Origin of the sequence: Amycolatopsis sp. H20-H5, from assembly GCF_035828755.1 — a bacterium.
In the GTDB taxonomy this organism is placed as follows: Bacteria; Actinomycetota; Actinomycetes; order Mycobacteriales; family Pseudonocardiaceae; genus Amycolatopsis.
The window spans coordinates 1-49,386 of record NZ_JAYMZS010000061.1; the positions used below are offsets into that span (position 1 = coordinate 1).

The 49,386-nt window shown below is 69.4% G+C and carries 44 protein-coding genes; 16 read left to right on the forward strand and 28 right to left on the reverse strand.

Features of this window, described 5'->3' with window-relative positions; all coding sequences use genetic code 11:
• Positions 1-43: 43 nt before the first annotated feature.
• Positions 44-904: an SGNH/GDSL hydrolase family protein gene (locus QMK34_RS28375; protein ID WP_326417553.1), complete on the reverse strand. Its 861-nt coding sequence runs from the start codon at positions 902-904 to the stop codon at positions 44-46.
• 104 nt (positions 905-1,008) lie between these two features.
• Here QMK34_RS28375 and QMK34_RS28380 point away from each other — a divergent pair, with 104 nt between their 5' ends.
• Entirely contained in the window at positions 1,009-2,271 is a 1,263-nt protein-coding gene (locus QMK34_RS28380; protein WP_326417554.1) for a PucR family transcriptional regulator, read from the forward strand.
• Here the strand turns inward: QMK34_RS28380 and QMK34_RS28385 are convergent.
• The 9 genes from QMK34_RS28385 to QMK34_RS28425 all read right to left on the reverse strand — a co-directional run bounded on the left by QMK34_RS28385 (position 2,166) and on the right by QMK34_RS28425 (position 11,803).
• A complete protein-coding gene (locus QMK34_RS28385; protein WP_326417555.1) occupies positions 2,166-2,627 on the reverse strand; it encodes a hypothetical protein in 462 nt (153 codons plus the stop codon). The two genes, QMK34_RS28380 and QMK34_RS28385, sit on opposite strands and share 106 nt — an antisense overlap.
• Before the next feature lie 93 nt (positions 2,628-2,720).
• Positions 2,721-3,590, reverse strand: coding sequence for an alpha/beta fold hydrolase (locus tag QMK34_RS28390; protein ID WP_326417556.1), 870 nt, complete (start codon positions 3,588-3,590; stop codon positions 2,721-2,723).
• Positions 3,591-3,748: 158 nt separating this feature from the next.
• Positions 3,749-4,369, reverse strand: coding sequence for a TetR/AcrR family transcriptional regulator (locus QMK34_RS28395; protein WP_326417557.1), 621 nt, complete (start codon positions 4,367-4,369; stop codon positions 3,749-3,751).
• 24 nt (positions 4,370-4,393) lie between these two features.
• Complete coding sequence (locus QMK34_RS28400) at positions 4,394-6,088, reverse strand: flavin monoamine oxidase family protein (RefSeq protein WP_326417558.1); 1,695 nt, start codon at positions 6,086-6,088, stop codon at positions 4,394-4,396.
• Positions 6,085-6,876, reverse strand: a complete 792-nt coding sequence (locus QMK34_RS28405) for a carbon-nitrogen hydrolase family protein (protein WP_326417559.1) — start codon at positions 6,874-6,876, stop codon at positions 6,085-6,087. The genes QMK34_RS28400 and QMK34_RS28405 overlap by 4 nt, the downstream gene beginning before the upstream one ends.
• Positions 6,873-8,267 (reverse strand): amino acid permease, encoded by a 1,395-nt coding sequence (locus tag QMK34_RS28410; RefSeq protein ID WP_326417602.1) that lies wholly within the window; start codon positions 8,265-8,267, stop codon positions 6,873-6,875. Before QMK34_RS28410 ends, QMK34_RS28405 begins: the two co-directional genes overlap by 4 nt.
• A gap of 316 nt (positions 8,268-8,583) precedes the next feature.
• Positions 8,584-9,894 carry a HAMP domain-containing sensor histidine kinase gene (locus tag QMK34_RS28415; RefSeq protein ID WP_326417560.1) on the reverse strand — a complete coding sequence of 437 codons (1,311 nt, stop codon included), beginning with the start codon at positions 9,892-9,894 and terminating at the stop codon, positions 8,584-8,586.
• Positions 9,895-9,896: 2 nt separating this feature from the next.
• Entirely contained in the window at positions 9,897-10,610 is a 714-nt protein-coding gene (locus tag QMK34_RS28420; protein ID WP_326417561.1) for a response regulator transcription factor, read from the reverse strand.
• A 155-nt stretch (positions 10,611-10,765) separates the two neighbouring features.
• On the reverse strand, positions 10,766-11,803 hold the full coding sequence (locus tag QMK34_RS28425; RefSeq protein WP_326417562.1) for a LacI family DNA-binding transcriptional regulator: 1,038 nt from the start codon (positions 11,801-11,803) through the stop codon (positions 10,766-10,768).
• Positions 11,804-11,885: 82 nt separating this feature from the next.
• Here QMK34_RS28425 and pip point away from each other — a divergent pair, with 82 nt between their 5' ends.
• Genes pip through lpdA form a run of 4 tightly spaced genes read left to right on the forward strand, consistent with a single transcriptional unit; the run spans position 11,886 to position 15,569 of the window.
• Positions 11,886-12,863 (forward strand): prolyl aminopeptidase, encoded by a 978-nt coding sequence (pip, locus tag QMK34_RS28430; RefSeq protein WP_326417564.1) that lies wholly within the window; start codon positions 11,886-11,888, stop codon positions 12,861-12,863.
• A 31-nt stretch (positions 12,864-12,894) separates the two neighbouring features.
• Positions 12,895-13,299 carry a nitroreductase family deazaflavin-dependent oxidoreductase gene (locus QMK34_RS28435; protein WP_326417565.1) on the forward strand — a complete coding sequence of 135 codons (405 nt, stop codon included), beginning with the start codon at positions 12,895-12,897 and terminating at the stop codon, positions 13,297-13,299.
• Positions 13,300-13,354: 55 nt separating this feature from the next.
• Positions 13,355-14,152, forward strand: coding sequence for a lysophospholipid acyltransferase family protein (locus QMK34_RS28440; protein ID WP_326417566.1), 798 nt, complete (start codon positions 13,355-13,357; stop codon positions 14,150-14,152).
• Between the two features lie 25 nt (positions 14,153-14,177).
• Positions 14,178-15,569 carry a dihydrolipoyl dehydrogenase gene (gene lpdA / locus QMK34_RS28445; protein WP_326417567.1) on the forward strand — a complete coding sequence of 464 codons (1,392 nt, stop codon included), beginning with the start codon at positions 14,178-14,180 and terminating at the stop codon, positions 15,567-15,569.
• Between the two features lie 79 nt (positions 15,570-15,648).
• Here lpdA and QMK34_RS28450 read toward each other — a convergent pair whose 3' ends face one another.
• From QMK34_RS28450 to QMK34_RS28465, 4 genes are all read right to left on the reverse strand, one after another.
• Positions 15,649-16,632, reverse strand: coding sequence for a DUF6454 family protein (locus QMK34_RS28450; RefSeq protein WP_326417568.1), 984 nt, complete (start codon positions 16,630-16,632; stop codon positions 15,649-15,651).
• Positions 16,633-16,775: 143 nt separating this feature from the next.
• On the reverse strand, positions 16,776-19,001 hold the full coding sequence (locus tag QMK34_RS28455) for a glycoside hydrolase family 3 N-terminal domain-containing protein (RefSeq protein ID WP_326417569.1): 2,226 nt from the start codon (positions 18,999-19,001) through the stop codon (positions 16,776-16,778).
• A gap of 77 nt (positions 19,002-19,078) precedes the next feature.
• Positions 19,079-20,128: a LacI family DNA-binding transcriptional regulator gene (locus QMK34_RS28460; protein ID WP_326417570.1), complete on the reverse strand. Its 1,050-nt coding sequence runs from the start codon at positions 20,126-20,128 to the stop codon at positions 19,079-19,081.
• Between the two features lie 52 nt (positions 20,129-20,180).
• Complete coding sequence (locus QMK34_RS28465) at positions 20,181-22,244, reverse strand: glycogen debranching N-terminal domain-containing protein (protein ID WP_326417571.1); 2,064 nt, start codon at positions 22,242-22,244, stop codon at positions 20,181-20,183.
• Between the two features lie 215 nt (positions 22,245-22,459).
• Between QMK34_RS28465 and QMK34_RS28470 the strand changes: the two genes are divergently transcribed.
• From QMK34_RS28470 to QMK34_RS28480, 3 genes are read left to right on the forward strand one after another with little or no spacing between them, the layout of a single operon-like run.
• Positions 22,460-23,701, forward strand: a complete 1,242-nt coding sequence (locus QMK34_RS28470) for an extracellular solute-binding protein (RefSeq protein WP_326417572.1) — start codon at positions 22,460-22,462, stop codon at positions 23,699-23,701.
• The gene (locus QMK34_RS28475) at positions 23,698-24,756 is read left to right on the forward strand and encodes a carbohydrate ABC transporter permease (RefSeq protein ID WP_326417573.1); all 1,059 of its coding nucleotides are present in this window, start codon (positions 23,698-23,700) and stop codon (positions 24,754-24,756) included. Before QMK34_RS28470 ends, QMK34_RS28475 begins: the two co-directional genes overlap by 4 nt.
• Positions 24,756-25,619: a carbohydrate ABC transporter permease gene (locus QMK34_RS28480; RefSeq protein WP_326417574.1), complete on the forward strand. Its 864-nt coding sequence runs from the start codon at positions 24,756-24,758 to the stop codon at positions 25,617-25,619. Before QMK34_RS28475 ends, QMK34_RS28480 begins: the two co-directional genes overlap by 1 nt.
• On the opposite strand, the gene QMK34_RS28485 is transcribed toward QMK34_RS28480, so the two are convergent.
• Positions 25,616-28,246, reverse strand: a complete 2,631-nt coding sequence (locus QMK34_RS28485; RefSeq protein WP_326417575.1) for a tetratricopeptide repeat protein — start codon at positions 28,244-28,246, stop codon at positions 25,616-25,618. The two genes, QMK34_RS28480 and QMK34_RS28485, sit on opposite strands and share 4 nt — an antisense overlap.
• 265 nt (positions 28,247-28,511) lie before the next feature.
• Here QMK34_RS28485 and QMK34_RS28490 point away from each other — a divergent pair, with 265 nt between their 5' ends.
• Positions 28,512-29,318, forward strand: coding sequence for an SAM-dependent methyltransferase (locus QMK34_RS28490; RefSeq protein ID WP_326417576.1), 807 nt, complete (start codon positions 28,512-28,514; stop codon positions 29,316-29,318).
• Here the strand turns inward: QMK34_RS28490 and QMK34_RS28495 are convergent, their stop codons facing one another.
• The 4 genes from QMK34_RS28495 to QMK34_RS28510 form a co-directional block, all read right to left on the reverse strand.
• A complete protein-coding gene (locus QMK34_RS28495; RefSeq protein WP_326417577.1) occupies positions 29,319-30,221 on the reverse strand; it encodes a UbiA prenyltransferase family protein in 903 nt (300 codons plus the stop codon).
• Entirely contained in the window at positions 30,209-31,435 is a 1,227-nt protein-coding gene (locus QMK34_RS28500) for a cytochrome P450 (RefSeq protein ID WP_326417578.1), read from the reverse strand. Before QMK34_RS28500 ends, QMK34_RS28495 begins: the two co-directional genes overlap by 13 nt.
• Positions 31,432-32,910: a prenyltransferase/squalene oxidase repeat-containing protein gene (locus QMK34_RS28505; protein WP_326417579.1), complete on the reverse strand. Its 1,479-nt coding sequence runs from the start codon at positions 32,908-32,910 to the stop codon at positions 31,432-31,434. The genes QMK34_RS28500 and QMK34_RS28505 overlap by 4 nt, the downstream gene beginning before the upstream one ends.
• A 143-nt stretch (positions 32,911-33,053) precedes the next feature.
• On the reverse strand, positions 33,054-33,503 hold the full coding sequence (locus QMK34_RS28510) for a GNAT family N-acetyltransferase (RefSeq protein ID WP_442785237.1): 450 nt from the start codon (positions 33,501-33,503) through the stop codon (positions 33,054-33,056).
• A 53-nt stretch (positions 33,504-33,556) separates the two neighbouring features.
• Between QMK34_RS28510 and QMK34_RS28515 the strand changes: the two genes are divergently transcribed.
• The gene (locus tag QMK34_RS28515; protein ID WP_326417580.1) at positions 33,557-33,832 is read left to right on the forward strand and encodes a CPCC family cysteine-rich protein; all 276 of its coding nucleotides are present in this window, start codon (positions 33,557-33,559) and stop codon (positions 33,830-33,832) included.
• Between the two features lie 204 nt (positions 33,833-34,036).
• Complete coding sequence (locus QMK34_RS28520) at positions 34,037-34,975, forward strand: NADP-dependent oxidoreductase (protein WP_326417582.1); 939 nt, start codon at positions 34,037-34,039, stop codon at positions 34,973-34,975.
• Here QMK34_RS28520 and QMK34_RS28525 read toward each other — a convergent pair.
• The 4 genes from QMK34_RS28525 to pstC form a co-directional block, all read right to left on the reverse strand.
• Positions 34,962-36,506, reverse strand: a complete 1,545-nt coding sequence (locus tag QMK34_RS28525; RefSeq protein ID WP_326417583.1) for a substrate-binding domain-containing protein — start codon at positions 36,504-36,506, stop codon at positions 34,962-34,964. The genes QMK34_RS28520 and QMK34_RS28525 overlap by 14 nt on opposite strands.
• Positions 36,503-37,294 (reverse strand): phosphate ABC transporter ATP-binding protein, encoded by a 792-nt coding sequence (locus QMK34_RS28530; protein WP_442785238.1) that lies wholly within the window; start codon positions 37,292-37,294, stop codon positions 36,503-36,505. Before QMK34_RS28530 ends, QMK34_RS28525 begins: the two co-directional genes overlap by 4 nt.
• A 113-nt stretch (positions 37,295-37,407) precedes the next feature.
• On the reverse strand, positions 37,408-38,559 hold the full coding sequence (gene pstA, locus QMK34_RS28535) for a phosphate ABC transporter permease PstA (protein WP_326417584.1): 1,152 nt from the start codon (positions 38,557-38,559) through the stop codon (positions 37,408-37,410).
• The gene (gene pstC, locus QMK34_RS28540) at positions 38,559-39,548 is read right to left on the reverse strand and encodes a phosphate ABC transporter permease subunit PstC (protein WP_326417585.1); all 990 of its coding nucleotides are present in this window, start codon (positions 39,546-39,548) and stop codon (positions 38,559-38,561) included. Before pstC ends, pstA begins: the two co-directional genes overlap by 1 nt.
• A 250-nt stretch (positions 39,549-39,798) precedes the next feature.
• Here pstC and QMK34_RS28545 point away from each other — a divergent pair, with 250 nt between their 5' ends.
• The 3 genes from QMK34_RS28545 to QMK34_RS28555 all read left to right on the forward strand — a co-directional run bounded on the left by QMK34_RS28545 (position 39,799) and on the right by QMK34_RS28555 (position 45,328).
• Positions 39,799-42,141, forward strand: a complete 2,343-nt coding sequence (locus QMK34_RS28545; protein WP_326417587.1) for a hypothetical protein — start codon at positions 39,799-39,801, stop codon at positions 42,139-42,141.
• Positions 42,138-43,076: a sortase gene (locus QMK34_RS28550; protein WP_326417588.1), complete on the forward strand. Its 939-nt coding sequence runs from the start codon at positions 42,138-42,140 to the stop codon at positions 43,074-43,076. The genes QMK34_RS28545 and QMK34_RS28550 overlap by 4 nt, the downstream gene beginning before the upstream one ends.
• A gap of 323 nt (positions 43,077-43,399) precedes the next feature.
• Positions 43,400-45,328: a S8 family peptidase gene (locus tag QMK34_RS28555; RefSeq protein WP_326417589.1), complete on the forward strand. Its 1,929-nt coding sequence runs from the start codon at positions 43,400-43,402 to the stop codon at positions 45,326-45,328.
• A gap of 101 nt (positions 45,329-45,429) precedes the next feature.
• Here the strand turns inward: QMK34_RS28555 and QMK34_RS28560 are convergent, their stop codons facing one another.
• Both QMK34_RS28560 and QMK34_RS28565 read right to left on the reverse strand, forming a co-directional pair.
• The gene (locus QMK34_RS28560) at positions 45,430-45,624 is read right to left on the reverse strand and encodes a hypothetical protein (protein WP_326417590.1); all 195 of its coding nucleotides are present in this window, start codon (positions 45,622-45,624) and stop codon (positions 45,430-45,432) included.
• Positions 45,615-45,860 (reverse strand): hypothetical protein, encoded by a 246-nt coding sequence (locus QMK34_RS28565; protein WP_326417591.1) that lies wholly within the window; start codon positions 45,858-45,860, stop codon positions 45,615-45,617. Before QMK34_RS28565 ends, QMK34_RS28560 begins: the two co-directional genes overlap by 10 nt.
• 122 nt (positions 45,861-45,982) lie before the next feature.
• On the opposite strand from QMK34_RS28565, the gene QMK34_RS28570 reads away from it, so the two are divergent.
• Positions 45,983-46,846, forward strand: a complete 864-nt coding sequence (locus tag QMK34_RS28570) for a helix-turn-helix domain-containing protein (RefSeq protein WP_326417592.1) — start codon at positions 45,983-45,985, stop codon at positions 46,844-46,846.
• Positions 46,843-47,022: a DUF397 domain-containing protein gene (locus QMK34_RS28575; RefSeq protein WP_326417593.1), complete on the forward strand. Its 180-nt coding sequence runs from the start codon at positions 46,843-46,845 to the stop codon at positions 47,020-47,022. The genes QMK34_RS28570 and QMK34_RS28575 overlap by 4 nt, the downstream gene beginning before the upstream one ends.
• Positions 47,023-47,125: 103 nt before the next feature.
• Here QMK34_RS28575 and QMK34_RS28580 read toward each other — a convergent pair whose 3' ends face one another.
• From QMK34_RS28580 to QMK34_RS28590, 3 genes are all read right to left on the reverse strand, one after another.
• Positions 47,126-48,235, reverse strand: coding sequence for a substrate-binding domain-containing protein (locus tag QMK34_RS28580; protein ID WP_326417594.1), 1,110 nt, complete (start codon positions 48,233-48,235; stop codon positions 47,126-47,128).
• A gap of 143 nt (positions 48,236-48,378) precedes the next feature.
• A complete protein-coding gene (locus QMK34_RS28585; protein ID WP_326417595.1) occupies positions 48,379-48,786 on the reverse strand; it encodes a DUF1508 domain-containing protein in 408 nt (135 codons plus the stop codon).
• Between the two features lie 153 nt (positions 48,787-48,939).
• The coding region (locus QMK34_RS28590) for a class I SAM-dependent methyltransferase (protein WP_326417596.1) at positions 48,940-49,386 on the reverse strand (447 nt) is incomplete at its 5' end.

Genomic DNA, 49,386 nt, shown 5'->3' on the forward strand with positions numbered 1-49,386 from the left:
AAGAGACCACGACTCGTCGACGAGTTGCGGGGGTGCGGGGGGGTCAGGTGGTGATGGTGGTGGCGAGGTAGGTGCCGATCCCGGCCATGCCCGCCTTGTTCGGGTGCAGGGGCGCCGCGATCGCGGTGGGGATCAGGCCTTCGAACCACTTGCTCGACGGCGGGCGGCACGCGTCGTGCCCGACGCTCACCGGCCGGATGTCGAGGAACTTCGCGCCGTGCGCCTGTGCCTGACCGGCGAGCGCCTCGTCGAGGTGACCGATCGTCCCCTGGACGTAGTTCGCGTCCTTCGCCGACAGCGGGACGATCGGCCAGCAGCCGTTGTGGGGCAGGTAGGTCCCGTAGCCGACCACGTAGACGTCCGCCTCGGGCGCGCGGGCGGCGATCTGGTCCAGCAGCTCGCCCCACTTCGGCGCGAAGGCGTCGATCTTCTCGGCCAGCTGGTCGTGCCCGCCCGCGGTGAACCGGTTCGCACACGACGGGATGACGCCGGGTAGTGGGTTCAAGCAGGTCAGTACGGCACTGACCAGGCCGACGTCGTTCGCCCCGATGGTCAGCGTGACCGTCTTCGCCCGCGTGTCCACCGCGTCGAGCTGCGGAGCCACCGGTCCGGTGAACGTCTGCTGCCGACCGGTGAAGTCGGCTGTCGTCGCACTCGAACAGGTGACGTCGGTCAGCGCGGCCCCGGTCTGCTTCGCCACCACGTGCGGGTAGTCGGCCAGCGAACGCAGGCAGCCCAGCGAAGACGTGTCGGCCGGGAGTATCAGCGGGCCCGCCGCCGCGGAGTCACCGAGAGCCACATAGCCGCCCGGGGACTCGGCAGCCGACGCCGTCACCGCCGAACCGGCCAGCATCGTCGAAACCGCCAGCGCGGTGAACCAGGTCCGCTTTGCACTGAGCTGCACGCCATCCTCCTTGATGGTCACCAAAATCTGGTGTTCGTGACATCATCAGTGGCGGGGGTCACGTCCGCCGCTGGGAATCCGAGCAGAAAAAGGGAGCGGAGTTTGTGACGCAGCACAACGAGCCCGACGTGCCCGTCGTGGGCGGCGTCCCCGTCCACACGCTGCTGGGCGGCTCGGTCCCCGAACTGCTGCCGCGCGTGCTCGAACGGATCAAGCGCGAGGTCCCCGACTACCGGCGGTTGCCCGCCGAGGAGCTGCGCGGGGACATCGCCGGAATCACCCGCGACGCGCTACGTGCCTTCGTGCGAAGCCTGCGTGAGCAGCGGCCGCTCGGCGAGAGCGAACTCCTGCAGGTGAGCGCTTCGGCGGCGCGGCGGGCGGAGGAGGGCTTCCCGCTGGAGGCCGTCCTCGCCGCGTACCACGTCGGTGTCAGGGAGATCTTCGCGTTCATCGCGGCGCAGGCGAGCGAAGGAGACCTGCCCGCGCTCGCCGCGACAGCGGATCAGGTGCTGCGTTTCCTCGGCGCCATCTCGGGCGCCGTCACCAGCGGGTACCTCGACGAGCTCCGCACCAAGTTGGGCCAGGAGCACGACTCCCGGCGTACCCTGCTCTCCGCCCTGCTCGCGGGTGAACCGGTCGAAGCGGTGGCCAGGGCGGAGCGGTATCTGGTGCTCACTGTCACGCTCGGCAGGCACGCGGACGAAGGAGCGCCGACCGTGGACACCGCGATCGCGGTCCGGCGCAAACTCCGGCGCTTCCTGGCCACCTTCGAGCAGGTGTGCGCGGCCCCGGTACTGGCCTCGATGGAGGGCGCCGGCGGGATCGTGCTGCTGCCGCTCACTTCCGGAGTGTCCGAAGTGGACTGGACGAACTGGCGTGCGGTGGTCGGCCGTGCCGCGCAGGCGGCGGGCGCCCCGGTGACCGCCGCGGGCGAGGACGCCGCGGCCCAGGACGTGCCCGGCGCCGCCGCACGGACCGGGGAGGTGCTCGACGTGCTGTCCTGGTTCGGGCGCGAACCCGGGCTCTACCGGATCGACGACGTCCTGGTCGAGTACCAGCTCACCCGGCCGGGCGCCGCCCGTGACCGGCTCGCCGCGCTGCTCGCGCCGCTGGAGCGCCATCCGGATCTCTTGACCACGCTGGAGTGCTACCTGGCCCAGCAGGTCAACCGCCGCCGGACGGCCGCGGCCCTGCACATTCATCCCAACACCGTCGACTACCGGCTGCGGCGCGTGCAGCAGCTCACCGGTGTCGATCCGGTTCAGCCCGCGGGCCTGCCGCGCATGCTGGCGGCCGTCGCGGCCCGCCGGGCCGGATCGGGAACCGGACGCCGCGGTGCCGGGATCTCGGGGATCTCGGTGACCTGACCGGCCGCACGCACGAACCGGAAGACGGCTCCGAGCGCGAGGCCGGTGAGTCCGCCCGCGGCGAGCACCAGTGCGGCGCGGGCGGACTCGGCGTCGAACACGAGCTGCCCGGCTCGCCCCACGAAGAAGCCGGACTGGACGGCCCAAGCGACCGCGGTCACCCCGAGTGCCGCAGCCGGGCCGGTGTACGCGGACAACGCCAGAACGACCAGGACCAGTGCGAACAGCGCGTACCCCGGCCGGGCCGCCGCACCGGAAAGACCCGCGGCCGTCGCGGCGGTCACCACCGCCACACAGCCGAGCGGGAAGGCGAAACCTCCGTCGAGCCTTCCGTCCGGAAGAGTCCTGGTCCTCATGCCTCCAGTGGAACCCGGCCGCTGTCACGCCTTCGGGTGCAGGACACTTTCCCTACGCGCGGACAGTCTTTTTTGACACCGTCTTGACACGGCTCAGGTGCGGGCCGTGGTCCTGACGATCGTCTCCACGATCTCCGGCCACAGCTCCTGCGGCAGGTCGTGCCCCATTCCGGGCAGCACCACCAGTTCGGCGCCGGAGATCGCCTCGGCGGTGGCCTTCGCGCCGCTGACGTCGATCAGCGGGTCGCCCGCGCCGTGGATGACCGAGACCGGCAGGTCCACCTTCCGCAGCCCCTCGGTGCGGTCGCCGGAGGCGGTCACCGCCGCGGCCTGCCGCAGTGCGCCCGCCGGGTGGTAGGCGCGGTCGTAGTTCGCCGTGATCTTCGCGCGCAGCTCGTCTTCCCGCGGCGGGTAGCCGGGCGCCGCCGTCACCTTCGAGGCTTTGACGCTCTCTTCGATGTTCTGCTCGCGGGTGGCGGCGGGTGGGCGCATCAGCGCGGCCATCGCCTCGGGCGTGGCCTGCCCGACCGAGCGGTCGCCGGTGGTGGACATGATCGAGGTGACGCTCAGCAGCCTGTCCGGGTGGTCGATCGCCAGCTGCTGCACGATCATCCCGCCCATCGAGGCGCCGGCCACGTGCGCCTTGGCGAACCCGAGCGCGTCGAACAGGCCCACGGTGTCGTCGCTCATGTCGGACAGCAGGTACGGCGCGGTACTGAGATCGCCGCCGATCAGCGCGGCGAGGTCGGGGGCGGGCAGGTCGTCGAAGTACGTCGACAGGCCGATGTCCCGGTTGTCGAAGCGGACCACGTGGAACCCCCGCGCGGCGAGCAGCTCGCAGAATCCCGTGTCCCACACGGTCAGCTGCGCGCCCAGTCCCATCACGAGCACCAACGGCGGGTCGGCCTGGTCGCCGAAGGTTTCGTATTCCAGCTCTAGGCCGTTCGAGTGTGCGCGGGGCATGTCCCAATACTGCCTGAAAGCCGCCGCACCGGCACGCTTCCCGGCGCGGGAGTTGACAGCGACGTGACAGCGGGCGGGCGTACTGTGCACCGATGCCGGGGGCTCGCTCCCGGTTGAGCCCCCGGCACCCACCTCCCCCTCGAGGTGCCGGGGGTTCTTTACGCGCCCTGAATCCGCGGGAACACTTCGCCGACCAGCGTCACCAGCGACCTGCTCAGCAGGATGTGCACCTGCTCGCGGTTGAGCGCGCCCCGCACCAGCCATTCGCGGCCCGCCGCCTTGACCATCCCGCCGAACGCCCTGACCAGCGCGTTGAGCTCCTGGCCGTGTTCACTCTCGCGGGAGAGCCCGACGGCTTCGAGCACCCTGTCGGCGGACTCGCGGTCCGCCTCCTCGAGGATGCGCTCCACCTCGAGGTCCCGTCCGATGCCCTCCGGGGCGATCGCGGCGAGCCACATTTTCTCCTGACTGGTGACCATGTCGAGGAACCAGTCGATGGCCACGTCGGCCCGTAGCTCCAGCGGACCCTCCGGAAGGATGTCCACGGCGAGGCGCGGCACGGTCAGCGCCCGCCGGATCACCACGAGGTACAGCTCGCGCTTGGTGCCGAAATAATGGTTGATCAAGCCCCTGGCCACTCCGGCCGCGGCCGCTATGTCCGAAGTGGACACCGCCGAGTATGGCCGTTCGCCGAAGAGCCGGGCGGCGCAGACGAAGATCTGTTCCTTCCGCTCGTCCGGCTCCAGTCGTCGCCATCTCGGCGCGGGCTCGGTGTTCATACAACATATATTCGCATGATCGGTTCAGTCGGGCAGGCTGATGGGGGCGATGTCGTCGAAAAGGTCGCCCGGTCCGGGATTCGCCGGATCGGTGGCGCCGCCGAAATGCCGGAGTACTCCCCACACCGCGTTCAGCGCCGTCTGCACGGCGCCTTCGGCCCAGCCCGCCGTCCAGGAAACGTCGTCACCCGCGAGGAACAGCCCACGATAACGCGGTTCCAGCCGGTCCTGCATGAAATGGGTGAAAAGCCGGTGCTGGTAGCGGTAGTGGCCGGGGAGATTGGCCTTGAACGCGCCCATGAAATGCGGCTCCGCCTCCCAGGACACGGTCACCGGATCGCCGATGATGTGCCGCCGGACGTCGACCGAGGGATAGATCTCGGCCAGTGACTGGAGCATTACCTCGACCCGTTCGGAAACCGACAACGGTAACCATTTCAGTGAATCGTCCGCCCAGGTGTAGGACAGGCAGATCACCGCGGGCGCGCCGGGATCGTCGCCGAGCAGGTAGGTGCCGCGCGGCATCCGGTCGGTCAGCGTCATGCTCATCGTGTCGCGCCCGGTCGCCGGGTCGGTGTCCAGCCAGAACGGCCGGTCCACCGGCACGAACACCTTCGAGGACTCCATGTAGTGCGTGCGCTCGATCGCCGTCCAGTGGTCGATCGGGAACAGCGCCTCGTCGCAGGCGATCTTGGACAGCAGCATCCAGCTCTGCGCGGTGAACACCGCCGCGCCGAAGGTCCGGATGTGGCCTTCGGTGTCGGTCACGGTGATGTTGCCCGGCGCCGTGCGATGCAGCCGTGCGACGCCCGGTTTGGGCAGGCCGCCCGCGTGCAGCGATTTCAGGCTGGTGCCCGCCGGCCAGTGCGCGAGCTCGCCTGGCGCGCGTTCCCACAGCCGCACCGGCAGCTGCTGGCTGCCGCCGACGATGCTGCGGTGCTCGTCGTCCGCGCCGGTGTACACCACGCGCAGGATCTCGAGGATCGAGTTCGGGAAGTCGGTGTCCCAGCCGCCGGTGCCGAAACCGACCTGGCCGAAGGTCTCGCGATCGCGGAACGAGGCGAACGCGGGAGAGTCGCAGAGGAAGCCGTAGAAGGTCTGGTCGTCGAGCTTTTCGACCAGCTCGTTCCAGATCCGCTTGATCGTCTTGGCGTCCCGGTCCCGGATCGCGGCCTGCATCTCGCCGAATTCGGCGTGCTCGTCCAGCGTGCGCTGCCAGGCGCGGGCGACGTCGCCGAACACCGCGGGCAGCTCCTCGGCCGTCGTCGCGTAGTGGCTCTGTCCCTTGAGGTCCACGACCGTGCTCGGGGTCTCTGGCGCCAGCGGGTTCGGGAACGGCTTCGTGGCCAGGCCGGTCTTGTCGATGTAGTGGAAGAGCGTGGTCGACGACGGCGGGAAGCGCATCGCGCCCATCTCCGCGATCACGTCGGGCGGGCAGCCGTCGAAGCCGACCGAGCGCAGGCGCCCGCCGAGCTCGGCGACCTCGTAGACCACCGGGCGCAGGCCGAGTTTCATCAGTTCGTACGCGGTGACGACGCCGGAGAGGCCGCCGCCGATCACCGCGACCTCGGTGCCGTGCGCCTCGGCGGGCACCGAGCCGAGCCCGGCCGGGTGCTTCAGGTAGTCGTCGTAGGCGAACGGGAAGTCGGGGCCGAACATCGTGATCGGCCGCCCGGCGGGTTCGTCGGTGTGGATCGCGGTGGGCACGGCGGAGGTCATGCGGAAGGTCCTTCAGCTGTCAAGGGCGCGATCAGGGTGCGGTAGAGCTCGGGGCGGCGATCCGCGAGGTGGGTGTTCTCGGCGCGGGACGCGAGCAGCTTTGAGCGGTCGGCCTCGGCGGTGATCAGCTCCACACCTGCGCCCGCCCGTGCCAGTACGGCACCCGTCGGAGCGACGACACAGCTGCGGCCGCAGTAGGTGAGCTCGCCTTCGGTGTCGCAGCGGTTGGCGTAGACGACGTAGAGCTGGCTCTCGTAGGCGCGCGCGGGCACCACGGTGTCCGCGACCAGTTCGTACGGGCTCATCAGCGCTGTCGGTACTAGCAGCAGCTCGGTCCCCGCCAGCGCGTGCGCGCGCACCAGCTCGGGGAACTCGACGTCGTAGCAGATCAGCAGGCCGACCGTGAGCCCGCCGAGTTCGGCCTGGACCACGGCGTCCGCGCCGGGGGTGAACCAGGTGCGGTCGAGCTCACCGAACAGGTGCGACTTGCGGTAGTTCGCCAGCCGCCCGCCGTTGGCGCCGACGAGCTGAACGCTGTTGTGCACCTGCTCGCCGTCCCGCTCTGGATAGCCGTAGGCGAGCGCGATGCCGGTCTCGCGGGCGAGCTCGGCCATGCTTGCCGCGCCCGGCCCGGTGGCGGGCTCGGCGAGTTCGTGCGCGGCCGCGCCGATGTTGTAGCCGGTGGTGATCATTTCGGCGGCCACCAGCAGGTCCGCGCCGCGGGCGGCCGCGTCGGCGGCGGCTTGGGGAAGTTCGGCGAACGGGCCCTGGTGGACGGCGACGATCACGACTTGCCCGCCAGCCGCGACCGGTGGACGCCGTAGCCGAAGTAGAGCGCCAGTCCCAGCAGCATCCAGCCGCCGAACACGATCCAGGTCGCGCCGTCGAGGCTGAGCATCATGTACGCGCAGCACGCCACCCCGATGATCGGCGTGACCGGCGAGAACGGCACCCGGAACGTCCGTGGCAGGTCCGGCTTGCGACGGCGTAGCAGCAGCACGGCCACGTTGACCAGGCCGAACGCGAACAGCGTGCCGATGCTGGTCGCGTCCGCGAGCTTGCCCAGCGGGATGAACGCCGCCAGCGCCGCCACGAACCCGGACACGATCATGGTGTTGACCTTCGGCGTGCCGGTTTTGGCATCCACTTTGGACAGTGCTTTCGGGACGAGCCCGTCGCGCGACATGGCGAACAGGATCCGGGTCTGCCCGTAGAGCACGGTGAGCACCACGCTGGAGATCGCCACGATCGCGCCGATGGCCAGCAGGATGGACCAGATCTTGTTGTCCACCACGGAACTGAGCACGTGCGAGAGCGCGGCCTGCTGATCGCCGAACTGCTGCCACGGCAGCGCCCCGACGGCCGCGAAGGCCACCAGGCAGTACAGCACGGTGACGATGGCCAGTGAGAGCAGGATCGCGCGCGGCAGGTCGCGCTGCGGGTCGCGGGCCTCCTCCCCGGCGGTGGACGCGGCGTCGAACCCGATGTAGGAGAAGAACAGCTTCGCCCCGCCCGCGCTCATCCCGGCCAGGCCCAGCGGCAGGAACGGGCTGAAGTTCTTCGCCTGCACGGCGGTGAACGCGATGGCGCAGAACAGCACCAGCGTCGCGATCTTGACCACGACCATGATCGTGTTGGCCCGCGCGCTCTCCTTGGCGCCGGAGATCAGTAGCAGCATCGCCAGCAGCACCACCACGATGGCCGGGACGTTCACCACCCCGCCGTCGACCCCGGGCGGCTGGCTCAGCGCGTCCGGGATGGCGAAGCCGAACACCAGCCGCAGCAGTTCGTTGAGGTACTGCCCCCAGCCGACCGCGACCGAGGCGACCGAGACCCCGTACTCCAGCACCAGGCACCAGCCGCAGACCCACGCCACCAGCTCGCCGAGCGTCGCGTAGGCGTAGGAGTAGGACGAACCCGAGAGCGGGATCATCCCGGCGAGCTCGGCGTAGGACAGCGCGGAGAACAGGGCCGTGATCCCGGCCAGCACGAACGACAGCACCACGGCGGGCCCGGCCACCGGCACGGCCTCCCCGAGCACCACGAAGATCCCGCTGCCCAGCGTCGCGCCGATGCTCAGCGTCGTCAGCTGGGTCAGCCCGAGCGAGCGCCGGAGGTTCCCGCCCTCGCCGTGGCCGCCCTCGGCGACCAGGTCGGCGACGGGTTTGCGGCGCAGCATCGCGGTGCGGAGCCGCCCGTCGCTCGGCGGCGCCGAACTGCTGGGGTCGTTCACGTGGGGTTCCTCCTCGCTGAGGCATGACGCGTGACGGCGCCGCTGTTCCGGATCACGATATCGTTCGAATTCCGGTCCAGAAAACACCGATACGTTGTGCAAGACGACTAATTTTCAGTGATCTAGTGTGCTATGCGAGGAATCCTCGACGATTCGTTTCGCAGCGTCCCGGCAGGCAAATTCGGGTTCACCCCGAGGGAACCGGCCGCTGGCCTGCGAGGCTTTACGGTCTGGTGGCCCGGCCGACCTTGGGTGACCCCCCCTAACCCACATCGGCCGGGCCCTTTACTTCCGCCGCGGCCCGCCCGGCGGGCAGCAGCAGCGTGAACGTCGGGGGCTCGGGCCTGCTGAGCCGCAGCCGCCCGCCCTCGGCCTCCGCGAGGCTGCGAGCCAGCCGCAGCCCGATGCCGTGGCCGGCCGGAGCGCTCCTGGCGGCGCTGAACGGATCGAAGTCACTGTCGAGCCCCGGTCCCTCGTCGACGACGTCGATGGCGAGCACCTCACCGGCGTCCCTGGCCGTCACGGTCACCGCGCCCTGGCCGTGGGTCACCGCGTTGTCCACCAGCACCCCGAGGATCTGCCGGACCGCCGCGGCCGCCGCCCGCGCGGGCGGCGCCTGCCCGAAGTCGATGTGCAGGGGCCTGCCCCGCCCGTCCATGAGCCCGCGCCAGGCCTGGTCGACCTCGGTCAGCAGGGCGTCGAGGTCGAGCAGCGCCCGCGCCGCGCCGGGTTGCCTGGCCAGTGCCAGCAGGTCGTCGATGGTGCGCTCCAGCCGATCGGCCGCGGCGATGCCGGAGTGGATCGCGAGGTAGGGGTCGCGGCCCGGCTCGAGCCCGGCTTCCAGCTGCAGGCGGAGGCCGGTCAGCGGGGTCCGCAGCTGGTGCGAGGCGTCGGCGGAGAACGTCCGCTCACGCTCGAGCGTCTCGCCGACCCGCTGGGCCGTGGTGTTGAGGGCGTCGGCGACCTGGTCGATCTCGGGCACCCCGCTGGGCGCGGCGCGAACGGTGAAGTCCCCGTCGCCGAACCGCTCGGCCGCCGACGAGAGCTCCTCCAGCGGCTTGACCAGCCGGGCGGTGATGCGGCGGGCGAGCATCCAGCTGGTGGCGACCGCGACCACCGCGCAGCCCAGCATGGCCAGCCAGGTCGCCGCGGTGCGCCAGACCAGCTCCGAGTGTGGCACCGCGGCGCGGACGAACCCGGCCAGCTCGGCGCCGTTCACGACGGGGATGGCGAGCACCAGCTCGTCACCGGCCTCACCGGTGCTCATGTCGGTGCCCGCGGCGGCCCGCACGACCGGGTCCGCCGTCGCCGGCCCCTGTCCGGCCAGCAGCACTCCCGCCGGGGAGTACACGCCGATGCTGACTTCGCGGTCCTTCGCGGGGCCGACCCGCGGCGTGCGCGCGGCGGCGAAGTCGGCCGCGACGGACACCGCGGCCGCGTCCGCGGCGCGTTCGAGCTCGGAGGTCTCGTTCCCGGCGTAGAACCGTGACACCGCGAATCCCAGCGGCAGACCGAACAGGCTGATCGCCACCACTGCCGCCACCACCGTCAGCGTCACGATCCGGCGGCGCACGCCTAGGGCTCCCCGACTCGGGCGGCGGGCAGTTCCAGCCGGTAGCCGTGCCCGCGCAACGTGGAGATGCTGGGGACGTCACCGGGCGATCCCGCCGAGTCCGCGAGCTTGCGGCGCAGCGCGGCGATGTGCACGTCGAGCGTCTTCGTCGAGCCGTACCAGTGCGCGTCCCAGACCTCGGTCATCAGCGTGTCCCGGCTGACCGCGACCCCCGGCTCCTCGGCGAGCCTGGCGAGCAGGTCGAACTCCTTCGCCCGCAGCACGACCTCCTGCCCGGCGAGGCTCACCCGCCGCCCGGCGGTGTCCACCCGCAGCCTGCCGACGGTGATCGCGGGCTTGCTGTCCGGCCCCGGCACCCCGCGCCGCAGGTGCGCCCGCACCCTGGCCTGCAGCTCGGCCAGCCGGATCGGCTTGGTGAGATAGTCGTCGGCGCCGGCTTCGAGCCCGACCACGACGTCCATCTCGTCCTGGCGCGCTGTGAGGATCACGAGCACCGCCCCCGGCAGCATCGCCCGCAGCCGTCGGCACACCTCGACCCCGTCGAGATCCGGCAGCCCCAGGTCCAGCAGCACGAGGTCGATGTCGCCCCGTTCGGCGCAGGTCAGCGCCGCCCGCCCGCTGCGCTGCCAGCTGACCTGGTAGCCGTGCAGCCCGAGACTCGATTCCAGGACGCTGCCGATCGCCTCGTCGTCTTCCACCACCAGCAACCTCGACATGACCGCAGCGTAACGACCGAACCGGGCGGTGACCCTGTGGAAGTCCGCAAACCTCCCCATCCCCAGGTCAGGCCCGCTTCCGCGGCCCGTGTCGAGTTGCCCCTCAAGGCCACCATGACGGCGTTTAACGCCGTGATGGTGGCCTTCAGGGACAGTCAGCGCTGGTGCGGGGGAGCGGTACTGCCGCGGAGCACGACCTCGCCTGCCATCCGGACCACCCGCGCCCTGGTCCCGGTGGACCCCTTGATCGCCATTTCCATCGCCCGCTCGCCAAGCTCCTCCAGTGGCAGCGCGACGGTGGTCAACGCCGGTGTGAGGTCCCTGACCACCGGGATGTCGTCGAAACCGGCGATCGAGATGTCGCCCGGCACCGAAAGGCCCGCTTCGCGCACCGCGGTCATCGCGCCGATCGCCATCACGTCGGTCACCGCGAAGACACAGGTCGGCAGCTTCTTTCCGGCCAGGACCCTCGACATCGCGGAGTAGCCGCCGTCGCGGGTGAACGCGTCTTCGACGATGTCCTGTTCGCGCAGTTTCACCCCGTGCGACGCGAGTTCGTCGGTGAATCCGCTGAGGCGGTCGACCACGGTGCTGAGCTTCCGGGGCCCGGCCAGCACCGCGAACTTGCGGTGTCCGAGGCCGAACAGCGCTTTCGCCAGCGCGGCGGCCCCGGCGCGGTTCTCCGGCTGGACCGTGTCGATCTTGAGCCCGCGATGCCTGCTGACCGCGGCCACCTGGCCGCCGCCGCGCCGGTACGGCTCCAGTTCGGCGGCCATCGCGCGTTCCCAGGCCCTGTCCTCGAACGCCGAGCCGATCAGCAGGATCGCCGACGCCCGCTGCGCCCGCAGCGTCGAGACGTAGGCGACTTCCCGGCCGGGATCGCGGAAGGTGTTGGCGAGCATGACGAGCAGGTCGTTGTCGTTCGCCACCCGCATCGCCCCGCCCGCGATGGCGGCGAAGTACGGGTCGCCGACGTCGTGGCAGATGACCCCGACCGTGTGATGCGAACCGCCGGCGAGTGCCTGTGCGTGAGCGTTCGGGGTGTAGGCGAGCTCGGACGCCGCGGACACCACCCGATCGCGTAGGTCACCCCGGACGTTGGTGGTGCCGTTGAGTACCCGTGACGCCGTCGCGAGCGACACGTTCGCGGTGCGGGCGACATCGGACAGCGTCACGTGCGGCCGGGCCTTCATGGTGATCCTCCTGTTGTCGCATCAAACGCGTCAAACACAGTGTCACGTCAAACACAGTGTCGCTTCGGGCATAGTGTCGTTCATGATCGGTCTGTACCCGGAAATCGAACCTTACGACCACGGGATGCTGCCGGTGGGTGACGGCAACGAGATCTACTGGGAGGAATGCGGAAATCCCGCGGGCAAACCCGTGGTTTTTCTGCACGGCGGGCCGGGCGGCGGGGCCAACGCCCGGCAACGAAGGCTGTTCGACCCGCGACGGTACCGGATCATCCTGCTGGATCAGCGCGGTTGCGGCCGCAGCACACCGCATTGCGGTACCCCGGAAGCCGATCTCGCGGTCAACACGACCTGGCACCTGGTCGCCGATCTCGAACAGCTGCGCGAATTCCTCGCGATCAGGCGCTGGCAGGTGTTCGGCGGTTCCTGGGGGAGCACCCTCGCGCTCGCCTACGCCCAGAAACACCCGGAACGGACAACGGAACTCGTGCTGCGAGGGGTCGCCACCCTGCGGGTAAAGGAGTTGCAATGGCTTTTCGGTGGTGGAGCGGGCTTCCTGTTCCCCGAAGCGTGGGCGCGGTTCCTGCGCCCGGTGCCGTACGCGCGGCGCGCCGAAAACCTCATCGAGGTCTATCACGAGCTACTGCACCATCCTGATGCCGACGTGCACGGCCCGGCGGCCGTCGCGTGGAGCCGCTGGGAGGGCGAGACGGTGAAGCTGCGGCCAGCGCAGGACGTGATCGACGCCTTCACCGAGCCCGCCTTCGCGCTCGCCATCGCCCGCATCGAGAACCACTACTTCCGTCACGGCGGCTGGTTCAGCGAGGACCAGCTGCTCCGCGAAGCCGGGAAGCTCGACGGCATCCCGTGCGTAGTCATCCAGGGACGCTATGACGTAGTCACCCCGGTCGTCACGGCCTGGGAGCTTTGCCAGGCGCTGCCGGAAGCCCAGCTCGTCGTCGTCAGCGACGCCGGGCACGCGTTCGACGAGCCCGGGACGCTGCACGAGCTGGTCAGCGCGACGGACGCGTTCGCGGCAGACTGGGCACCGGGCGACTGACCTGCACGACTGACGAGATGAGGGAGCATTCATGCTTTTCGGTGACGAGCACGTTCGCCGCTACGAGGAGACCGACGGGGAGGTCGGCCACGACTGGCAGGACGGCGTGCCCGCCCTGGTCCTCACGACCACGGGCCGCAAGACCGGTGAGGAGCGCAAGTTCGCCCTCATCTACCAGATCGTCGACGGCAACGCGGTGATCGTGGCCTCCAAGGGCGGCGCGCCCAACCACCCCGGCTGGTACTTCAACCTGGAGGCCAAGCCCGAGGTGCAGGTCCAGGTCAAGGCGGACAAGTACACCGCGCACGCCCGGACGGCCGAGGGCGCCGAGCGCGCGAAGCTCTGGGAAGCGCTGGCCAAGGTCTGGCCCGACTACAACGAATACCAGAAAAAGACCGACCGTGAGATCCCCGTCGTGGTGCTCGAGCGGGTGTGATCCGCGCCGCGTTCGGCCGGTGACGGGAGCCGATCCGGGGCGGGATCGGCTACGAATGACCGTCATGGCGCTGGGACACCGAACGCGAGAACACCGAACCCGAGAACGCTGGACCGCTTTGGAGAACGAAGGCGAGCTCCTGACGGCCCGGCAGATGGTGGCGCTCGGCCGGCGTTTCGCCCGCGCCGGCCGGGGCGCCTGGTACAGCATGGCGATCGACATCATCTGGCAGTTCCTGGTGCTGTTCACCCGCTTCCGCGTCCGAGGCTCGGCCAACATCCCTCGTTCGGGTGGCGTGCTGGTGGCGTCGAACCACCTGTCCTTCGCCGACCCGACCACCCTGACCGCGTTCGTGCTGGCGGGCGGCCGGGTGCCGAGGTACCTCGCGAAGGCGAGTTTGTGGGACGTGCCGGTCATCGGCTCGATCATGCGCTCGGGCAAGCACATCCCGGTGTATCGCGGAACCGCGGCTGGTGGTGCCTATCGGGACGCCGTCGCGTCGGTCCTCGCGGGCGAATGCGTCGGCATCTTCCCCGAGGCGACGTTCTCGAACGACCCGCACGGGTGGCCGATGAAGGGCAAGACCGGCGTCGCGCGGATCGCGCTCGTGACCGGTGCGCCGGTCGTCCCGGTGGCCAACTGGGGCACCCACCACCTGCTGCCCGCCACCGCCTGGTTCCCGCGCGGTTTCCCGCGCAAGACCGTCGATCTGATCGCCGGTCCGCCGGTGGAGCTGACCGATCTCGCCGGGCCGGACCCGACCCGCGAGGTGCTGGAGGAGGCCACGGCGCGGATCATGGCGGCGATCACCGAGCTGCTGGTCCGGGCGCGAGGAGAGTCACCCGCCCGGTAGCCCGGATGGGGGTAGGTTTTCTGTTATGAGTGCACACTTTGATGTCGTGGTGCTGGGTGCCGGGGTCGGTGGCTACGTGGCGGCGATCCGAGCCTCTCAACTGGGGTTGAGCGCGGCGGTCGTGGAGGAGAAATACTGGGGCGGCGTCTGTCTCAACGTCGGCTGTATCCCGTCGAAGGCGTTGCTGCGCAACGCCGAGCTGGCGCACATCGTGACCAAGGAAGCGAAATCCTTCGGCATCTCCTCCGACAGTGAGATCCGCTTCGACTACGCCGCGGCGTACGAGCGCAGCCGCAAGGTGGCCGACGGGCGCGTCAAGGGCGTGCACTTCCTGATGAAGAAGAACAAGATCACCGAGTACGACGGGCACGGCACGTTCGTCGACGCCACCACGATCGAGGTCAACGGCGAGCGCCTCACGTTCGACCACTGCGTGATCGCGACCGGCGCGACGGCGCGGCTGCTGCCAGGGACGTCGCGCAGCGAGCGCGTGGTCACCTACGAGCAGCAGATCATGGAGTCGGAACTGCCGGAGAGCGTGGTCATCGCCGGTGCCGGCGCGATCGGTGTCGAGTTCGCGTACGTGCTGCACAACTACGGCGTCCGCGTGACGATCGTCGAGTACCTCGACCGGATGGTCCCGCTGGAGGACGCCGAGGTGTCCGCTGAGCTGGCCCGGCGCTACCGCAAACTCGGGATCGAGGTGCTGACCTCGACCAAGGTGGAGGCCATCGACGACTCGTCGGGCGGCAAGGTGCTCGTGACGGTGTCCGCGAAGGACGGCGAGCAGCGTGTACTCGAAGCGGACAAGGTGTTGCAGGCCATCGGTTTCCGGCCCAACATCGAGGGCTACGGCCTGGAGAACACCGGCGTCGAGGTCACCGAACGCGGCGCGATCGCGATCGACTCGCGCGGCCGCACGAACGTCCCGCACATCTTCGCGATCGGCGACGTGACGGCGAAACTGATGCTGGCCCACGCGTCCGAGTCGATGGGCGTGGTCGCCGCCGAGACCATCGCGGGCGCGGAGACCATGGAGCTCGACTTCGTGATGATCCCCCGCGCAACCTATTGCCAGCCCCAGATCGCGAGCTTCGGCTGGACCGAGGAGCAGGCCCGCGAAAAGGGCTACGACGTCCAGGTCGCGAAATTCCCCTTCACCGCCAACGGAAAGGCCCACGGCCTCGGCGACCCCGTCGGCTTCGTCAAGATCCTCAGTGACGCCGAGCACGGCGAGCTCCTGGGCGCGCACCTGATCGGCCCGGAGGTCACCGAGCTCCTGCCGGAGCTGACCCTGGCCCAGCAGTGGGACCTGACGGTGCACGAGATCTCCCGCAACGTCCACGCGCACCCGACCCTGGGCGAGGCCGTGAAGGAGGCCATCCACGGCCTGGCCGGCCACATGATCAACATGTAGTTGCCCCTGAAGGCCACCATGACGGCGTTTAACGCCGTCATGGTGGCCTTCAGGGACTTGTTCGCGGTGGTGACGGGGTTCAGGTCGCGGGGGTGGCTTGGTAGGTGAAGAGCTCCGTGCCGTTGGTTTCCTCGCCGTTGTCGGGCGCGGCCCACAGGGTGAGCTTCGCGTCGTCCGCCGCCATCTTGAGCGGGTTCCGGGTCATCACGTGCCCCGCGCTGGACCAGTACTGGAACGGGACCTCGTTGATGGTCGAGTGGTCGCGCAGGTCGATCAGGGCGAGTCCGCCGAGTTCGTAACCGGGGGACGTGCCACCTCCGGCGGCGGGGGTCTGGGGCAGTCCGGCGATGCCGCCGCAGAGCATTTTGCGGGCCGGGACGTACTGGCAGTCCTGGTAGTCGATGAAATTGCCCGGGTTCTTCCAGGTCTGGATCTGCCTGCCTTCCTGGGTCCATTCGTAGAAGCGCCGCGAGCCCCAGCTGTTGCCGACGAGATGGCCGGTCGTCCTGTCCGCCACGATGCCGCCGATGTGGTCTCGCACGTCGAACTGCCGGTGGACCTGCAACGTCGTGGCGTCGACGCGGTAGATGATCGCGCTGCTGTCCGGCCGGTACTGGGCGACGTCGACCCAGATGTTCCGGCCGTCGGACTCGATGCCGCCGGGATGGTAGTTGTCCCCTTCTCCCAGCGTGATGTCCTTCTGCAGATGGCCTTGGCGGTCCATGACGAACAGGTGCCCGATCCCCTTGCCCGGTGTCCGGTCGTAGCCGCCCTGCGGGGTCGGGTACTTCCGGGTCGGCTCGATGATCTCGACCGAGGACAGGAACATGCGGTCGCCCGCGAAGGCCAGGCCCTCGGTGTGGAACGTCGGGAACGTGAGCTTCAGTTTGCCGGTGAGCGACCACGCGGTGCCGCGGTCGAGCGCCGTCAAGCCCCGGGCCAGCGGACCGTCACCGCCGTCGTGCTGCCCGTCGGTCACGGCCTGTGCCGTGACCGTGCCGCTGATGACCAGCGTTATCGACGCCGCGACCGCGGCTGTGCGCCTGCTGACTTTCTTCAACACGGTTCTCCTTTTTGCGGACGCCCAGGCCGGCGGCGCGGACGTTAGCCGGGGAAGGTGAACACCGGGCGTCGCCGTGCCTGCGGGACGCCAACGCCCTCCCGGCCGGTGGGCGGGGAGGGCGTTAGCCGTGCCCCAGGGAACGGCTAGCCGACGGTGAAACTCGAGGTCAGGGCGGCCGACGCGCTGTTGCCGACGTAGACCTCGATCTTGCCCGGCTCGACGCGGAACGTCGCGGCGTTGTCGTAGAAGCCGACATCCTCGGTGGTGAGGGTGAACGAGACCGTTCGCGACTCGCCCGCCGCCAGGGTGACCCGCTCGAAACCGCGCAGCCGCCGGACGGGCTGCACGATGGTGGCCACCGGATCGCGCAGGAACAGCTGGACGACCTCGTCGCCCGCGCGTCCGCCGGTGTTGGTCACCTGGACACTGACCTGGATCTTGCCGCCACGCAACGACATCCGGGTGTCCGACAGGCGCAGGCCGTCGATGCGGAACGTCGTGTACGACAGGCCGTGGCCGAACTCGTAGAGCGGGCCGGACTCCAGGTCGAGGTACTTGGACGTGTACTTGTTGCCGGGGTCAGCCGGGCGGCCGGTGTTCTCGTGGTTGTAGTAGATCGGGATCTGGCCGACCGCGCGCGGGAAGCTCACCGGCAGTTTGCCGCCAGGGTTCACCACGGCGAACAGGACGTCCGCGATCGCGTGGCCGCCCTGCACGCCGGGTGCCCACGCCTCGAGGATGGCGGGGGCGTTTTCGTGCAGGTAAGGAATTGTCAGTGGCCTGCCGTTGATCAGGACCACCACGAACGGCTTCCCGGTCTCCTTGATCGCGGCCACCAGCTGCTGCTGGACGCCGGGGAGGTCGATGACGCTGCGCGCCGCCGCTTCGCCGCTCATGGCGGCGGTTTCGCCGACCACCACGACGGTCACGTCCGCGGCGCGGGCCGCTTGTTGCGCGGCCGCGAATCCGCCGGTGCCGGTGCCGTCGACCGTGCAGCCCGCGGTGAACGTCACCTTCGCTCCGGGCGCCGCGGCCTTGATCCCGTCGACCACGGTCACCGGCGGTGTCGTGCCCGCGCCGGTGCCCAGGCCCGACCAGGTGCCGTTGAGATCGTAGGTCGCCGTGCCCAGTGGGCCGACGACGGCGACCGAGCCGACGGATTTGGCCAGTGGCAACGTTTGTGCGTCGTTCTTGAGCAGCACCATGCACCGGCCGGCGGCCTGCCGCGACTTGTCCAGCGCCGCGGCGGACGGCATCTTCACTTCGCCGGACTCGTCGGTGTACGGCCGTTCGAAGAGCCCGAGCTTGAACTTGACCAGCAGGATCCGGCGGACGGCGTCGTCGATCTCGTCGCGGGTGATCCGGCGTTCGGCCAGCAGCCGCTGCCCGAACCGCACGTAATTGGTGCTGACCATCTCCATGTCGACACCGGCCGAGAGCCCGGCCGTCGCCGCGTCCGCGCCGTCCGCGGCGAGTCCGTGCAGGATCAGCTCCTGGATGCTGGTGTAATCGCTGACGACGAAACCCGGGAAACCGTAGCCGCCCTTGAGGATCTCGTGCAGGACGTAGCCGTTGCCGTGGGCCGGCGATCCGCTGATGGTGTTGAAGCTGGCCATCACCGTCGCCACCCCGGCTTCGACGCAAGCCTTGAACGGTGGCAGGTAGTGGTTGTGCAGCCGTTGCACCGAGACGTCGACGGTGTTGTAGTCGCGTCCGCCCTCCGCGCCGCCATAGGCCACGAAGTGCTTGGCGCAGGCGGCGAGCCGGTCCGGCGAGGAGAAGTCGTCGCCCTGGTAGCCGCGGACCTTCGACACGGCGAGTTTCGTTGCCAGATAAGGGTCTTCGCCGTATCCCTCGGCGATCCGGCCCCAGCGGGGCTCATGGGTGACGTCCATCATCGGGGCGTAGGTCCAGTGGATCCCGCTGCGCCGGGCCTCCTGCGCCGAGACCGACGCGTCGGTGCCCGCCACCGTGGGGTCGAAGCTCGAGCCCTGGGCCAGCGGGATCGGGAAGTTGGTGGTGTAGCCGTGGATCACGTCCAGGCCGAAGATCAGCGGGATGCGCAGCCGGGTCCGTTCGACGGCGAGGTGCTGCAGCGCGTTGAGTTTCGCCGCGCCCACCACCGAGAAGACGCCGCCGAGCTGGCCGGTCGCGAGTGACGTCCGCGCGGCTGTCTCGTCGCCGACCAGCTGCAGCTGGCCGAGTTTCTCAGCGAGCGTCATCTTCCTGAGCAGTGCCTCGACCCGTTCGTCCCGTTTCGGTGGGGCGGCGGGGTCCGCGGCCGCGGGTGCGGTGAGCAGACCGGTCGACGCCACGCCACCGGCGGCGAGCAGGCCGCCGAAGCCGGCGAGCAGGCTCCTCCGGTTCACCCCCTCGGTCGTCGCGTGATCGGTTGCGTGACTCTCGGGCTGTTTCATGGCGGGGACCCTTTCACGAGAGAAATTGATCAAACAGGTTGGCGGCCGAACGGCACCGAGCTCGCCCGGACGATCAGCCGCGGTTCCAGCAGGAGGCCGGACGGGACCTGGTCCCGGCCGGAAAGGCGCCCGGTCAGCCGCCGCATGAGTTCCTGGCCGATCAGGGGCAGCGGCTGGCGCAGGCTGGTCAGCGGCGGGTCGACGAGCTCGGCGGTGGGGGAGTCGTCAAAGCCGATCACGGCGAGTTCGTGCCCGATCCTGAGGCCCCGCTCGCGGGCTGCGGCGTAGCACCCCAGCGCCAGCGTGTCCGTGGCCGCCACGACGGCGGTAGGCCGGGGGACCAGGTCGAGCAGAGCGGACGCCGCCCGTGTCCCGGCGGCCACCGTGTCCTCGGCGCAGGCCAGCCCGCCCGGCTGAAGTCGTTGCCGCGCAAGGGCTTCACGCCAGCCCCTGGCGCGCTCGCGGCCAGGGGACGAGCGGTCGGGCATCCCGAGGAACGCGATCCGGCGATGCCCCTGCGACACCAGGTGGTCCACCGCGGCGCCGGTGCCCGAGGCGCCGTCCACGTCCACCCAGAGCTGCGGGCCGTCGCCGCCGTCGACCCGGCCGAAGCTGACGAACGGGGCCTTCATGCCGAGCAGTCGTTCCGGCCGTTCGTCGCCGGGGTCGATGCCGGACAGGACGAACCCGTCGACCGAGCCCGTCCGGATCAGCTCGCCGTAGGTGGCCAGCTCGTCCGCGGTGTCGCGGGGGGTGAACAGCAGCAGGAAGTAGCCGTCGGCCTGCGCGGCCTCCGCCAGTGCGTGCAGGAACTGGTCCTGCAGCGCGCTGGCGCTGTGCGGCCGCTCGGGATCGACGCGGTACCCGATCTGCCTGGCCGCCCGGGTGCGCAGGGCGCGTGCCGCCTGGCTGGGCCGGTAGCCGAGCTCGTCGATCACCTTCTGGACGTGTTCGAGCGTCGCCGGGCGGAGGCGCTCGGGTGCGTTGAGCGCGTTGGAAACCGTCTGGCGTGACACCCCGGCGACCCGGGCGACCTCGACGATGTTGGGCCCGGACTGCCCTGGGTACGACGTTGTCATGACACCTCGGTGAGCGGCTGGCCAGTGCCGTCACAGCATCGCACGGGCGGGCTCACCGCACGTCCGCCTCGAGGCCCGCCGCGAGGGTTTCGACGGTGACCCGGCCGTCGCGCACACTCACCGAAAGCGGCTCACCGGCGACACGCAGCCCGCTGACCTCGAGGTTGTCGAACGGCGCGAGCCTGGACGGACTCAGGACGAGCTTGCCCTCCGGCACGTCCGGCGCGAGCCCCAGCGCCGACTGCAGCATCGAGACGGCCGCCGCGGCGGACCACGCCTGGGGACGGCACGACGCCGGATAGGGCGAAGGCGCGTGGCCCGGGGTGCGCTGTTCGCCCGCGTACAACTCCGGCATCCGGTAGCCGAACCAGGGTGCCGCGGCGACGAGTCCGGACAGCAGCGCTGTCGCCTGTTCGTGGTGCCCGGTCTTGGCCAGCCCGGCCGCCGCGATGGCGGTGTCGTGCGCCCAGACCGTGCCGTTGTGGTAGCTGAGCGGGTTGAACCCCCGCGAGTTCGTGCCGCGCGTCCGCAGGCCCCAGCCGGAGTCCAGTTCGGCCGAGCCGAGCCGCGCGGCGACCAGGGAGCATTCGCCGGGGTCCAGCAGGCCGGTGCCCAGCAGGTGCCCGATGTTGGACGTCAGCCCGTCGACCGGGCGCTTGCGCGCGTCCAGCGCGATCGCGGGGTACGCCCCTTCGGCGTCTTCGACCCAGAACCGGGCGCGGAAGCGTTCTCGCAGGTCAGCCGCCCAGTCGCGCAGCTCCGCGCCGCCGGGGCGGGCGAACGCGTCGAGCAGGTAGGCCCCGTTGAGCGCCGCTTCGTAGGCGTATCCCTGGACCTCGCAGAGCGCGATCGGTCCTTCGGCGAGCGTGCCGTCGGCGAACTGCACCGAATCCCCGGAGTCCTTCCAGCCCTGGTTGGCCAGCCCGCCGGGAGTGGTGCGGATGTACTTCAGGAAGCCGTCGCCGTCCGGATCGGCGTCGTGCCGGAGCCAGCCGAGCGCGCGCTCGGCCGCGGGCAGCAGCCCGGCGGCCTCGGCGTCCGGCATCCCCCAGCGCCGGGCTTCGGCGAGCAGCGTGACGAACAGCGGGGTGGCGTCGATCGTGCCGTAGTACTTGGCGGGGAACGGGGAACCGCCGTCGAAGGTGCGATCGGCAGGGCGGAGCTCGTGGATGATCTTGCCGGGCGCCTCGTCGGTCACCGCGTCGTGCTTCACGCCCTGCCTGCGGGCCAATGTCCGCAGCGTGCCACCGGCGAGTTCGGTGCCCAGCGGCAGAAGCAGCCGCGCGGCCCACAGCGAGTCGCGGCCGAACAGGGTCAGGTACCAGGGCGCACCGGCGGCCAGGAACAGGTCTTCCGGCTGCTCCGGGTCACTGAGCAGCAGGCCGCGCAGGTCGTCCAGACTCCGGCCGGTCAGCCTGGCGAGGTCGGGATCGCCGCAGCGGACGACGAGCGGATCCCAGTGGCCGGGGCCGCTCGGCGCCTGAACCGTGAGCGTGGCGCCCGGTGCCGGTCGCGCCCGGACCAGCAGCTCCAGGTCCCAGCTTTCGCCACGGTCGAGCCGCACGTGCCACCGCAGTGTGCCGGTGCCCGCGTCGACGTCTTCCGCGGGCGGATCCGCCTGGAGCTCCACGGCCAGACCGTCCACTTGCGACTCCCACCGCAGGCCGCCCGCGGTTTCCGCGGCCGGTGTCTCGGCGGCGGCCCGCCCGCCCGACACGGCCGAAACCTCGGCGAGGTCGGTGCCCGCGCTGACCTCGACGGTCAACGTCGCCGCTTCCCGGCGGTAGTTGGCGATGCGGATGTGCTCGCGGCTCGCCTTCGCGTCCCGTGTCCGCTCGACGGTCAGCTCCGGGTCCGGACTTTCCTTGTCCCGCAGGATTCCCGCGAAACGCGCGAGGGTGCCGCCGACCTCCTGGCCGAGGATCGGCTCCGGTTCGAGGCCGTCGATCCGCAGCACCAGGCGGCTGAGCAGACGCCGGTCCTGTGCGTAGAACCCGTGATTGCTCGCGCCCCGCAGTTGGCCGTCCGCGCCCGACATCGCCAGCGCGGGAGCGGACACGCAGAGCACCGCGTCGTGGACGGACGACGGGTGTCGCGGTGCTGCGGACTGGTCCATGGGCTCGTCTCCTGGTGATCAACGCTGAGGTGGGATCCCGGTACTTCACTTGACGGCGGCGAGGCGAGGTGTTTCACTCCGCACCAACAAATTTGAACGATCAATTTTTCTCATGAAAGCACACCGGAGCGCCGAGCGCCACCGCCGGGAACAGCCCGGTGACATCACAAGGGAGTGATGCAATGACAAGCCAGGCAGGGCGAAAAGTGCTGGTCATGGCTGCTGTCGCAGCGGTGACGCTGACGGCGGCCTGCGGCGGTGGGGACAGCGGCTTCTCGGGCGCCACCACCCCGTCGACGGTCGGCGGCGGCGCGGCCACGGGCGTCCAGCTGTCGCTGCTTTTCGGTTCTTCCGGCGAAGCCGAGACGAAGGCGGTGAACGCGGCCGCGGCCGCCTGGGGCAAGCAGTCGGGCAACGTCGTCACCGCGACCCCGGCCAAGGACCTCTCCCAGCAGTTGACCCAGGCGATGGCCGGGGGATCCCCGCCCGATCTGTTCTATGTGGACGCGTCGAAGTTCGCCGGGCTGCAGAAGTCCGGGGTGCTGGCCTCCTACGGTGACCAGATCAAGAACAAGGACGACTTCTACCCCGTGTTGCGGCAGTCGTTCAGCGCGGGCGGCAAGCTGTACTGCGCGCCGAAGGACTTCTCGACACTGGGCCTGCAGATCAACACCGACCTCTGGACGAAGGCCGGACTGACCGCCGCCGACGTCCCGACCACTTGGGACCAGCTCGAAGCCGTGGCGAAGAAGCTGACGAGCGGTGACGTCACCGGGCTCGTCTTCAACGACACCCTCGACCGGGTCGACGCGTTCATGCGGCAGGCGGGCGGGAGCCTGCAGACGGGCGACGGGTCCGCGTTCACCGCGAACAGCCCGGAAAACGTCGCCGGGCTGCAGTACGTGCAGAAGCTGGCCAAGGAAGGCGTGCTCAAGTTCCCGAAGCAGATCGGCGTCGGCTGGGGCGGCGAGGCGCTGGGCAAGGGCAAGGCCGCGATGGCCATCGAGGGCAACTGGTTCGTCGGCGGGGTCAAGGACGACTACCCGAACCTGCGCTACCAGGTCGCGGAGCTGCCCGCCGGGCCGAAGGGCAAGGCCACCCTCTCGTTCACGAACTGCTGGGGCATCGCCGCGAAGAGCAAGAACCAGACGGCCGCGCTGAACTTCGTCGAGTACCTCACCGGCGCCGAGCAGCAGATCACCTTCGCGAAGGGCTTCGGCGCGATGCCCTCGGTGCAGTCCGCCAAGGCCACCTTCGAGTCGGACTTCCCGGCGCAGCAAGCTTTCGTCAAGGGCGCGGACTACGCCACCGGCCCGATCAGCCTGCCGGGATTCGACCAGGTGCAGAAGGACTTCGACGCCAAGCTCCTCGGCCTGTCCGACGGCAGCACCGACCCGAAGGCCATGCTCGAAGACCTGCAGAAGAACGCGCAGGCCGCGCTGGCAGCCGCGCGGTGAGCGTGTCCGCCCGCTCCGTCGTTCCCGTCGCCGCACCTCGGCGGGGACGGCGGTCCCTCGCGCGCAAAAGGGAGAACAGGGCGGGCTGGCTGTTCGTTTCCCCGGCCGTGGTCCTGCTGACGCTGTTCCTGGTCGTGCCGATCCTGCTCGCGTTCTACGTCAGCCTCACCAAGTGGGACGGTCTTTCCAGCCCCTTCAGCGGGGAAGCGAGGTTCGTCGGTCTCGACAACTACGAGAACCTGCTCGGTGTCGACGCGCTCAACCGCCTCACGTTCATGCGCTCGGTGCGGAACAATTTCTACTTCGTCCTGTTCGTCGTGCCGTTGCAGACCGCGCTGGCGCTGTTCCTGGCCGTGCTGCTCAACAACCGGCTCTTGCGGGGCAAGGGTCTCTTCCGCACGGCCTTCTACTTCCCATCGATCACGAGCAGTGTCGCGGTCAGCCTGGTGTTCATCTTCCTGTTCCAGGGCTTCGGTTCGGTGAACAAGGTGCTGTCACTGGTCGGTATCCAGGGACCCAACTGGCTCGCCGACTCGCGCGGCGTCTTCCACCAGGTGCTGGCGGCCATCGGAGTCGACGCGGCGCCGGGCTGGGCCCAGCACAAGTTCCTGAGCCTGACCTGGTGGGACTGGCTTTCCGGGCCGTCGGTGGCGATGTGCGTCATCATCGCGCTGGTGGTCTGGACGACCTCCGGCACGTTCATGCTCATGTTCCTGGCCGCACTGCAGGGAATCAGCCCGGAGATCGAGGAGGCGAGCGACCTCGACGGGGCGACGGCGTGGCAGCGCTTCCGGCTCGTCACGCTGCCGATGCTGCGCCCCACCCTGCTGCTGGTGCTGACCCTCGGCGTCATCAGCACCTGGCAGGTCTTCGACCAGATCTACCTGACCGGCAACAACCCGGCGACCAACACCCCCGCGTACCTCTCGTTCTCGCAGGGCTTCGACAACCAGGCGTTCGGGCTCGGCGCCGCCATCGCCTTCCTGATCTTCGCGCTGATCGTGGCCCTAACCGCCATCCAGCGCAAGGTCGTCGGCACCGGGGAGGACGACTGATGGCCACCTCCCGCAGCTACTCGCCGCCATGGCGACGGGGACTCGGCTACGTCGTGCTGGCCGCGTTCGCCCTGCTGTTCCTCGGCCCGTTCCTCATCCAGCTGGCCACCTCCTTCAAGACCGACGCCGACGCCGCGGGCAACGCGCTGTCCTTGGTGCCCGACCCGGTGTCCGTGCGCGCCTGGGAGCGCATCTTCGGCTTCTCCGCCGATTCCGGAGTCCCGTTCGGACGGTGGCTCGCCAACAGCACGATCGTCGCCACCTGCATCACGCTGGGCAGGGTGTTCCTGGACAGTCTCGCGGGCTACGCGCTGGCGCGGCTGAGGTTCCGTGGCCGGAAGCTGGTCTTCTGGCTCATCCTCGGGGTGCTCTCCGTGCCCAACGTGGTGCTGCTGATCCCGCGCTTCCTGGTGCTCAAGGAACTCTCGCTGTACAACACCTACACCGGCATGATCCTGCCGATCATGGTCGACGCCGCCGGCATCTTCATCATGCGGCAGTTCTTCCTGCAGGTCCCCGTGTCCGTCGAGGAGGCCGCCCGCATCGACGGCGCGGGCGTGTTCCGCACCTACTGGGCGATCGTGCTGCCGATGGTCCGCCCCGGCATCCTGACGGTCACGATCCTGGCTTTCCAGGGATCGTGGAACGAGTTCAGTTTCTTCCTGGTGGCCACGTCCGACCCGAAGTACGAGACGCTGACCACCGGCCTCGCCCGGTTCAGCAGCGGTTCGCGCGGCGCGGGCACCCAGTATCCGGTCACGCTCGGCGCGGCCCTGCTCTCGACGATCCCCATCGCGATCCTGTTCTTCCTCTTCCAGCGGCAGTTCGTGGGCGGCCGGTTGTCCGGCGGGGTGAAGGGCTAGCGCTCGCGGCTCGCACGGAGCTTGTCGAGCTCGGCGTGCAGGCTCTCCGCGTCGGGATGCTTGAGATCCATGAGGATCACCAGTGCTTTCCGAAGGTGCTGCTCGGCTTCCAGCCGATCGCCGAGCGCGAGGTAAGCGGCAGCGAGGTGTTCGAGCGTGTAGGCCTCCCAGTACCTGTCGCCGAGCTCTTGGTCGATCTCGAGCGAGCGCCGGTAGTGCTCGATCGCTCGTTCGTGGCGGCCGAGTTGCTGCTCGATCGAGCCGAGGTTGGCCAGCACGTCGGCCTCGCCCTCCTTGTGCCCCACCGCCGCGTAGTGGGCCAAGGCCTCCTCGCACAGCGGTAGCCCTTCGGCGGGCTTGCCCACCTGGGCGAGTTGCCTGCTCAGCGCCGTGAGCGCGTCGCCCTTGCTCAACCGGTTTTCGCCGTCGCGCACAAGCTCCCAGGCCCGCTGGGCGTGAACGACAGCCGCCGCGTAATTCCGCTGGACTTCCAGCACCCGGGTGCAGGCCAGATGCGCGGCGACAGCGCCGTTGCTGTTGCCTTGCTCGCGGAACATCCCGATGGCCTCGTCGAGAAGGGTGAGGGCCTCGTCGTGATCGCCCAGCCTGGCGATCGCGGGAGCGAGGTGTCTCAGTACCGTTGCCTGGGCGGCCACGTCGCCGGATTCACGGGTCGCCGCCAGTGCCGTGCGATGGACCAGCGCACGCTCCTGCCAGCGGCCGCTGCGCCGGAAGTAAGTGGTGCACGCCCAGGCCAAACGCCAGGTCTGTGCCGGGAATCCTTCCTCGGCCGCCAAACTGACCAGTTCGAGCAGCACCGTGGCTTCCGCGGCGAACCAGGCGATGCCGTCCGCGTAGGTGACGATTTCGGGATCGTCCGGCACGCTGGGGAATGGAGCTGTCTGGAAGACCCCGTCGCGGCACGGCTGGATGGCCTTGTCGGCGTGCAAAGCCTTCTCAAGGTAGTACTTGAGGATTTTCTCGATCGCTTCGGCGCGTTCGGCGGCGAACGGCTGCTGCCGCGCCTGTTCCGTGGCGTACGCCCGCAGCAGGTCGTGGAACCGGAACCGGCCAGTCCGGTGTTCGTCGATGAGGTTCGCCCGGACCAGTTCGCCGAGGAGCGTCCTGGCACGCGCGGTCCTTCCGACCAGTGAACCGCACGCGTGGAGATCCACATCCGGGCCGGGATGCGCGCCGAGGAGCCGGAAGAGCCTGGCCGCGTCGGGCGACAACTCGTTGTAGGACCAGGAGAACACCGTACGCAGACTGAGATCCGTGTCTCCGAGGTCGAGACTGTCGAGTCTGCCCCGCTCGTCACGCAGTTCCCGGACCAGCTCCCGGATCGGCGACTCCGCCTGCCTGTCCGCGCGGGCGGCGACGATGCTCAGCGCCAACGGGAGCCGGACGCACAGCTCGGCGAGTTCGGCCGCGGCCACGGGGTCGGCTGCCAGCCGGGCTCGGCCGACGCGCTCGGACAGCAGTGCCAGGGAGTCTTTTCCGGTGAGCACGTCGAGAACCACGCGGTACGCGCCTTCATGCACAGTCAAGCTGTCGAGCCGTCTTCTGCTGGTGATGAGCACGGTGCAGGACGGACTGGCTGGCAGGAGTGGCCGCACGTGCTCCGCGGAGCGCGCGTTGTCCAGCACGATCAGCATCCGCCGGTCGGCCAGCAGGCTGCGGTAGAGCGCGGACTTCGCCTCGACCTCGCTGGGGATGGCGTCCGCGCCGACACCGAGTGCCTGGAGAAAGCCGTGCAGCGCCTGGTCTGCCTCCATCGGCTCGCGTGGATCGAAGCCGCGCAGATTGACGTACAGCTGGCCGTCGTGGAAGTCGTCCTTGACCAGGTGCGCCCAGTGCAGGGCCAGCGTTGTCTTGCCAATGCCCGCTGTGCCGTCAATCGCGGTGATCACCACGGTGCCGTTGTTCTTCGTCGTTTGGCTGAGCAGCCCGGTGAGCTGGGCCAGTTCGCGTTCACGGCCGACGAACTGGCGGGTGCCCGTCGGCAGCTGGTGCGGGGCGCCCGGCTGCCTTTCGCGGGGCAGCGCGGACAGCTGCTCTTCGGAGTCCGGCAGGCAGATCCAGGCAACGGTGTCGGTCTCCTTGACGTTCACCCGAACCCGGGTGTACCTCGCTCGATCGGCGGCCGGGCTCTGCCAGACCACCTCGTCGTAGAACCAAGGGGAGGTGATCACCGCGAGCGTTCCGGAAGAACCAGCCAGCGCCTCCTTGAGCGCCGCGGAGTCCAACAGCCGGAACGCGAGGTTGACCGAGCTGCCGACCACTCCGTTTTCGTCATAGGTGACTTCGCCCGCGTGCAGGGCGATTCGCAGGCGAATCTGTTCCTCGGCGGCAGCCGTGCCGTTGTGGGCGCGGAGTTCCGAGGCCAGCTGCCGGGGCAATTCGTCGACGAAATGGGCCTTGGGGATTTCAGGCGGCGCCAGCGCCAGCACGCCGTCGCCCCGATCCTCGTGACGGCAGTCCTCCCACGGGATGCCGGATCGCTCGCAGGCTAGCCGGAGCAGGCGGTAGAGATCCCGGCGGATCGAGACCTGGTTCAGGCTGGTCCGTCGCGGGTCGGTGAATCCTGCCACGTCCACGATGAGGATCGTTCTGTGCACTGCGGTCATCAGGTAGTGAGCTTGCTCAGGGCCTGCGGGGTTGGCAAGGGAACGCCTGCTCCGGCCTCCCCCCCCCCCGCCGGAGTGGCTCGCCATTGCAGGAGCACGGGATTTTGCGCGTGCACGAGAACGTGCATCCTTTGGAGGGCTGGGTTAACTCTTTCGTGTAGGGGTCAGTGGTCGGCATGAAAGTAGTTTGCCTTTAGAATCTCCGCTCTAATGGTGGGCTTTTGCACCAACAGGTGACCGTTTGTGAGAGGGAGTTGTACGCAAGGTGACTTCATCTGTGCCGGCGCCCGCCGGTAACCACGTCGGTCTGCCGAACATCGCGCGCATCCGCGACTACTGGCTGGGCGGCTCGAATCACACAGAAGCCGACAGTGGGTTGGCCGACCAGATCGCGCTCTGTGCGCCGCATCTGCCCTACCTGGTGCGAGTCCAGCGGGCTCTCATCCGGCGGCTCGTCGGCTTCGCGGTCGAACGGGGGGTGCGGCAGTTCCTCGATCTCGGTTCCGGCGTGCCGATGGGTGGCACCGCTCACGAGGTCGCGCGCGAGCTGGATCCTGCCTGCCGCGTCGTCTACGTGGACGCGGACCCCGGCATCGTGAGCGAAGGCCGGGCTCTGCTCGGCACCGCGAGCGACGTGGCCATCATCCAAGCCGACATCCGTGACCCGGCACAGGTCTTCGACGCACCGGAACTGTCCGGCCTGCTCGACCTCGGACAGCCGATCGCCGTGCTGGTGATCGAGACGCTGCTCCACATCCCGGATTCCGACAGTCCCGCCGCGATGGTCGCGGCTTATGTCGACCGAGTCGCCACGGGCAGCTATTTGGCGATCTCCCATTTCGGTCACAGTGAGGAGCTTTCGAACGGGCTCGGTGTGTTTGAGCAGATGTTCGGCTCGCCGCCGCCGGTGACACTGCGGGACTCGCACGAGCTCGAACGGTTCTTCGCGGGGATGGAGAAAGTGGTCCCCGGGACTGTCCCGGTGCCGTTGTGGCGTCCCGCCGATGACGACGAAGTGGCTCGTAACCCCGAGCGCGCCCAGGTCTACGTCGGGGTCGCGCGCAAAGTCTGATCAGGCGACCAAGGGAAGGGCTGCCAGGATCAGGTCGGCGACCGTGATCCAAGGCATTGCTCGCTTGAGCATTTCGGCCGGGCGGAGAACCCGCCGTTTCCGGCCGAGCACTGTTCCGAAGAAAATCAGGTGTGCCGCGCTGCCCACCAGTGTCCACAATAGACCATACTTGGCCAGCAAGCCCCCAGCCAGCAGGCAGATGCCTGCTGTGCTGAGAGCGCGCGCGAGGATTGCTGCCCCGGCGTTCCCATAGCGCACCGCGGGCGTCTTCATGCCGCTCGCCTCGTCCGCCTGCCGGTCGCTTGTCGACCACCAAACCGTGCGAGCGATGGCCAGGACGCCGAGCCCGGTGAACACGAGCCACAGCGAGCCCTCGAAGTTCGCCCGGACGGCTACCGCGGAGAGTAGGCAGGGCAGCGTAGTCACGGACAGGCCGAACACCACTGGCCCGGCGAGGCCGCGCCGTTTCAGCCGTACGGGCTCCAGGTTGTACAGAAGGTGCCCTGCCACGGTCAGCAGTGCGAGCACAAGGACGGTGATCTCGTTGCGCCACCACGAGATCAGGGCGGCGAGGACGACCGCGGCGGCCATTTCCGCCACGATCCAGCGCAACGCCCTGGTGCGGCCGAAGGCTTTCGCGGAGTCGGCGAGGTACGCCTTTTCCTGGTGCTGCGAGTCACCACGGATGTCGGCAGTCACGTTGAGGGCAAGGCCGGACAGGATGAGCAGCAGGTTCACCACGATCGCGAGCACGACCGGTGCGGCCGTCAGTTCGTGCGCGCTCGACACCGCGTAGCACGCGCCCCAGCTCGCCTGGCACAAGTAGTTGAGTGGCAACGGGAATTCGAGCCTGTGCAGCACGATCGCACTGTGCGGCCAGGAGTTCGCGGTCAGTCGTGGCACTTGAGGACTTCCATCCTCAGTCGTGGTGACGGCGCCATGGCGTGGCCGCGCAGCTGGGGTACGGCGGCGCGAGGGTTGACGCAGCGCCATTCCTGGCGGCGCAGGGCCGCGGCCGTGATCATCCGGACCTCCAGCTGGGCGAGCTGGCTTCCCGGGCAGAACCGGCTGCCGCCGCCGAACGGGAAGTACTGGTGTGGGGGGAACTTGACGTCCAGGAAGCGCTCGGGGTGGAAGCGCCGCGGCTGGGGGAAGTGATCCGGCCGCCGGTGTGCCAGGTAGATGCTGGGCGTGAGGACGGTGCCCGCGGCCAAGGGCCTGCCGCCCAGGAAGCCGTCTTCGGGCATCGTCCTGTTCTCGGCGACCGTCACCGGCGGGACGAGCCGGAGCACCTCCTGGAGAACCGCTTGGAGCAACGGGACTCGTGTCGGGTCGGAGCCGTCGCCCGCGGTGGACAGTTCGTCCAGGACGTCGCGGCGCAGGGGACCGTCCCGGTTCAGCTGGTACAACGTCCACGCGGCCGCCGACGCGGTCGTTTCGTGTCCGGCGAACAGCAGGGAGACGATCTGGTCGCGCAGCTCGGCGTCGTCGATCCGCTCTGCCAGCAGCATTGACGCGAGCGTGCGCGGTCTCGTGGCCGTGTTGTCCTTCGCGGCCCGCACCAGCGCCCGGTCGAGGTCGTCGCCGGAGCGTGGCAGGCCGCCGCGCAGGTAGTGGTGGACTAGGGTGCGCCGGCGTGAGCCGAGGGCGTTGTCCATCCAGCCGCTGAAGCGGTCGAGCAGTTCGGTGCCGGTGGGGCCCAGGATGATCCGGCCGACGATCCGCAGGGTCAGCCGCCGGGTCCAGTCCGGCAGCGCGAGTTCGCTGCCGGGGGTGAGTTCGTCGAGGGCCTCGCCGATCGTGGTGGCGACGATCTCTTGGTAGTCCAGCAGGCCGCGGCCGCGCAGCGCCGTTCCGAGGAGGCGACGGTACGTCTGGTGCCGGTTCCCCTCCGCCCACAGCAGGCTGCTGCTGCCGAACAGCGGCGCGAGGCTCCGGCTACCGGGATGTCCCAGCCGCCGGTCGGCGCGGAAGACGTCCCGCACGAGCTCGGGGTCCCACACCAGCAGCCGCCGGGCCGGGCGGGCCCGCAGTTCCAGGACGCTGCCCACGGCGTTGGCGTGCGCGTCGAGAAAGGGCAACGTGCGCACCGCCATGTGCAGCTCGGTGAGGCTCATGAGGCGCTCGACCAGACCGGTTCGCCGACGTCCCGGTCCGTCCGCGACAGCTGCAGCGCGGCCAGGATTTCGGCTTGCACTATGCGGGTCGGGGTGTAGAGGTCCTTGTCGTGCCAGAGCGGCGGGTGGTTCTTGTCGGCCGACGAATCCAGCAGGTACCGGACGCCCCGCGTGATCGCCGCGGCCGTGGTGGGACTCGTGTCGCGGACCAGCAGGACCCGCAGGGCGTACGCGGTCTCCTCCTGGGTGCCCCAGGAACCGTCCGGGTACTGGTTGCACAGAACCCAGTGCGCGGCAAGGGAAATAGCTTTCGTGCTCGCCGCGCCGCCGTGCTCGGCCAGCGCCACCGCGCAGCATCGGGTCGCGTAGTGGGGGGAGGCGTGCCATTTGTCCGACCAGCTGCCGTCGGGATTCTGGCGTTCGCACAGCCAGTACGCGAGTGTGGCCGTTTCGGCCCCGGACCGGCCCAGCGCCTGCAGCACATGAGCGTTCGCGCTGCACGAAGGCGTGCGCTCGTCGGGGAAGCAGCTGAAATGCGTACCAGAATGGTAGGGCCGCAGGCTGTCCGGGGGCTGAGGGTGACCCAGCAGTGCGAGTGCGTAGAGGACTGTCGCGGTGTCGTCGACGTCGGGCGGCAGCCCCGGGCCGCCCGACGCGCCGGAATCGCTGAGCGCGCTTCGCAGGCTGTGGACGAGTTCGGGCGTGGCGGAGGTCGTGAGCCCGGCTTCCGCGAGGGTGGCCAGCACCCATGACCGTTCGAACAGGCCGAGCGGCGCGGCCACCGGGACGCCGCCGTCCAGCGCGCGGGTGGCGTTCAGATAACGCACGGCCGGATCCCGCCCGGTGCGGATCGCGTGGTCGCCCAGCCACGCCGCGGTTGCCGCCGGTGAGCAGCCCACGCCGTCGTGCCCGCCGACAGCGGAGAACCCGTTGCGGGCGTCCGGGCCGAGGATCTCCAAGGAGTGCAACAGTTTGGGTGGCATCGGCCGCCCGTTCGCCGCCTCCTCGCGAAGCCTGCCCAGCAGCGCGGTGTCGGTGCTTTCGGGGCTGAGCAGGCGGTGGCCGCCGCGTCGGGCGAGGTGGGCGTTGATGTCGGCGATGAGGGCGGGAACGATGATCTCGATGGCCACGGTGTCGGGGAGGGTGGGCTGCTCAGGACCGTTGAGCCACCGGAAAAGCGCGCCGAGCCCGCGAACGGCGGCCGTGTTTCCTTCGGTGAGCAAGGCTTCCGTGGCGCTCAGCGTCGGGACCAGCGCGTAGTTGCCGGGGCCGCCCCAGCCGCCGTCCAGGCGTTGCCGATCCAGCAGGAACCGCACGCGTTCCCGGTGCCCTGGAAGGGAAGGCGCGAGGGAGACCAGCCGGCCCGTCTCGTAGATCGAGGACGAGAACCGTCCGGCCGGATCGGCTTCCATCTCGTGCAGGAGCCCGGCGGCCGCTTGCGCCGCGTCGTCCAGCCACGAACTGAGCGCACGCATGTGCCCCCTCGCCAAGGCCTGCTGCTTTCGAGTCTGCTGAGTAACCAAACCCATACCCAAAGTAGCATCCCGAGGGGCCCATGAAAGAAAAATGGCCCGTTCGGAGCAGGGCTTCCCGGCCTGTGACAGAACGTGTTCGCGCCTCAGCCGGGGACGTCGAAGACCAGTTCCGGGCGCTCCCAAGTGATCTTAGGCGGGCTGGGCGGCACGACGCCGACCTGCCGGGCGCCCATCCGCTGGTAGAAGCCGGTCGCCGGTGGGTGGGACACCACGCGCACGGCCGTGATGCCCCGCTCACGCGCCTGGCCGAAGAGGTGTTCGAGCAGCCAGGCGCCGATCCCCGAACCCTGCGCGGAGTCCGCCACGAACAGGATATCCAGCTCGGCGGGCTCCTCGATCAGGCCGTAGAACCCGATGACCTGGCGCTGAGCCTCGGCGAGGTACACCGGGTTCGCCTCGACGTACTCCTCGGTGACGCGGTAGCCCTCGAGGATCGACGCGTACTCGCCCCCGTACGCCGACGAGCTGTGCATGAGGGCCGTGAGGTCTTCGGCGTGCCGGGCGGCGGCGCGGATGATGCGATGGGAGGTCACGGTGGCAGCCTAGGACGCGGCACCGACAAAAACGCGGCCCTAGGATGTCCGGCGTGAATGTTCCGCTGGGCCACGAGGTTGGCCCGTACCGCTGCCCGTGTTGTGGCTACCGCACGCTCGACGAGCGTGGCGGCTTCCAGATCTGCCCGGTGTGTTTCTGGGAGGACGACGGCCAGGACGACCACGACGCAGGCGAGGTGCGCGGCGGCCCCAACGGCCCCCTGACCCTCACCGAGGCCCGCCGCAACTTCGCGCGTTTCGGGGCTTCTGAGGAGCGGTGGCGGGTGAAGGTCCGGGAGCCGCGCGACTCGGAGCATCCCCTCGCCTAACGCGTTTCGAGTGTCATGAAAGGGTCTTTCAGGGCAAAAAGTGTCAGGAAAGACCCTTTCATGACACTTCACTCAGGGTGACGTGCAAGCACGTTGCGTGTGCGTCGCCGGACCCGTTTTCGCGTGGCCCTTGACCTCAAGTTATGTAGAGGTACCACGATCGTCCTCGTTGCGGTAATACCGGACACAACGGAGGCGGCACAGATGAAAGCGGTGGTCTTCACCGAATCAGGGGGCCCGGAGGTGTTGCGGGTCATGGATCTCGAGGACCCGCACGCGGGGCCGGGAGAGGTCCGGGTGCGGGTCAGGGCGGCGGGCGTGCAGCCCTTCGACGCCGCCGTGCGGGCGGGGTGGGAGCCGCCGGGGGTCGCCCTGCGGTGGCCGCGGGTGCCCGGGAACGAGTTCGCCGGAGTCGTGGACGAGGTGGGCGCTGGGGGTGCCGATCTCGCCGACCGTGCCGACCGTGTCGATCTTGCCGTGGGCACGGAGGTTCTCGGGTTCACCGTGGTCAACGCCTACGCCGAGTATGTGGTCGTCCCGGCGGGCGACGTCACGCCGAAGCCGCCGGACATGCCGTGGGAGGTTGCGGGCGGTTTCACCGCCGGGACGCAGACCGCGCATCTCGCGCTGGACAACCTCCGGGTGGGCGAGGGCGACACGCTGCTGATCCACGCCGCCGCGGGTTCCGTGGGCACGGCGGCCGTCCAGCTGGCTGTCCACAAGGGAGCGACGGTGCTGGGCACGGCCAGTGAGGCCAACCAGGAGTACGTCGCGTCACTCGGCGCGACTGCGCTGGTGTACGGCGACGGCCTGCGCGGCCGGATCCAGGCGGCGGCGCCGCAGGGGATCGACGCGGTGCTCGACGGCGCGGGCGGGGTGGCACTCGATCTCTCGCTCGAACTCGTCGAGGACCGGGACCGCATCCTCACGCTGGTCGAGCACGGCAAGGCGCCGGGCCTGGGGATCCGGACCACCACCGGGACGCGCTCCGGTGCCAGGCTCGCCGAGCTGGCCGCGCTGTATGCCAAGGGGGACTTGAGGTTCCACGTGCGGCACGCCTATCCGTACCTCGAAGCGGCCGCGGCCCACCGCGAGATCGAGACGGGCCACGGCCGGGGGAAGATCGTGCTCACGTTCCCCTGATCTTGCGGATGGCCCCGCGGACCACCAGCGGGGTAACGATGGCGGCGAACAGCACCAATGCCGCCCAGCCGCCGAAACCGCCGATCCCGCCGCCGTCATAGGCGGCGGGATCGGCTTCGCGCCAGTCTTTCGAGCCGCCGTTGGCCAGGTCCTCGTCCGGCTTGGCCTGCACCGTGGCCGTGCCCGCGCTCGACGACGGGCCCGTGGTGGGCGCCGCGCTGGTCTTCGCGGCGTCCCCGCCCTTGCCGCCATTGGTGAGCGCCGCGACCCCGCCGAGCTTTTCGAACGGGTCGGCCGGGCTGGCCGCGCCCGCGCCGAGACTGCCGTGGAACGTCGGGTTCGCGCAGTTGTCCGGGGTCAGCTGTTTGGCCGGTTTCCCGGTCAGCCGGGAGTTGGCGTTCATGATCTCCTGCGAGAGGTTGACCGGCAGCGGCGAGTAGCCGATCCGTGCCATGTTGAGCTGGCCGTCGCAGGCGATGTGCTCCAGGAACGCGATCATCGTGTCGGCCTTCGCCGGGTCGTCGTAGCCGCCGCGGCAGGTGTCGCGGCCGTTGGTGCACGGCATCATGACGTACGAGTACGCCGAGATCGGGTACGTCTTCTTGTCCGCGTTCGCGTACACCCCGTCGAGCTTCTGGCTGAGGTCCGGCCGCAGCTCCGCGCGGGTGAGCGCGGCCGCGATGTTCTCCGCGAACGGCTGGGTGTACTGCCCGCCCGCGTTCTCCACCCACGCCGTCGGCGCGTGGTACCGCAGCGCGTAGCTGAACTCGTCGTAGCCGATCGAGAACGGCACGTTGTTCTGCGCCACCGCGGTCGCGATCTGCTCGGAGTCGGCGAACAGCCGGTAGAAATCGGCGTCCGCGCCCTTGGTGGGCAGCTGGATCGGGCGGACCCCGTCGGGCAGGTTGCCCATCCCGTTGGCGACGTTACGCGAAACGAAAGCCTGGTAGGGCCCCGGCGCCGACTTCGCGATGAAGTCGTAGAACAACGCCGTGGTGCCCGACTGGCCGGTCCGGCCGAGCAACGTGATCGGCTGGTCGGGCAGTGCCTTGCCGCCGTTGGTCCGGCTGATCGCCGGGTCGCTCCAGCGGGTGATGTCGCGGGTGAAGATCCGCGCGATGGTCTCGCGGCTCAGGTGCAGGTAGTCGACCTGGTTCCCGGCGGCGTCCTTGACGTTGTACATCACCGCGACCGCGCCGGCGACGTCCGGGACGTACTGGTAGCCGCGCTGCTGCGCGGACTCCCCGCCACCACCGGCGGCGAGCAGGGAGGACACCTCGGCCTCGGTCCCGCCGAAGTCGACCGTCCGGTCACCGAACTGGTTGACCCCGGTGGGGGACCCCCGCGTCGCGTAGTTGACCGAGATCCCGCGTGAGTTCGCGCCGTTCTGCCAGTCGTTCATCGCCGGGCCCACGTAGGTGGACCCCGAACCGGTGATGCGGGTGAGCGCCAGCGCGTCCGGCGCGGTCCCCAGCAGGAACGCGGCCACGAGCGCGAACACCGTGCCGAAGGTGGCGGCCCTGGCCCTCATCCGAATCGCCCGTTCACATAGTCGTGGGTTCGCTCGTCCGAAGGCGCGTTGAAGATCGTGTCGGTCGGACCGTGTTCGATCACCCGGCCGGGTTCGTTCTCCGCGGCCAGGAAGAACGCGCAGTGATCGGAAACCCGCTGAGCCTGCTGCATGTTGTGGGTGACGATGACCACGGTCACCTCGTGCCCGATCTCGGCGATGGTCTGCTCGATGCGCCGGGTCGACGTCGGGTCGAGCGCCGAGCACGGTTCGTCCATCAGCAGCACGTTCGGCTGCACGGCCAGTGACCGCGCGATGCACAGCCGCTGCTGCTGCCCGCCCGACAGCGCGCCGCCCGGCGAGCTCAGCCTGTCCCTGACCTCGCGCCAGAGCCCCGCGCGTTCGAGGCTCTGCTCGACCAGCGCGTTCTTGTCGTCGCATTTGACCCCGGCGAGCTTCAGCCCGGCGAGCACGTTGTCGCGGATGGACATCGCGGGGAACGGGTTCGGCTTCTGGAACACCATGCCGATCCGCAGCCGGACCTGCTGCGCCCGTGTCCCGTCCGCGTAGATGTCCTTGCCGTCCAACAGGACTTCGCCGGACAGGCTCGCCGATCCCACCAGCTCGTGCATCCGGTTGAGGATCCGCAGGAAGGTCGACTTGCCGCAGCCGGACGGGCCGATCAGCGCGGTCACCTCCTTGGCCGGCATGTGCAGCGAGACGCCTTCGAGCACCAGGCGGTCGCCGAACCACGCGGCGACCTCGCGCGACTCCAGCTCCGCCGCGCCGGGCGGCGGGCCGCCGGTCAGGGTCACCGCACGGGTGCTGGCGTCGCGGCCTTCGGCGTACTCGGCGTCGAGGTAGCCGATCGAATAAGGGTTGTCCTCACTGTCCACTGCGGACAGTTCCGAGGTGGTGTCGGTCACCGGTTCTCCTGTGCGTTCCGTGCGCGGTTCGGCTTGGTGGCGCGGGACTTCCGCTTCGACCGGTCCCGCCCGACGATCCGGGCGATGGCGAAGAGGCTGAAGATGAGCAGGATCAGGACGAGAGCGCCGACGTAGCCACGCTGCTGGACGTTCTCCAGTGGTTCCTTGACGTAGCGGTAGACGAACAGCGGGATGCTCTCCTGCGGATCGGAGAACGGGTCGGCGTTCATCCCGAGCGCGCCGAACGAGGTGAACAGCAGCGGCGCCGTCTCGCCCGCCACCCTGGCGATGCCGAGGATCACCGCGGTGGTGACGCCGGTGCGTGCCGTCGGCAGGACCACCGACCAGACCGTGCGGGCGCGGCTCGCGCCGAGCGCCAGCGACGCCTCGCGCAGCCCGTCCGGGACCAGCCGCAGGACGACGTCGACGGTGCGGGTGACGGTCGGGAGCATCACCATGGTCAGGGCGAGGGTGGCCATGAAACCGTTGTAGCTGAACAAACCGACCCCGGATTGGATACCGGGGATGATCAGCGCCGCGTAGATGAACAGCCCGGCCACGATCGAGGGCAGGCCGCTCATCGCGTCGACCATCACGCGCACGGGGCGGCGGAACCTCGAGCGCGTCTCGTTGAGGAAGACCGCCGTGAGCAGGCCGAGCGGGACGACGAACACGAGCGTCAGCGCGGTCTGTTCCAGCGTGCCGACGATCGCGTGCAGGCCGCCGGTGTCCGTCGCCGGGGCGCTGGGGGCGACCGAGGACATGTCGTGGGTGAAGAAGGCCCAGCGCAGGTAGGGCGCGCCCTTGACGACGATGTAGCCGAGCAGGAAGAGCAGTGGTACCAGCAGGCCCAGCGCGCCGGTGACTACGACGGTCGACACCAGCCTGTCGGTCGCCGCGAGCTTCCCGAGCCGGTCGCGGGTGACGAGGTAGTGCATCGCCAGGTACAGCGCGTACGCGACGACGAGGTCGGCGAGCCGGCCGGGCGAGGTCAGCAGCAGGTGCAGGACGAACCAGGTCAGCAAGGTGGCCGAGACGGCGCAGCCCAGCGACACCAGGCGATCCTCCCGCGTCGTCGCGGCGGGACGGCGTTTGACCAGCGGCCGGGGCTTGGGCTTGGCCTGCGGGGGAGTCACGGTCGTGGTCATCAGGCGTCCACCCCCGCGCCGGAGCGGCTCTTCGAGATGACCACCGACGCGGTGAAGTTCGTCGCGAGGGTGAACACGAACAGGACCAGCCCGGCCGCCATCAACCCGCTCAGCGCCAGCCCCGACGCGCCGGAGTTGTTCGCGATGTAGCCGGAGATCGTGGCGCCGCCGAACTGCAGCACGTGCGTGGCGATCTGCGGGATCTGGGGCAGCAGCAGGGAAACCGCGATCGTCTCGCCCAGCGCGCGGCCCAGCCCCAGCATCGAGCCGCCGATGATCCCGCCGCGCCCGAACGGCAGCATCACGGTCCGGACCATGCCCCACCGGGTGCTGCCGAGCGCGAGGGCGGCCTCCTTCTCGCCGGGCGGGGTCTGGGTGAAGACCTCGCGGATCACCGAGGTGGTGATCGGCAGGACCATCAGCGAGACGACCAGCCCGGCGATGAACATCGAGTTGATGAACAGCGCGTTTTCCTTCTGCGCGAACGGCGGGAACCAGCCGAGGTTGTCGGTCAGCCAAGCCGAAACCGGCGCGACCCGCGGGCCAAGGAAACTGAATCCCCACAGGCCGTAGAGCAGGCTGGGGATCGCGGCGAGCAGGTCGACCAGGCCGGTGAGGAAGCCGCGCAGCTTGCCGCTGGAGTACTCGGTGATGTACAGCGCGGCGAGGATGCTGAGCGGGACGGCGACGCAGACCGCGATCAGCGCGACCACGACCGTGCCGTAGAGCAGCCCGACGACGCCGAGTTTCCCGTTCGCGGCGTCGAAGTCGATCGTGGTGAAGAAGCCGAACCCGCTGGCGTCGAGGGCCGGGCCCGAGCGGTAGACCAGGAAGAACCCGATGACCACCAGGATGGCGAGCATCGACAGGCCCGCACCGGTGGTCACCCGGCGGAAGACCCGGTCGGCCCGTGAGAGGACCTCGCCGACCGCCCGTTTGACCGGGGAGCCCGGCGGGGACGGATCGGGCCGGGGGAGCGCGACGGTCACGAGCGGCCTTTCTCTGGGAAACGCGGGGACGAGGGCAGCATTCAGCGCTCCCCATCACCGGGAGTATGTGTTCCCGTTTCGGGTGAAAGGTGTACTTCCGGGGAACACCCGACGTGACGTTCGTGAATCACGTTCAGGTCGTCTTCGCGGACATTGACCGCGGCCGTCTGTCTCGGGGAGCTTGGGCGGAGGCGGCGCCGGGAATGGCGTGCGCCCGATCGCCGTGTGGTGAAAGGTCTGGGGAGTTCCTGTGTTTTTCGTTCCGCTGAGACGGCTCGCCGTCGTGCTCGCTTGCGCTCTGCTGGCGGTGCTGGGTGTGGCCGGTGTGCCCGCGGCGACCGCCCAGGAGAATCCACCGGCCCCGCCGCCGTACACCCTCACTACGATCCCGGCCGATCTCACGAGCGTCCAGAACGGCGACCCGCTGCGGGTCACCATCGCGGGGCTGCCCGCGGGGGCGACGGCGACCATGCGGTTGTGTCCGAAGAACCTGCGTGACTCGCTGCTCCAGCTCAACGGCGTCTCGCCGACGGGTGAATTGCTGTGGGGCCCCGACCACTCGCTGCTGTCCCGGGTGAGGCAGTACTGCGCGGAGGAGTTCAGCGACGAGCTGACCGGACAGCGTTCGATCGCGCAGCTCGCCAACCGGCAGCGCAGTGCCACCTCCGGCAACATCGTCTTCGACCTCACCGTGCCGAAGGGGTCCAGCCGACCGGCCTACGTCAGCTACGACCCGAGCTACACGAGCTTCGACAAGGACGACGTCTACTTCCCGTGGGCGGACAACCCGGTGGTCTCGCCCGGCCCGCCCCAGCTGCGATCGCGGCTCTACAGCTACTCCTGCGACGAGAACAATCCCTGCTCCCTCGCGCTGGAGATCACCAGTGCGGACGGCACGGGCTCGTTCGTCACCTGGGCCGACAACTCGCGTACCTTCACCCCGGTCGCGCCGGGACTGGCCGTCAAGGGCTGCGCCGGACTCGGCCCGTCCACCCTCACCGCGAGCATGCCGGAGCGGTTCGGCCGGACCACGGTCGACTGGAACCAGCTGCTCTGCGCGCCCACCGGGGCCACACAACCGGCCAACATCGTGAGCGAGACCGAGGATTCCGCGCTGAAGTCCTTTGACACCGGCGCTTCCGACGTCGCGATCACCGGGTCCGGCAGCGCCCTCGCGACGCAGACCGTCCGGGACCGGCAGTACGTGCCGGTGGGGCTGAACGCGACGGTGCTGGCCGCGACCGGGTGGTCGCCCACCGACCGCAACGACTCGGGCACGCCGTTGATCTCGCAGGTGAAGGACTCCTTCGCCATGACGTTCGACGAACTCGCGAAGATGCTTTCCCACGGCGGTGTCAACCCGGACGCGGACGGCCGCGCCGGGATCTTCCACGACGGTTCGCCGTTCGTCACGCGCAACGCCACGCTGGGCAAGATCGTCAGTGTCAACGGCAACGAAGGCCTCAACGCCGTCGTGCGGGCGGGCGGTTCGGATTCCAACAACGGCTTCTACGGCGTGACCGGGGAAGCGGGCAAGGGGTCGGTCCCGCTGACGCTCGGTGCCTCACTGGTGAAATCGGCACCCGGTTCGTGGGTGTTCCCGGATCTGAAGGCCGTTTATGGGGATCTGGCCGGGAAGTCGCCGGGGGTGATCACCGAACTCGGGAATCTCGACCCGACCGGGAACTCGCAGCACAACACCGACGCCAAGGTCGGCCAGCTGGCCGTGCGCAAGCTCGTCGACTCGGTGATGGTCGGCACGGGCGCCCTCTGCGAGAGCGGCTGCCTGAACTGGGTCGTCACCGACCTCGCGACCGCCAGGGCCTACGGCTGGACGCCGGTTTCGCTGCCCAACGCCGCGGGCAAGTTCGTCGCGCCGACCGAGTCGAGCCTGCAGGCCGCGTCGGCGAGTATGAAGGAGGGCCCGGACGGGACGCTGCTGCCGGGTACGGCCACCGATCCGAACGCGTACTCGATGACCTTCGCCGAGTACCTCGTCGCGCCGGTCAACCCGCTGATCGACGCCACCTGTAAACCGTTGCAGGGCAAGCAGGATCAGCTGAAGACGTTCCTGGCGATGACGCGTGCGGGTGGGCAGGGCAAGCTCGCTCCGGGGCTGGCACCCCTGACGCCGACGCTCCTCGAAGAGGCGCTCGCCCGCGTGGCCAAGATCGGCACCGGCACTGCCGAAAAGGCTTGCCGGCAGAAGGAAGAGGCCCAGAACCCGACGCCACCCGGCGCGACGGGTGGCGCCGGAACCGGGGCACCCGGGCTGGCCGCCCCGGCGACGCCGGTGACGCCGGTGACGAACAACGTCCCCGCCGCCACCTCCGGTGTGCCCGAGAAGACGGCCGCGCCTTCCCCGGCGAGTGTGCTCGCCGCCAAGAACCTGGCCGATTCCGTGCGGATCCCGTCGTTCCCCGGCGCCGGTGTGCTGGGCGCGCTGATTCCCTTGCTGGCCTTGATCATCCTGGCGACCCTGCCCTCGGCGACGGCGTACCTGACCGCGGGGCGGCCGGTGCCGCCCTGGCTCGTCAGGGCGTTGGCGGCGGTCGGCTCGCTGTTCTCTCGCGGTCGCGGGGCGTCGGCATGAGCACTCACACCGAGGGCAAGCACGCCGCCCCCGCTGCGCCCGAAGTGGTCTCCGAGTCCGAAGTGGACGAACCTCCCTTCGTCCACTTCGGACCGGGATGGCTCACGGCGACGGTGTTCGCCTGGCTGGTGACCACGGTGGTCGCGCTCGCGCTCGTGGTCTACGCGCTGGGCCCGCTGCTGCAGGCCGGTGACCAGCGCACGGCGCTCGCCGGGTTCCGCGGCGAGCTGGACAGGGCGTTCGGCGCGAGCCAGAGCCTGCTCGGCGCCGCGACCTCCGCCGGGCCCGCCGAGTTCGGCGCGCCGATCGCGGTGCTGGAGGTCCCGAAGCTGAAGCTGCGGCAGGTCGTCGTCGAGGGCGCTTCCAGTGCCGAGACGGCGTCCGGACCGGGGCACATCCCGGGCACCTCCGGCCTCGGCCAGCCCGGTAACGCCGCGATAGCCGGGCGCCTGTCCGGCTATGGCGGCCCGTTCGCCAGCCTGGACGGGCTGGCCGCCGGTGACGAGATCGTCGTCGCGACCACCCAGGGCAAGTCCGTCTACCGGGTGACCGCGCAGGTCACCCGCCCCTTCGACGAGGGTGCCGATTACGGCAAGACCCCCGAAGACCGGCTGACGCTGGTGACCTCGGCGTCCTGGTGGCCGCTGGCCTCGTCCGAGGCGACAGTGGTGACCGCGGCGCTGGAGGGCAAGCCGTTCCGGCCGACCCCGCAGAACGGCCGGGCCGACGCCCAGGACGGCCGGACCGGCGACAGTGGCGCGTGGGCCTCGCTGGTGCTGGCCTTCGGAGGATTCGTGGCCGCCGCCGCGGGCGCGACTGTCCTGTATCGCCGGTGGCGTCCGGTATCGACCTATGTGATCACCGGCCCAGTACTGCTCACCCTCGCCTCACTGGCGGCCCTCGCCCTGTGGCGACTCTTCCCCGCCTGGGCCTGAGCTCTCGATTGCCCCTGAAGGCCACCTTCACGGCGTAAAACGCCGTGAAGGTGGCCTTCAGGGGCAGTGGCACGGATTGTGGGGCCGGTCACAGTTTTGGTTGCGCGCGTGTCAGTGTCCACAGTGGACGCGACACGCGTGGGGGGCGGACTTTTTTCTCACGATCCAGTATCCGGACATCGGGAAGATACCGACTTTGGTCGCTGGACCGATGGCTGATCGCTACTTACATTTCTTCTCAATACACCTGATCAGGTGTCACCTGGTCAGGTGTACTCCATAACTCCGCGCGTCGGGGCGTGAGAAGAAACAGGGAGAAATCCATGGTGAGATTCAACCGGGTTGCGACGTACTCGGTTCCGCTCGCGGCCGGCGCTTTGCTGCTGTCGACCTGCGTTTCTGCCACTTTGCCGTCGGCGTCCGCCGCCGAAGCCGCGCGGACCGAAGCCGGTATCAGCGCGCTCCAGGGGATCAAGCAGAGCCTCTCCCCGGCCGAGCGCAAGCAGTCGAGCCAGCTGGTGGTCGAGAAGCGCCTGCGCGCCGACCGCGGGCTCGCCGCCAAGCTCCCCGAGTACAAGTCCGGCCTCGGCGTCTCGAACGCCGGGACGGTGTCGGTCGACATCGCGGCCACGCCGAACTCCTCCCTCAGCAGCGCCATCAAGGCCGCGGGCGGCACGGTTCGCTACGCGGCTCCCGACGGCACAGTCCGCGCCGACCTGCCACTGGGCGCGGTCGACAAGATCGCCGCCCGCGGCGACGTCACCGAGGTCAATCCCGCCGCGCAGGCCATCACCTGGCGCGAAGACGCCCCGGCAGGCGCGCAGACCACTCGGGACGCCGCCCGTCAGCAGCTGGCTGCCAAGGCGCTCGCCGCCACGCAGGTCTCCGAAGGCGACAAGGCGCACGGCGCCGACACCGCCCGCACGACCTACGGCGTCAGCGGTTCCGGCGTCAAGGTGTGCGTGCTCTCAGACGGCGTCAACTCGCTGTCGAAGTCCCAGACCGCCGGTGAACTGCCCGCCGTCGACGTGCTCTCCGGCCAGGCGGGCAGCGGGGACGAGGGCACCGCGATGCTGGAGATCGTCCACGACCTCGCCCCGAACGCGACGCTCGGTTTCGCCACCGCGTTCACCAGCGAGGCCAGCTTCGCCGCCAACATCCGCGCGCTGCGCACCACCGGCAAGTGCACGGTCATCGTCGACGACGTCGCCTACTTCGACGAGTCGCCGTTCCAGGACGGCCCGGTCGCCCAGGCCGTCAACGAAGTGACCGCCGCCGGCGTGCTGTACTTCTCCTCCGCGGGCAACTCGGGCAACCTGACCGACGGCACCAGCGGCTACTACGAGGGCGACTTCCGCGCTTCGTCGACCAAGATCTCGGGCGTCACCGGCACCCCGCACGACTTCGACCCCGGCACGGCCACGCAGAACTTCGACGCGCTTTCGGCGGGCTCGCTCGGCAAGCCGGTCACCCTGTTCTGGTCCGACCCGGCGGGCAAGTCCGCCAACGACTACGACCTGTTCATCCTGAACTCCTCGGGCAGCGTCGTCGCCTCCAGCGAGAACTCGCAGACCGGCACGCAGAACCCGTACGAGATCGCGAACGTGCCGACCACCGGCTCCGGCTTCAAGGTCGCCGTGGTCAAGTACTCCGGCGCCGACCGGTTCTTCGCGCTCAACGTCATCCGCGGCCGCTTCGTGGCCTCGGGCTCGCTCAAGGCGTTCAGCACGGCGGGCGTCACCGCGGGTCACTCGTCCGCGGCTGCCGCGTTCAGCGTCGCGGCGGCCCCGGCGGCCACCGCGTTCGGCCGCCCGCTCGAGGCCGGTGACCCGGCCAACCCGGCGGGTCCGTTCCCCGGCACGTTCACCTCGGCCAGCAAGTGGGAGCGGTTCTCCTCCGACGGCCAGCGCCGCCAGTTCTACTCGGCCACCGGCACCGCGATCACCCCCGGCAACCTCTCCTCGACCGGCGGTGCGGTCCGGGCGAAGCCGGACATCACCGCGGCCGACGGTGTCGCCACCTCGGTGACCGGTTTCCAGCCGTTCTACGGCACTTCGGCGGCGGCCCCGCACGCGGCGGCCATCGCGGCGCTGCTGCTGTCCGGCAAGCCGACCGCCACCCCGGCGCAGATCCGCACCGCGCTCGTGTCCAGCGCCATCGACCTCGGCGCGCCCGGCTACGACAACGTGACCGGCAACGGCGTGATCATGGCGGGCCCGGCCCTCGCCGCGCTCGGCGTCTCACCGAAGTAGTACTTCTTACGCAGTAAGGGAAAGCGGCCCGGCGAGCACTTGCTCCCCGGGCCGCTTTCGTTGTTCTCCGCGCCCGCCGGACTCCTGCTCGGGCGCGGAGTTCAGGGGGCGCCGCGTTCCTCGTCGAACTCGGCCACCGGCGGGCCCTCGCCGTAGAAGTCCCAGCGAACGCACTCGGTCAGGTGCCGCGGGATACCGCGCGCGACGGGGTCCAGCGGCATCTCGCCGCCGATCCGGCGGCCGCGCCGGTCGAATTCCGACGGTCCCCACCGGAACCAGGTCTGCCCTATCGCCACAACGACCTCCGCCGCCTTTTCAGGCAGTCCTCGCACCACATCAGCCGTGACGCGTGGCGCGGCGCGAACGTCGTCAGGTCGGAGCCGTCGTGCTGGAGTGGGTACGGGTTCGCCTCGTCGTGCAACGGGATGAACAGGAACCTGGCCGGGTCGGCCAGTTCGGCCTTCGGGAAGAGGTGGATCCGGCTGTCCTCGTCGGAGAACCGGGCCTCGTACTCGCTCAGCGATACGGCCACGTCCACCCCGTTCCAATTCGTTCCAAGCTGTTCCAGAACATTGGATCGCATGGAACGTCGGCACGGCAAGGGCCTGATCGGGTGACGTCCGAGCTGCGGAATCTGTGGCTTATGCTCGTTCCATGGCTGACAACACCGCGTCAACGAAGGCGATGCGCCTCGGTGCCGCGCTGCGCAGTGCGCGCGAAGACCGTGGTATTTCGCTGTCGCAGTTCGCGCCGCAGGTGGAACTGAGCAAGAGCCAGCTCTCGCGAATCGAGAACGGCCACACCCTGCCCAAGGAGCACGAGCTCGGCCGGATCCTGTCCAGGCTCGAGGTCAAGGGTGACCGGTACGACGAGATCGTCGGCCTGCTCGACGGCGCCGACGCGACGTCCTGGGTCGCCACCACGCTCGCGGATCAGGCCGTGCAGCACGCCGCGTTCATCGATTTCGAGGCGAAGGCGGGCACGATCACGGAGGTCGCTCCGAATCTGCTCCCTGGTCTGACCCAGATTCGTGCCTACGTCAGCGCCATCATGTCCTCCGGCAGCACGGTGCCCCCTGAAGAGATCGGCACACGTGTCGCGACGCGGCTTGGTCGACGCGATGTCATCAGCCCCGAGGAACGTCCCGACCCGGCGAGGTTCGTCGCGTTCCTGGGCAAGGCCGCGATCACTCAGGTCATCGGCGATACCGAGGGCATGATCCAGCAATTGGCGCATTTGCTGAAGATCTCGGCCTGGGAGAACGTCGAGATCCGGGTCATGTCCACGGTCGGGTGGCATCCAGGTCTCGAATCGGCTTTCACCCTGATCGATCCGCGCGAACCCCAGGGCACGCCCATTGTGTTTCTGGAGAACCGGCGGTCAGGCCAGATCCTGCACATCGAAGAGGACATAGCGGCGTACCGCGATGCGGTCACGCTGATCATGCAGGCGGCGATGAGCCGAGAAGAATCCGCCGAGCTCATTGCCGATGTCATCAAGGGAATGAGGACTGGATGAAGCACTCGGAAGGTGCTTGGCGGAAGTCACGCCGAAGCCAGAACGGCAACAACTGCGTCGAGGTCGCGTTGGATCTGCCGCGGGTCGGGGTTCGGGACACCAAGGACCGGACCGGCGGTGAACTGACCGTGGGCAGCCGAGGCTGGGCCGCGTTCGTCGGTTCGCTGAAGCACTAGCGCTGGAACGCTTCCGGCACACCGGACTGGTGCCGGGGGTTTTCCAGCCGTACGACAACCGGCCCGGCGAGCACTGCTCGCCGGGCCGGTCACCGTGGCGGGGTCAGGACTTGACGCAGAACAGCCCGTTGGACTGGGCCGGGAGGGTCTTGAAGCCGTACTTGGTGAGGGTGGTGGCGAGCTTGCCGCCGCAGAGCGGGCTGGCGGTGTTCACCGTGTCGTTGGTGTCGAAGCCGACGCCGCGCTTCGCCGCGTTGTAGGACTTCGTGCGGTTGTCGAGGACGTGGAACACCAGGCGAGCGCCCAGGAAGGCGTCGGCGAACGCCGGGGCGTAGCTGCCCGAGGTGCCGGTGACGGGCGAGCCGTCCGAGCTGGCGCCGGTCAGCTTGTTGACGGTGTAGCCGCCGCGCTTGTTGGTCAGGACGTTGTTGCCCTGTGCCACCCAGCTGGCGATCGAGAACGGGGCGATCGCGCTCGACTGGTCGGCCGCGAGGATGGAGGTGGCGTCGTTCTCCTGGAAACGCTGGACGGTCACGCCCGGCAGGGTCGCCGGGTCGAAGCCGAGCACCGTGCCGGTGAAGAAGCTCAGCGTGCCGGAGCCGACCTGCGGCAGGTAGAGCTTGATGGCCGCGTTGGTGCCACCGACCTGGTTCCAGTTGGTGATGGTGCCCCGGTAGATGTCACGCAGCTGGGTGAGCGTGAGGGTGAGACCCGCGCCCGCGCCGGTGGCCGAGGACGACCAGGTGACACCGTCACGCGCGAAGGCGTAGTACTCGAAGGTCGCCGGGTCGCTGGTGCTGCGCGCCGAGGAGGAGCGGGCGAGGTCGATCGCGCCGTTGTTCGCGTCGGCGGACGCCTTGAGCGCTGCCTTGCCCGCACCGGAGCCGTCGGGCGGCGGGTTGGAGGCGTTGTACGTGATGGCAGGGTTGAAGAGGTCGGCCGGGACCGTGAAGGACTGGCCCGAGGCGAGCACCGGCGGGATGTTGACGTAGTTGTCCGGGTCCGTGTTGAACACGGGCGTCGGGGTCGTCTTGTTGGCGTCGGTGAAGATCGCGCCGGTGACGCCGAAGATGGTGTCGGAACCGGCGGCGGCGACGACCTCCTTGAGGCCGTTGGCCGGCGGGGTCGCGGCGGCGACGCCGGTCGTCAGCAGGCCGGCGCCGACCGCGACAGCGGCGGTCGTGCCGAGAAACCGAGTAGTGCGAGCACGCATGTTGTAGCTCTCCCTCAAGTCCCCATGTCGTCACGGTTTTTCCGTGACTCGGCACAGTCTCGCCTTTGTTTGCTGTCCGAATACGGTGGTTTGCCTTCCCGCCCGATGGCTTGATGGTTAATCTCCGGCAAACGCGGCCTGGCTCAGTCGGAACCGTACTCAGAATTGTCCTGTGAATGTCTCGCGTACTTCGTCCGCCAGTCCGCTATTGTGTCGATCTCCTGTCCGGAAATCGCCTCGGCGACGCCGGCATGAAAGCGTTCCAGGCTCCGTTGTGCCTCGATACGGCGGCCGTAGGCGTGGCTCGCGACCGCGATCAACTCCGTGTCCGACCGCAGCCGCCACCGCCAGCGGCCGCCGCTGCTATGGCTGAACTCGCCGGTCAGCTCGGTGTGGTGGTGGCCTACCCAGTCGATCGCGGCGAGGCAGTCCTCGGTGCGCGCGTACTCGCACGCGCCCGATCCCAGCGAGACATTGTTGCCACCGAGTAGTCGCCAGCGCACCGTGTCGGTACCGGTCCTGACGAGTTGAAATCTCGGGTTTTTCTTCATGACGGTGCCCGCCGGTCACTATCCGAACCGGTATGGTAACTCGCTATTCCCCAGTGCACACCTACAAGATCGCGCACAGTCGGGTAAAAGGTTACCGCCCAGTATTAACGCGCGACGGCCGTACGGTGAACAATTCGCCGGGCGCTGGACGTCCTAGCCCGGATGGCTGCGGGCAATCAGCAGGTGGAAAGCGCTATCACCAGCACCGACCCTGGAATGGCGCTCGACGACGAGCCCGGCGGCGGCGAGCGCGGCCTCGAGCTCGGCCACCGGCCGGAGCCGGAAACCGTGCCGGGTCACTCCGGCGCCCGCCATCGTCACGGGATCGCCAACACCGAGCACCGCCCGGCCCGCGGGCGCGAGCACCCTGGCGAGTTCGCCGAGCGCCTCGTCGAGCTCCGCGACGAAGTACAGCGTGTTGATCGTGATCGCCGCGTCCACACTCCCATCGGCCATCGGCAGGGCGGTGATGGACCCGTCGTGCAGCCGCAGCAGCCCGGCCGCGCGTTCCCGGCGGAACCTTCGCCGGGCCCGCGTCAGCATGGTCGTCGAGATGTCGAAACCGTGGACCATGCCCCGGCCGCCGACACGGTGCAGGAG

Bases quoted from the DNA above. Each gene is read 5' to 3' on its own strand.
- QMK34_RS28385 (WP_326417555.1), bottom strand. From the start codon at position 2,627: ATGAGGACCAGGACTCTTCCGGACGGAAGGCTCGACGGAGGTTTCGCC.
- QMK34_RS28390 (WP_326417556.1), bottom strand. From the start codon at position 3,590: ATGCCCCGCGCACACTCGAACGGCCTAGAGCTGGAATACGAAACCTTC.
- QMK34_RS28395 (WP_326417557.1), bottom strand. From the start codon at position 4,369: ATGAACACCGAGCCCGCGCCGAGATGGCGACGACTGGAGCCGGACGAG.
- QMK34_RS28400 (WP_326417558.1), bottom strand. From the start codon at position 6,088: ATGACCTCCGCCGTGCCCACCGCGATCCACACCGACGAACCCGCCGGG.
- QMK34_RS28410 (WP_326417602.1), bottom strand. From the start codon at position 8,267: ATGCTGCGCCGCAAACCCGTCGCCGACCTGGTCGCCGAGGGCGGCCAC.
- QMK34_RS28420 (WP_326417561.1), bottom strand. From the start codon at position 10,610: ATGTCGAGGTTGCTGGTGGTGGAAGACGACGAGGCGATCGGCAGCGTC.
- QMK34_RS28425 (WP_326417562.1), bottom strand. From the start codon at position 11,803: ATGAAGGCCCGGCCGCACGTGACGCTGTCCGATGTCGCCCGCACCGCG.
- pip (WP_326417564.1), top strand. From the start codon at position 11,886: ATGATCGGTCTGTACCCGGAAATCGAACCTTACGACCACGGGATGCTG.
- QMK34_RS28435 (WP_326417565.1), top strand. From the start codon at position 12,895: ATGCTTTTCGGTGACGAGCACGTTCGCCGCTACGAGGAGACCGACGGG.
- QMK34_RS28440 (WP_326417566.1), top strand. From the start codon at position 13,355: ATGACCGTCATGGCGCTGGGACACCGAACGCGAGAACACCGAACCCGA.
- lpdA (WP_326417567.1), top strand. From the start codon at position 14,178: ATGAGTGCACACTTTGATGTCGTGGTGCTGGGTGCCGGGGTCGGTGGC.
- QMK34_RS28460 (WP_326417570.1), bottom strand. From the start codon at position 20,128: ATGACAACGTCGTACCCAGGGCAGTCCGGGCCCAACATCGTCGAGGTC.
- QMK34_RS28465 (WP_326417571.1), bottom strand. From the start codon at position 22,244: ATGGACCAGTCCGCAGCACCGCGACACCCGTCGTCCGTCCACGACGCG.
- QMK34_RS28470 (WP_326417572.1), top strand. From the start codon at position 22,460: ATGGCTGCTGTCGCAGCGGTGACGCTGACGGCGGCCTGCGGCGGTGGG.
- QMK34_RS28480 (WP_326417574.1), top strand. From the start codon at position 24,756: ATGGCCACCTCCCGCAGCTACTCGCCGCCATGGCGACGGGGACTCGGC.
- QMK34_RS28485 (WP_326417575.1), bottom strand. From the start codon at position 28,246: ATGACCGCAGTGCACAGAACGATCCTCATCGTGGACGTGGCAGGATTC.
- QMK34_RS28500 (WP_326417578.1), bottom strand. From the start codon at position 31,435: ATGAGCCTCACCGAGCTGCACATGGCGGTGCGCACGTTGCCCTTTCTC.
- QMK34_RS28505 (WP_326417579.1), bottom strand. From the start codon at position 32,910: ATGCGTGCGCTCAGTTCGTGGCTGGACGACGCGGCGCAAGCGGCCGCC.
- QMK34_RS28520 (WP_326417582.1), top strand. From the start codon at position 34,037: ATGAAAGCGGTGGTCTTCACCGAATCAGGGGGCCCGGAGGTGTTGCGG.
- QMK34_RS28525 (WP_326417583.1), bottom strand. From the start codon at position 36,506: ATGAGGGCCAGGGCCGCCACCTTCGGCACGGTGTTCGCGCTCGTGGCC.
- pstA (WP_326417584.1), bottom strand. From the start codon at position 38,559: ATGACCACGACCGTGACTCCCCCGCAGGCCAAGCCCAAGCCCCGGCCG.
- QMK34_RS28550 (WP_326417588.1), top strand. From the start codon at position 42,138: ATGAGCACTCACACCGAGGGCAAGCACGCCGCCCCCGCTGCGCCCGAA.
- QMK34_RS28555 (WP_326417589.1), top strand. From the start codon at position 43,400: ATGGTGAGATTCAACCGGGTTGCGACGTACTCGGTTCCGCTCGCGGCC.
- QMK34_RS28570 (WP_326417592.1), top strand. From the start codon at position 45,983: ATGGCTGACAACACCGCGTCAACGAAGGCGATGCGCCTCGGTGCCGCG.
- QMK34_RS28575 (WP_326417593.1), top strand. From the start codon at position 46,843: ATGAAGCACTCGGAAGGTGCTTGGCGGAAGTCACGCCGAAGCCAGAAC.
- QMK34_RS28580 (WP_326417594.1), bottom strand. From the start codon at position 48,235: ATGCGTGCTCGCACTACTCGGTTTCTCGGCACGACCGCCGCTGTCGCG.
- QMK34_RS28585 (WP_326417595.1), bottom strand. From the start codon at position 48,786: ATGAAGAAAAACCCGAGATTTCAACTCGTCAGGACCGGTACCGACACG.